Origin of the sequence: Pseudomonas sp. IPO3749 (assembly GCF_013386605.1) — a bacterium.
In the GTDB taxonomy this organism is placed as follows: Bacteria; Pseudomonadota; Gammaproteobacteria; order Pseudomonadales; family Pseudomonadaceae; genus Aquipseudomonas; species Aquipseudomonas azotoformans_A.
Map to the genome: position 1 here is coordinate 1 of NZ_JACARN010000062.1, position 45144 is coordinate 45144.

General features: G+C 60.8%; 38 protein-coding genes. 17 read left to right on the forward strand and 21 right to left on the reverse strand.

Features of this window, described 5'->3' with window-relative positions:
* Nucleotides 1-135 precede the first annotated feature (135 nt).
* Both HX812_RS23215 and HX812_RS23220 read right to left on the reverse strand, forming a co-directional pair.
* Nucleotides 136-1722 carry an ABC-F family ATPase gene (locus HX812_RS23215; RefSeq protein ID WP_026000030.1) on the reverse strand — a complete coding sequence of 529 codons (1587 nt, stop codon included), beginning with the start codon at nt 1720-1722 and terminating at the stop codon, nt 136-138.
* Nucleotides 1723-1864: 142 nt separating this feature from the next.
* On the reverse strand, nt 1865-3103 hold the full coding sequence (locus HX812_RS23220; protein WP_038850546.1) for an MFS transporter: 1239 nt from the start codon (nt 3101-3103) through the stop codon (nt 1865-1867).
* A 155-nt stretch (nt 3104-3258) separates the two neighbouring features.
* Here HX812_RS23220 and HX812_RS23225 point away from each other — a divergent pair, with 155 nt between their 5' ends.
* Complete coding sequence (locus tag HX812_RS23225; protein ID WP_038850434.1) at nt 3259-4071, forward strand: bifunctional 2-polyprenyl-6-hydroxyphenol methylase/3-demethylubiquinol 3-O-methyltransferase UbiG; 813 nt, start codon at nt 3259-3261, stop codon at nt 4069-4071.
* Between the two features lie 136 nt (nt 4072-4207).
* Here the strand turns inward: HX812_RS23225 and HX812_RS23230 are convergent, their stop codons facing one another.
* Nucleotides 4208-4594: a TIGR03067 domain-containing protein gene (locus HX812_RS23230; RefSeq protein WP_038850435.1), complete on the reverse strand. Its 387-nt coding sequence runs from the start codon at nt 4592-4594 to the stop codon at nt 4208-4210.
* A gap of 402 nt (nt 4595-4996) precedes the next feature.
* On the opposite strand from HX812_RS23230, the gene HX812_RS23235 reads away from it, so the two are divergent.
* Nucleotides 4997-6310: a Wzz/FepE/Etk N-terminal domain-containing protein gene (locus HX812_RS23235; RefSeq protein WP_038850436.1), complete on the forward strand. Its 1314-nt coding sequence runs from the start codon at nt 4997-4999 to the stop codon at nt 6308-6310.
* A 253-nt stretch (nt 6311-6563) separates the two neighbouring features.
* Nucleotides 6564-7463: a lipid A hydroxylase LpxO gene (lpxO, locus tag HX812_RS23240; RefSeq protein ID WP_010210619.1), complete on the forward strand. Its 900-nt coding sequence runs from the start codon at nt 6564-6566 to the stop codon at nt 7461-7463.
* A gap of 21 nt (nt 7464-7484) precedes the next feature.
* Here lpxO and ligD read toward each other — a convergent pair whose 3' ends face one another.
* Together ligD and HX812_RS23250 are read right to left on the reverse strand one after the other, a co-directional pair.
* On the reverse strand, nt 7485-9944 hold the full coding sequence (gene ligD / locus HX812_RS23245) for a DNA ligase D (protein WP_038850438.1): 2460 nt from the start codon (nt 9942-9944) through the stop codon (nt 7485-7487).
* A 3-nt stretch (nt 9945-9947) separates the two neighbouring features.
* Nucleotides 9948-10778 (reverse strand): Ku protein, encoded by an 831-nt coding sequence (locus HX812_RS23250; RefSeq protein WP_038850440.1) that lies wholly within the window; start codon nt 10776-10778, stop codon nt 9948-9950.
* A 184-nt stretch (nt 10779-10962) separates the two neighbouring features.
* Between HX812_RS23250 and HX812_RS23255 the strand changes: the two genes are divergently transcribed.
* Complete coding sequence (locus tag HX812_RS23255; protein ID WP_038850441.1) at nt 10963-11277, forward strand: hypothetical protein; 315 nt, start codon at nt 10963-10965, stop codon at nt 11275-11277.
* A gap of 12 nt (nt 11278-11289) precedes the next feature.
* Entirely contained in the window at nt 11290-12447 is a 1158-nt protein-coding gene (locus tag HX812_RS23260) for a PQQ-dependent sugar dehydrogenase (RefSeq protein ID WP_038850442.1), read from the forward strand.
* 32 nt (nt 12448-12479) lie between these two features.
* On the opposite strand, the gene HX812_RS23265 is transcribed toward HX812_RS23260, so the two are convergent.
* Complete coding sequence (locus tag HX812_RS23265; RefSeq protein WP_033901169.1) at nt 12480-12959, reverse strand: nuclear transport factor 2 family protein; 480 nt, start codon at nt 12957-12959, stop codon at nt 12480-12482.
* Between the two features lie 53 nt (nt 12960-13012).
* Nucleotides 13013-13576 (reverse strand): TetR/AcrR family transcriptional regulator, encoded by a 564-nt coding sequence (locus HX812_RS23270; RefSeq protein ID WP_038850444.1) that lies wholly within the window; start codon nt 13574-13576, stop codon nt 13013-13015.
* Nucleotides 13577-13701: 125 nt separating this feature from the next.
* Between HX812_RS23270 and pssA the strand changes: the two genes are divergently transcribed.
* Nucleotides 13702-15045 carry a CDP-diacylglycerol--serine O-phosphatidyltransferase gene (pssA, locus tag HX812_RS23275; RefSeq protein WP_038850445.1) on the forward strand — a complete coding sequence of 448 codons (1344 nt, stop codon included), beginning with the start codon at nt 13702-13704 and terminating at the stop codon, nt 15043-15045.
* A 63-nt stretch (nt 15046-15108) separates the two neighbouring features.
* Here the strand turns inward: pssA and efeO (HX812_RS23280) are convergent, their stop codons facing one another.
* The 4 genes from efeO (HX812_RS23280) to efeU are packed head-to-tail and all read right to left on the reverse strand — an operon-like array spanning nt 15109 to nt 19325.
* On the reverse strand, nt 15109-15927 hold the full coding sequence (gene efeO / locus HX812_RS23280) for an iron uptake system protein EfeO (protein ID WP_038850447.1): 819 nt from the start codon (nt 15925-15927) through the stop codon (nt 15109-15111).
* Nucleotides 15928-15953: 26 nt separating this feature from the next.
* Complete coding sequence (efeB, locus tag HX812_RS23285) at nt 15954-17252, reverse strand: iron uptake transporter deferrochelatase/peroxidase subunit (protein WP_038850548.1); 1299 nt, start codon at nt 17250-17252, stop codon at nt 15954-15956.
* Nucleotides 17253-17266: 14 nt separating this feature from the next.
* On the reverse strand, nt 17267-18469 hold the full coding sequence (gene efeO, locus HX812_RS23290) for an iron uptake system protein EfeO (RefSeq protein WP_038850448.1): 1203 nt from the start codon (nt 18467-18469) through the stop codon (nt 17267-17269).
* A 10-nt stretch (nt 18470-18479) separates the two neighbouring features.
* Nucleotides 18480-19325 carry an iron uptake transporter permease EfeU gene (gene efeU, locus HX812_RS23295; RefSeq protein WP_038850450.1) on the reverse strand — a complete coding sequence of 282 codons (846 nt, stop codon included), beginning with the start codon at nt 19323-19325 and terminating at the stop codon, nt 18480-18482.
* Nucleotides 19326-19494: 169 nt separating this feature from the next.
* Here efeU and HX812_RS23300 point away from each other — a divergent pair, with 169 nt between their 5' ends.
* Entirely contained in the window at nt 19495-20511 is a 1017-nt protein-coding gene (locus HX812_RS23300) for an AraC family transcriptional regulator (protein ID WP_038850452.1), read from the forward strand.
* A gap of 84 nt (nt 20512-20595) precedes the next feature.
* On the opposite strand, the gene HX812_RS23305 is transcribed toward HX812_RS23300, so the two are convergent.
* Genes HX812_RS23305 through mexE form a run of 3 tightly spaced genes read right to left on the reverse strand, consistent with a single transcriptional unit; the run spans nt 20596 to nt 26444 of the window.
* A complete protein-coding gene (locus HX812_RS23305; protein ID WP_038850453.1) occupies nt 20596-22011 on the reverse strand; it encodes an efflux transporter outer membrane subunit in 1416 nt (471 codons plus the stop codon).
* On the reverse strand, nt 22008-25187 hold the full coding sequence (locus HX812_RS23310) for an efflux RND transporter permease subunit (RefSeq protein WP_038850455.1): 3180 nt from the start codon (nt 25185-25187) through the stop codon (nt 22008-22010). The genes HX812_RS23305 and HX812_RS23310 overlap by 4 nt, the downstream gene beginning before the upstream one ends.
* Before the next feature lie 15 nt (nt 25188-25202).
* Nucleotides 25203-26444, reverse strand: coding sequence for a multidrug efflux RND transporter periplasmic adaptor subunit MexE (mexE, locus tag HX812_RS23315; RefSeq protein ID WP_033901191.1), 1242 nt, complete (start codon nt 26442-26444; stop codon nt 25203-25205).
* A gap of 409 nt (nt 26445-26853) precedes the next feature.
* Between mexE and HX812_RS23320 the strand changes: the two genes are divergently transcribed.
* The 7 genes from HX812_RS23320 to HX812_RS23350 all read left to right on the forward strand — a co-directional run bounded on the left by HX812_RS23320 (nt 26854) and on the right by HX812_RS23350 (nt 34259).
* Entirely contained in the window at nt 26854-27801 is a 948-nt protein-coding gene (locus HX812_RS23320) for an AraC family transcriptional regulator (RefSeq protein WP_038850457.1), read from the forward strand.
* Nucleotides 27802-27907: 106 nt separating this feature from the next.
* Nucleotides 27908-29284, forward strand: a complete 1377-nt coding sequence (locus HX812_RS23325) for a Rieske 2Fe-2S domain-containing protein (protein ID WP_038850458.1) — start codon at nt 27908-27910, stop codon at nt 29282-29284.
* On the forward strand, nt 29281-29769 hold the full coding sequence (gene benB / locus HX812_RS23330) for a benzoate 1,2-dioxygenase small subunit (RefSeq protein WP_038850460.1): 489 nt from the start codon (nt 29281-29283) through the stop codon (nt 29767-29769). Before HX812_RS23325 ends, benB begins: the two co-directional genes overlap by 4 nt.
* A gap of 10 nt (nt 29770-29779) precedes the next feature.
* Nucleotides 29780-30802 carry a benzoate 1,2-dioxygenase electron transfer component BenC gene (gene benC / locus HX812_RS23335; protein ID WP_038850461.1) on the forward strand — a complete coding sequence of 341 codons (1023 nt, stop codon included), beginning with the start codon at nt 29780-29782 and terminating at the stop codon, nt 30800-30802.
* A gap of 10 nt (nt 30803-30812) precedes the next feature.
* Nucleotides 30813-31574, forward strand: coding sequence for a 1,6-dihydroxycyclohexa-2,4-diene-1-carboxylate dehydrogenase (locus HX812_RS23340; protein ID WP_038850462.1), 762 nt, complete (start codon nt 30813-30815; stop codon nt 31572-31574).
* Between the two features lie 54 nt (nt 31575-31628).
* A complete protein-coding gene (locus HX812_RS23345; protein ID WP_038850463.1) occupies nt 31629-32963 on the forward strand; it encodes an MFS transporter in 1335 nt (444 codons plus the stop codon).
* Between the two features lie 39 nt (nt 32964-33002).
* Complete coding sequence (locus tag HX812_RS23350) at nt 33003-34259, forward strand: OprD family porin (RefSeq protein WP_038850464.1); 1257 nt, start codon at nt 33003-33005, stop codon at nt 34257-34259.
* Here the strand turns inward: HX812_RS23350 and HX812_RS23355 are convergent.
* Complete coding sequence (locus tag HX812_RS23355) at nt 34256-34480, reverse strand: DUF2790 domain-containing protein (RefSeq protein ID WP_038850465.1); 225 nt, start codon at nt 34478-34480, stop codon at nt 34256-34258. The genes HX812_RS23350 and HX812_RS23355 overlap by 4 nt on opposite strands.
* Nucleotides 34481-34589: 109 nt before the next feature.
* On the opposite strand from HX812_RS23355, the gene HX812_RS23360 reads away from it, so the two are divergent.
* On the forward strand, nt 34590-35555 hold the full coding sequence (locus HX812_RS23360; protein ID WP_038850466.1) for a LysR family transcriptional regulator: 966 nt from the start codon (nt 34590-34592) through the stop codon (nt 35553-35555).
* On the opposite strand, the gene HX812_RS23365 is transcribed toward HX812_RS23360, so the two are convergent.
* Genes HX812_RS23365 through HX812_RS23385 form a run of 5 tightly spaced genes read right to left on the reverse strand, consistent with a single transcriptional unit; the run spans nt 35536 to nt 43071 of the window.
* Nucleotides 35536-37149, reverse strand: coding sequence for an ABC transporter ATP-binding protein (locus HX812_RS23365; protein ID WP_038850468.1), 1614 nt, complete (start codon nt 37147-37149; stop codon nt 35536-35538). The genes HX812_RS23360 and HX812_RS23365 overlap by 20 nt on opposite strands.
* A complete protein-coding gene (locus tag HX812_RS23370) occupies nt 37146-38045 on the reverse strand; it encodes an ABC transporter permease (protein WP_038850469.1) in 900 nt (299 codons plus the stop codon). The genes HX812_RS23365 and HX812_RS23370 overlap by 4 nt, the downstream gene beginning before the upstream one ends.
* A 3-nt stretch (nt 38046-38048) precedes the next feature.
* A complete protein-coding gene (locus HX812_RS23375; RefSeq protein ID WP_038850471.1) occupies nt 38049-38999 on the reverse strand; it encodes an ABC transporter permease in 951 nt (316 codons plus the stop codon).
* Nucleotides 38996-40606 carry an ABC transporter substrate-binding protein gene (locus tag HX812_RS23380; RefSeq protein WP_038850473.1) on the reverse strand — a complete coding sequence of 537 codons (1611 nt, stop codon included), beginning with the start codon at nt 40604-40606 and terminating at the stop codon, nt 38996-38998. The genes HX812_RS23375 and HX812_RS23380 overlap by 4 nt, the downstream gene beginning before the upstream one ends.
* Before the next feature lie 44 nt (nt 40607-40650).
* Complete coding sequence (locus tag HX812_RS23385) at nt 40651-43071, reverse strand: TonB-dependent siderophore receptor (RefSeq protein ID WP_038850474.1); 2421 nt, start codon at nt 43069-43071, stop codon at nt 40651-40653.
* A 344-nt stretch (nt 43072-43415) separates the two neighbouring features.
* On the opposite strand from HX812_RS23385, the gene HX812_RS23390 reads away from it, so the two are divergent.
* The gene (locus tag HX812_RS23390) at nt 43416-43889 is read left to right on the forward strand and encodes a hypothetical protein (RefSeq protein WP_038850475.1); all 474 of its coding nucleotides are present in this window, start codon (nt 43416-43418) and stop codon (nt 43887-43889) included.
* A gap of 33 nt (nt 43890-43922) precedes the next feature.
* On the opposite strand, the gene HX812_RS23395 is transcribed toward HX812_RS23390, so the two are convergent.
* On the reverse strand, nt 43923-44918 hold the full coding sequence (locus HX812_RS23395) for a LacI family DNA-binding transcriptional regulator (RefSeq protein WP_038850476.1): 996 nt from the start codon (nt 44916-44918) through the stop codon (nt 43923-43925).
* On the opposite strand from HX812_RS23395, the gene HX812_RS32015 reads away from it, so the two are divergent.
* The coding region (locus HX812_RS32015) for a hypothetical protein (RefSeq protein WP_218643588.1) at nt 44911-45144 on the forward strand (234 nt) is incomplete at its 3' end. The genes HX812_RS23395 and HX812_RS32015 overlap by 8 nt on opposite strands.

Here is a 45144-nt window from a genome sequence, read left to right on the forward strand (position 1 = left end):
GCATCATGGCAAGGGCTTGGGGGAAAAGAAAGCAGGCTATCTATTAATTATGGCGCGCCATACACATGCAAAAAGCCCCGTCACACAGGACGGGGCTCAATCTTGCCGCTTGCAGCTAAAAACTAATGGCTGCTCTTAAAACACCACACCTTGGCTACGCAGGTAATCATCATAGGTGCCGCTGAAGTCGATCACGCCGGTGGCGCTCAACTCGATGATGCGGGTGGCCAGGGACGATACGAACTCACGGTCGTGGCTGACGAAGATCAGCGTGCCTGGGTAGTTCTCCAGCGCCAGGTTCAGCGCTTCGATGGATTCCATGTCCAAGTGGTTGGTGGGTTCGTCCATGAGCAGCACGTTCGGTTTTTGCAGGATCAGCTTGCCGAACAGCATGCGGCCTTGCTCACCACCGGAAATCACCTTCACCGACTTCTGGATCTCGTCGTTGGAGAACAGCATGCGACCCAGGGTGCCACGGATCATTTGCTCGCCTTGGGTCCACTGACCCATCCAGTCGAACAGGGTCACGTCGTCTTCGAAGTCGTGGGCGTGGTCCTGGGCGTAGTAGCCCAGTTCTGCAGCGTCGGTCCACTTGATGCTGCCGGCGTCCGGGGTCAGTTCGTTGACCAGGGTGCGCAGCAGGGTGGTCTTGCCGATACCGTTCGGGCCGATGATCGCTACGCGCTCGCCAGCTTCAACCTGGAAACTGAAGTCTTTGAACAGCGGCTTGCCGTCGAAGCCTTTGGCCATTTTTTCGACCATGACTGCCTGACGGTGCAGCTTTTTGTTCTGCTCGAAACGGATGAACGGGCTTACGCGGCTCGACGGCTTGACTTCGGCCAGTTGGATCTTGTCGATCGCCTTGGCACGGGAAGTGGCCTGCTTGGCTTTCGAGGCGTTGGCCGAGAAGCGGCTGACGAAGGATTGCAGTTCGGAGATCTGCGCCTTCTTCTTGGCGTTGTCCGACAGCAGTTGCTCGCGGGACTGGGTCGCCACGGTCATGTACTCGTCGTAGTTGCCCGGGAACAGGCGCAGCTCGCCGTAGTCCAGGTCAGCCATGTGGGTGCACACGCTGTTCAGGAAGTGACGGTCGTGAGAGATGATGATCATCAGGCTGGAGCGCTGGGTCAGGATGTTTTCCAGCCAGCGGATGGTGTTGATGTCCAAGTGGTTGGTCGGTTCGTCGAGCAACAGCACTTCAGGATCGGAGAACAACGCCTGGGCCAGCAATACGCGCAGTTTCCAGCCTGGGGACACTTCGCTCATCGGGCCAAAGTGTTGCTCCAACGGGATACCCAGGCCCAACAGCAGCTCACCGGCACGGGATTCGGCGGTGTAGCCGTCCATTTCGGCGAATTCGGTTTCCAGCTCGGCCACGGCCATGCCGTCTTCTTCGCTCATTTCCGGCAGCGAGTAGATGCGGTCGCGCTCGGCCTTGACCTTCCACAGCTCTTCGTGGCCCATGATCACGGTGTCGAGCACGGTGAATTCTTCGTAGGCGAACTGGTCCTGGCGCAGTTTACCCAGGCGTACGTTCGGCTCCAGCATGACCTGGCCGCCGGACGGGTCGAGGTCGCCGCCGAGGATTTTCATGAAGGTCGACTTGCCGCAACCGTTGGCACCGATCAAACCATAACGGTTGCCGGCGCCGAACTTGACCGAGACGTTCTCGAAGAGCGGCTTGGCGCCGAACTGCATGGTGATGTTAGCTGTGGAGATCAATTACTTTACCTATCAATGGGTTGCGAGCGTGGCGGCAGGAGCCTTCAGGCATGCGTCAACAGCGACATCAAGGCGCGAAACCCGGTCGCTGAGCAGAAGATTTTGGATGTGTGTTGGAATTTGGCGCGCATTGTCGCATATGTCAGGCGACAGTTGTATGTCCGGCGAAGGATGGTTTTGCCAAGGTCTCCGGCATCGCCAGCCACAGCAGCGCCAACGCCAGTGCCGCCACGCCGGCCAGGGACAGGAAGGCCGCGTTGTAGCCGGCCTGTTGCACGACGAAACCGGCCAGGCTGCTGCTCAATGCCGCGCCCAGGCCGAAGACGGTGGACAGGGCGCCCAGGCTGACGTTGAAGCGCCCGGTGCCTTGGGTCAGGTCCTTGACGATCACCGGGAACAGCGCGCCGAAGATCCCGGCGCCGATGCCGTCGAGCATCTGCACGGCCACCAGCCAGTACGGGTCGCTGGACAGCGTGTAAAGCACGCCGCGCAGCGGCAGGATCATGAAGCCGGCCATCAGCAGAGGCTTGCGTCCCCAGATGTCGGCTTTGAGTCCGACCAGCCAAGCCATCGGCACCATCACCAATTGCGCGGCGACGATACACGCCGACGTCAGCGGCGTGGCCATCTGCAGGTTGATCTGCGCGAGCTTCTGGCTGACCAGCGGCAGCATCGCGGCATTGGCCAGGTGGAACAGGGCGCAGCAGATCGCAAACAACAGCAATGGGCGGTTCGCCAGTAATACCCGCACGCCGGAGGGTTGTTCGTGGTCCGTGTGGTGCTCCGGGTCAAAACCACGGGCGACCTCGTGATCGATCGCCTCTGCGGACACGCAACTGATCGCGACGATACTCGCCACGGCCATGAAGGCCATCAGGTAAAACACCACCACTGGCCCAAACAGATAGGCCAAGCCACCGGCCAACAGCGCCGCGACGGCATTGCCGGCGTGGTTGAAGGTTTCGTTGCGCCCCGTACGGCGGGTGAACGCGCGAGGTCCGGTGATGCCCAGCGAGATTGCGCTGATGGCGGGCGCGAATACGGACGCGGCGACAGCACTGGCGGCCTGGGTTAACGCCACCAGGCTGAAGGAACTGACAAAGGGCAGCAGCAGGCAACTGCCGGTCACCACGATGGCGGCCAGCGCCACCACTGCGCGCTTGCTGCGGGTGCGGTCGATCAGTGCGCCTGCTGGGCCTTGGGTGAGTAGGGCGGCGATTCCTGCCAGGGTCATGACCACGCCGATGCTGGCCGGGTCCCATTTGTGCACGGCCAGCAAGTAAATCGCCAGGTAAGGGCCGAGGCCGTCGCGCACATCCGCCAGGAAGAAATTCAGGCTGTCCAGGGACAAGGCATTACGCAGGTCGGAGTGTTTGGCCACGGCGAGGTCTTCGGAGGCGGCGTTCAAGGGCTGAACACGCATTGCGTTAATGACCCGTGGGCCCTGCGTTAAGTTTCGCCCACTTCTCGGGGTTTTAATCCGAGGGCTCTTGGCTTATTTTCTGGGCCCCGCTGTTATGAATTTCTGGAGACGCAATGGACATGCCCTCAGCTCAACAGGCAATCGCCTGCAACAAGGACGCCTGGGACCAATCCGCCAGCCTGCACAAAACCACGGACACCTGGAACGCGCTGCTCAACAGTGTCGGCGCGGCTGGCTTTTCTTGCCTGGACCCGACGCTGACCGGCTTGCTGCAAGACGTGGGTGTGAACGGTAAGGATGTGGTGCAACTGTGCTGCAACAATGGCCGTGAAAGCCTTTCGCTGTATGGCCTGGGTGCGCGTTCGGTGGTGGGCGTGGATCAATCCCGGGCGTTTCTGCAACAGGCCCGTGAACTGGCCGACGTCTCACCGCACAGCCCCGAGTTCATAGAAAGTGATATCCACCAATTGCCGCAACGTTTGCAGGCGCGTTTCGATATCGCGCTGGTGACCATCGGCGTGCTGGGCTGGATGCCGGATGTGGCGCAGTTCATGCGTCATGTCGCCAGCACCTTGAAACCCGGCGGCACGTTGGTGATGTATGAAACCCATCCGTTCCTGGAGGTATTCGATCCGCGCGCGCCAGACCCTTTCCTGCCGGCCAGTTCCTACTTCCAGCGCGAGCCGTTTGTGCTGCAGGAGTCGATTGTCTATGAAGGCCAGGGCGAGGTGGCAGGACCCACATCCTATTGGTACGTGCATACCCTGGGCGATGTGGTCAATGCTGCTATCTGCGCACAGTTGCAGATCGGCCACCTGCAGGAATACGCGCACTCCAATCGCGAAGAGCTGTACGACCAGTACGAGCACCAGCCGGCGCAGCTGCCGATGTGCTTTACCTTGACCGCCACCAAACTTCCCGGATAACGCCAGGTACACCGGCAAAAAAAGCCCGCGAGGAGAGGCGGGCCAAGGGATTCACTGGAGTAGGTAGGCTTCACCTTATCGCCCCGAAAGTGAAGGCTTTGTGAAAATCCAGTCGCAGGTTCAGATGACGCGCTAATCAGGTCAGACGCACGAAAGTGCGCATGGTTTGACCGGGGCCAGTACTGAATTCGAGGGGGCGGGGCATATGTTCATCGGCTGCAATGAACACAAACTCATTGCCTTGCAGCCGATAACTGGCGGGCAACTGTTTGCCTGCGTCATCGCCTATGGAGTCGATCCAGGTAATGCGCTTGGGGACGGTGCTGCTGTCCAGGAAAAACCGGCCAGCCAGTAATACTTCGCCATCGACGGTCTTCACTTCGAAGTGGTCGCCGGTAATCGTGGTGATTGCCCCAGGCGCGCTGTGGGCGTCGATTGGATTGAGCACACCACTGTCTTCGAGTGAAGTTTGCTCCCAGGCGCCTTGCAGGGCTTGAAAGTCCGGGTCTGGAATGGATGACATACAAATTCCTTTTTGCTGAAGGTTATTTCGACTCTTGTTTCGGTAAAACACGCTGTTCTTTGTCATTAAACGTGCAATTACTCGTAGGAAAAGTCCTGTTTTTACGTTGGCATGCAATTTTTCGTTATTACGAAAAGCAATTGGCGCTAATTTGCCGGGCCGTGGGTAACGTCTTGACACGAACCGTCTATGCTCTGAGGGCTTGTCATAAAGTTATGACACCTGTGTCACTGAAATGAAACCGACTGCTGTTAGGTATAGGTTCAGGGAACTAGGTGGTGTCGTTGCTGGTAAAGGGCCGTGTGTGCCGCGTGCCTGGACGTTGCCCCCTGTTTAGTCAGAAGTTGATCAGGGCTTTTGTAGTAGGGCGCCTAATATCAACTCATCAGGGTGTAAAACAATTTGAACAACGCTCCTCAGCTTCAACATTTATCTTCGGATGAAATCGATCTCTTTGAACTGTTCGGCGCCATTTGGAAGCAGAAAACACTGGTCATCGGCTGTACGCTGGTGATGGGCCTCCTGGGCGTCAGCTACGCGTATCTAGCGCCCAAGGTGTATCAGGTCAGCAGCGTGTTGCGGCCCGCCGCCCTCAATGAACTGGATGCCCTCAACCGCTCTGAAGTCTACAAGCTACCGCCGGCGGATGCGTTGGCCAAAGTCGCCGAGCAACTGGACTCGTACGAAACCCGTTTGGGCTTTTTTCGCGCCAATCCCGTGTTGTTTGAAGCGTTCCAGCAGCCTGGGCGCAGTCTGGAACAGAGTTTCGAGACGTTCAACAATAACGCCATCAGTCTGGTGATGCCGGATCCCAAAACGGCCGACAGTCATTCAATTCGCCTTGAACTGCAGTACCCCAATTCAGTTGATGGGGTGGCGATTCTGAACGGATTCGTGGCTTATGCCCTTGCGCGGCAACAGGAGCAGGTAGGGGCGGACTTCAGGGGTATCGTCAATAATCGCCTCAGCGAAATCAAAGGCAAAATCGAGGCGGCGCGCGCCAGCTATGAAACCGATAAGGCGTCACAGATCGCCAGGTTGCTGGAGGCGGATAAAATCAAGCGCGCTCAATTACACGACGAACTCAGTGCCTTGCGCTTGCAGATGGAAACGCAGCGGACCAGCCGCCTGGCCGAGCTGGCCGAGGCCATCTCGATTGCCAAGGCAATGGGCATCAAGACTCCCACTACACCTTCTGCGATGGGCGCTGAAGCACTGCGCGGCTCCAGCCAAGTGATGCGCACTGAAGTGACCAATCAGAGAATCCCCATGTACTTCATGGGCACCGAGGCGCTGGAAGCCGAGCGAGCTGCCTTGGAGCGACGCACCAACAGTGACTTTACCAGCCCTCGCATTGCTGAAATCGGCAAGGAATTGCATATGCTTGAGGTCAACCGCAAGGTCGAAGTCCTCGGCAGCCGCGAGAATCAAGACATGTTCCTGTACCTGTATGACGTCGAGCGCCTCTGGGCCGAGGAAACTCGGCTGCGTAGCCTCAATACTGATATGAGCACGTTGAAACTGGTAACGGTCGACCGGCAGGCGCAGGAACCGCTGGGACCGATTAAACCCAAAAAGCTATTGATCATCGTCTTGAGCCTGCTGGTCGGGCTGATGCTGGGCGTAGTGGTGGCGCTGATCCGATACTTCGTCCGAGTCCGCCGCCAAAACGGGCCGTTTTCGGTGTACGGGGAGCGCCAGCTGACACCCCGCTAGTCGTCGCTGCACCCATCGCGGGCTTGCCATTCGACAAGCCCGCCCATCCCATTCAGAAGACAGCTTTTCACAATTCCTAGTTAACTTTTAGTTACAACCTGTGGCTAAATAACTGCAAAGGGCCACGAGCCGGGTTGTCACTCAGCCGGTCGTGCCGATTGTGTGAATTGTGATTTCAGGTGCTGCTATCGAACCTCGGCCGTTGTGGGCACGCAGGAGCAGCCTGTTCTCTTCTGACTTGTGACGAAATCTCTTGAAACTCATCATTGTTGTTCTCTACGTTGCCTCGATTGCGTATGTACACCTGCGTGGCCGGGTGCGGCACAAGCTGGGCCGCCAGCTCAGTGATCATTCGACCTTCCTGGCACCGATCAACTGCTTTCTTTATCTCTTCTCCAAACTACCCAGCCGACCGTACCTCTCGCCCAGCGATTTCCCTGACCTGAGCCCGCTCCAGGAACACTGGGAAGAGATCCGCCTGGAAGGGCAGAACCTGATGCGTGCCGGGGAAATCAAGCGTTCCGATCAATATAACGATGTGGGTTTCAATTCGTTCTTCAAATCGGGCTGGAAGCGCTTCTACCTGAAATGGTACGGCGACAGCCATCCTTCAGCGATGAAACTGTGCCCGCGCACCACTGAGCTGGTGCAAAGCATCGGTTCGATCAAGGCCGCGATGTTCGCCGAGCTGCCGCCAGGCTCCAAACTGGTGCGCCACCGTGACCCGTATGCCGGTTCGTACCGCTATCACCTGGGCCTGGATACCCCGAACGATCCCGGCTGCTACATCAATGTGGATGGCGAAAACTACTACTGGCGTGACGGCGAGCCGGTGATGTTTGACGAGACCTACATCCACTACGCCGAAAACACCACGCAGCAGAACCGCATCATCCTGTTCTGCGACATTGAGCGCCCGATGAAGTACCGTTGGGCCGCGGCTTTCAACCGCTGGTTCAGCCGCAACGTGATGGCGGCCGCAGGCTCGCCCAACGATGCCGGGGACAAGACCGGTGGGCTCAACCGCGCCTTTACGCGCCTGTACAAGATCCGCCTGCGCGGCAAGGAGCTGAAAAAACGCAATCGTACGCGCTACTACCTGGAAAAGTGGGCGATCTTTGCTGGGTTGGCGGCGATTTTCCTGCTGATCTAAGGCCCACCTCACGGGCGCTGTTCACTTCGGTGGATGGGCGCCCAGTTTGTCCCACATCTTCTTGCTGATCTTCTGTCGATTGGCATACCCGGCCCACGGATCCGCTTTCAACGCGTTCAAGCGCCTAAGCAAATTGGCAACTGTCCATTGTTGTGCACTGCGCAGGTCCTGCAACTCCTCACGACTGACCGGGACCGACACGGGTAGCCCCGGCCGCGCGCGCACAGAGTATGCCGCTACCGTACTGGCACCGCGTGCATTGCGCAGGTAATCGATAAAGATCTTGCCAACCCGATTCTTGGGCCCCGATGTCGCGCTAAAACGTTCGGGCAACTGCTCGGTCATGAATTGGGCGATGGCCTTGGCGAAGGCTTTGACGGTATCCCAATCGTCTCGGCGCGCAAGCGGCACGACCAGGTGCAGGCCCTTGCCACCGCTGGTCTTGACGAACGCTTGCAACCCCAGCTCATCCAGCACCGACAGGGTCAGTTGCGCGGCCTCCAGCATGGTTTTCCAGGGCAATGCCGGGTCCGGGTCGAGGTCGAGCACAAACAGGTCCGGGGTTTCGATCTTGTCCGAGGTGGCGCCCCAGGTGTGAAACTCTACGCTGCCCATTTGCACCGCGCCGATCAGCGCGCCGACGTTGTCGATTTCCATCAGGCGCGCGTGGCCCGGATCGAGTGCCTGATCCAGGTGCTTGATGTTGGGGATCGCCAGGCGCTCCGAGTGTTTCTGGAAGAACTGCTCGCCCTCGATACCCTCGGGCGCTCTCAGCAGGGACACTGGCCGATGGTGCAGAAAGGGCAGAATCCACTGGCTGATGCTGTCGTAGAACTGCGCCAGTTGCTCTTTTTGCGTACCGCTTTGTTTGTCGATCACGCGGGCTGGGTGAGTGATATTCACATCACTGCGGGTCTTCTTGGCAGGCTTCATGGATTTGGCCGTTCGCGGTTGTTCATGAACAATCTGCGCTGACGGCTTGTCGGTGCGCAGCCCGACGAACGCGGCTTGGCGGACCACGCCCTCGCGTGTCCACTCGGCAAATTGCACCTCACCGACCAACGTCGGCTGCACCCAATGCACGCCCCGCGCTTGGGCACTGGACAGTGGTTTCTCCAGGGGCGATGTCTTGCGCTCCAGCGGCACGAGTTGCGCGTAGATGGCTTTCAGTGACGCTTGATCGAAACCCGTGCCCACACGCCCGGCGTATACCAGGCCGGATTCGTCATTGACCGCCAGCAATAACGCGCCGAACCCCGTGCGTGAACCCTGTGGCCGGGTATAGCCGACGATCACAAATTCCTGGCGCAGTCGGCATTTGAGTTTGATCCAGTCGGCATTGCGGCTGGAGGCATACGGACTGCCCAGGCGCTTGCCGATCACGCCTTCGAGGGCCAAGTCGCAGGCGCTTTCAAAGATGTCACGGTGGTGCGCAGTGAATGCCTCGGAAAAACGTAGCAATTTGCTGCGGCTACCGGCCAGCGCGACCTTTAGAGCGGCACGGCGATCCTCGACCGGCGTCTGGCGTTGGTCTTGGCCGTTGAGAAAGGGGGCATCGAACACGTAGTAGACGATGTCGAGGCTACGGCCAATATCGAAGGCATTTTGCAGCGCCTGGAAGTCCGGCAGGCCATCGCCATTGAGGCTGACCACCTCGCCATCCAGCCAGCTGTCCTTGAGCTTCAGAGCCTGCAACGCCTTGACCTGGCGCGGCAGGCGGTCGGTCCAGTCGTGCCCGTTGCGGGTGAACAGGCGCACTTCGCCATCGCGTATGCGTGTGAGCATGCGGTAGCCGTCGAACTTGATTTCGTATTGCCAATTACCTTCCGGTGCGCGGTCCAGCAGGGTGGCCAACTGCGGGGTGAATTGCTCAGGGAGCTTGGTTTTCCTGGCTTTGGCTGGAGCCTTGGGTTGTCCCACTGAAGCATCGCTGAGCACGCTGTTCGGCTGGGCCTGGACGATATCGTAGTCGTCGGCCGCGCGCGCCTGCGGGTCCTTTTCCTTGATCAGCAGCCACTGTTCCTTGTCGCCGCTGCCCTTCAAACGGGTGCGCACCAGTGCCCAGTCGCCGGACAGTTTCTCGCCAATCAGGGTGAATTTGAGCTTGCCGGCCGCGTAGGCTTTGCGGGGCTCGTCATGGGGCTGCCAGATGCCACGGTCCCACACGATGACATCACCGGCGCCGTACTGACCGGCGGGAATGCTACCTTCAAAGCCGCCGTAGCTCAGCGGATGATCTTCTACATGCACGGCCAGGCGCTTCTGGCTGGGATCCAGGCTCGGGCCTTTGGGCACGGCCCAACTGAGCAGCACGCCGTCGAGCTCCAGACGAAAGTCATAGTGCAGGTTGCGTGCGTCGTGCTTCTGGATCACGAAGGACAGCGCCGACACTTTGCGTTTAGCGCCAGGCGCACTGCCTGCCGGTTCGGCGGTAATCCCGAAATCGCGTTTGCGGTTGTATTCGCTGAGGGGCTTGGACATGACTCAAGAGGCCTTGGTGGATTTTTTCGTGGCTGGCTTCTTCGCGGGTTTGCCGGCCAGGCTGCGTTTGAGCAGTTCCGTCAGGTCGATCACATCGGCGGACTTGCGCTCTTCGCTGTCCTTGGTCTCCACATCCTCGATCTTGCCGGCCTTGGCTTTTTTGGCCACCAGCGCCATGATTTTTTCCTGGAAACTGTCGCGGTAGTCATCGGGCTGCCAGTCGGCGCTCATGTCGTCGACCAGGCGCTTGGCCATGTCCAGTTCGCCCTTGGCCAGGCTCGGTTTGGTCACGTCACTGCCCAGCTCCAGTTCGTCCAGGCTGCGCACTTCGGCCGGCCAGCGCAGCATCACCAGCACCAGCGCCGAGTCCAGGGGCATCAACGCCGCCAGGTGCTGCTTGGTGTGCAGCACCACATTGGCCAAAGCGACCTTGCGGGTTTTCCTGAGGGTTTCCCTTAGCAAGGCATAGACCTTGCCGCCACGCTTGTCCGGCGCGAGGAAGTAGGGGGTGTCGATGTTCTGCAACGGGATCTGGTCGCTGGCGACAAAAGCGATGATCTCGATGGTCTGGGTCGACTTGGGGTGGGCCGAGCGGATTTCTTCTTCGCTGAGCACCACGTAGCGGCCTTTCTCGAACGCAACGCCTTTGACGATGTTGTCCTTGGTCACTTCTTTACCGGTGGTCTTGTTGATGCGCTTGTAACCGACCGGGTCCATGCTGCGCTTGTCCAGCCAGTCAAAGTCGACTCCTTGGGAGGAGGTGGCCGAGACCAGTGAGACCGGGATATGCACCAGGCCAAAGCTGATGGCGCCTTTCCAGATTGCCCGTGGCATAGGTGCGATTCCTTTTGAAGAGGCTGTGTTCTGGTGACTCGGAGGCGGTGGGAAAAGTTTCCCCGAGCAGATGCGCGGACAGATCGTGTTACACCTGATGAGAAACTATTTAGTGTCGAAAGCCGAACCCAAGGCGTAGCGTGTTATCGAAAGCACGTACTCCTCGCCCCAGAGAGGCTTTGTCATGAACAGTTGTATGCGTCACGTAGCAATGCTGGTGTTGGGCCTGGCCCTTATTCCCGCGGCCCAGGCCCAAAACTTGCCCGGCAGCAACAATGGCAACAACGGCCCGATCCACCGGGCCAATCCCAACAGCATGCAGGGCACCCAGCCGAATGCGCCGGCCGTTCGCGGTATCCAGACCGGGCCGACCACGCGCACGCCGACCCTGGAAAACGGCGGCATCGGCAACAGCTACCCCAAACGCAATGCCGCCCCCAGCCGCCCGGCCACCGAAACCAAAGCCCCCACTTATGATGCCAACGGCAATCGCCGGTAAGGATCCCGCCTTATGTTTCTACGCAAACGCCTGCTAGCCGCCCTGTGCGCCACCTCGTTGCTGCCGTTGACCGCCGCTTACGCCGCCGACGCCCAGCAGTTCCCCAGCGAACAGGGCAGCATCACCGCGACGCCGATCGCAAAAGGCCTGGACCACCCATGGGCGGTAGCCTTTTTGCCGGACAAGCAAGGCTTCCTGGTGACGGAGCGCCCTGGTCACCTGCGCTTTGTCAGCCCCGACGGCAAGCTGTCCGCGCCACTGAAGGGTGTGCCGCAAGTCTGGGCCAAAGGGCAGGGCGGTTTGCTGGATGTGGTGTTGTCGCCGGACTTCAAAGAGGACCGCACGGTCTACCTGTCCTATGCAGAAGGTGGCGGCGAGGGCGGTACCGCTGGCACAGCCGTGGGCCGTGGGCGGCTGGCGGCAGACCTCAGTGGCTTGACCGACTTCAAGGTGATCCTGCGCCAGGAGCCCAAGCTGTCGACCGGTAACCACTTCGGCTCGCGCCTGGCGTTCGACCGCGATGGCTACCTGTTCGTGACCCTGGGTGAAAACAACGATCGCCCGACGGCCCAAGACCTGGACAAGTTGCAGGGCAAGGTCGTGCGCATCTACCCGGACGGCCGTGTGCCGGATGACAACCCCTTTGTCGGCCAGCAAGGCGTGCGCCCGGAGATCTGGTCCTACGGCCAGCGCAACCCTCAAGGGCTGGCGCTCAACCCGTGGAGCGGCACGATCTGGGAAAACGAACACGGGCCGCGCGGAGGTGATGAGATCAACATCATCGAGCGCGGCAAGAATTACGGTTGGCCGTTGGCCACCCACGGCATCAACTACTCCCTGACACCGATTCCCGAAGCCAAGGGCAAAACGGTGGAAGGCACAGTGCCGCCCCATCATGTGTGGGAAAAGTCGCCGGGTATCAGTGGCATGGCGTTTTACGATGCGGATCGCTTCAAGCCCTGGCAGCACAACGTGTTTATCGGTGCGCTGGTCAGCCAGGAGTTGATCCGGTTGCAGTTTGATGGCGACAAGGTGATCCACGAGGAACGTTTGCTCGGCGGCCTGAAGGCGCGGATCCGCGATGTACGGCAGGGCCCGGACGGGTTCTTGTATGTGCTGACGGATGAAGATGATGGCGTGTTGTATCGGGTTGGGCTGAATCAGGATTAAGCAGTGGGGCCGGCAAACCGGCCCCACCTGTTTTACAGCCCCAAATCGGACAACCCCGGATGATCATCCGGGCGTCGGCCCAGCGGCCAGTGGAACTTGCGCTCGCTTTCCTTGATCGGTAGATCGTTGATGCAGGCAAAACGATTGGCCATCAGGCCGTTCTCGTCGAATTCCCAGTTTTCGTTGCCGTAGGAGCGGAACCAGTTGCCCGAATCGTCGTGCCACTCATAGGCATAACGCACCGCGATGCGGTTATCGGTGAATGCCCACAACTCCTTGATCAGGCGGTAGTCCAGTTCCTTGGCCCATTTGCGCGTGAGGAAACCTTTGGCTTCTTCGCGGTTATGCGCAAATTCGGCACGGTTACGCCACTGTGTGTCCAGCGTGTAGGCCAGGGACACCCGCTGCGGATCACGGGAGTTCCAGCCGTCTTCGGCCAGGCGGACTTTCTCGATGGCCGACGCGCGGGTGAACGGCGGCAGGGGCGGACGTGTTTCTACAGTCGATGACATTGGCAATTCCTCAATGAATAAGGATTGATCGGAAGTTGCGCCTACTGGCAGGTTCAAAGTCCCAATAACGTTCGCGCCATGCATTGCGCATTATCGGCAGCCGTTGAATCGCCCATCACCAGGGCAACGGTAATGGCGCCATCGATCAGGATCAGCAGTTGCGCGGCCTGCCGTTCGGGGTCGGGGGTGCCATGTGCTTGACACAGTTCAAGTGCGTACTCGAACAGTTTCTGTTTATGCGCCTTGGCCAACAGGCGCACCGGGTCTTGCGGGTCACCGGTTTCACCACTGGTGTTGATGAACGCGCAGCCCCGGAAGTCAGCCGTGCCGAACCAATCCTTCAGCGCGCTGAACAGCGCCAGCAGGCGTTCTCCCGTGCCATCGCGGCGTTCCACTTCAGTGCGCAGCCACTGCATCCAGCGCTCATCGCGACGCTGCAGGGCGGCCATCACCAACTCGTCTTTATTGGCAAAGTAGCGGTAGATACTTTTTCTCGAGACACCGGCGGTCTTCACCAGGAAGTCCATGCCGGTGGCGGCGATGCCATGGCGATAGATCAACTTTTCAGTGACGTCGAGGATAATGTCGCGGGTTTCATTACTGGTCATGTCGTTCATGTTGCGAACAGTAGAACGATCGTTCTTCTTGGTCAATTAAAATTTTTCCACGCGCCGCAGCGAGACCTGAGCACCCCCATGGTGTAAGCTCGGGGCCTCTTCGGATTCGACCCATTGCGAGCCTTATGCCGTCGTTCTTCAAACGCTCCCTGTTGCCCAAACTGCGCGGTTTCCCCCTCACTCCCGATGCCCTTGAGGTGCTGTCTGGCGCCGACGCCTATCGTCGCTGCCTGCTGGAGAAAATTGCCCAGGCCACCCGGCGCATCTATATCGTCGCGCTGTACTTGCAGCAGGACGAAGCGGGGCAGGAAATCTACGACGCCCTGCACGCCGCCAAGGCTGCACGCCCGGAGTTGGACATCGTGGTGGTGGTCGACTGGTTGCGCGCCCAGCGTGGTTTGATCGGCGCCGGCAAACAACCGGGCAACAGTGCCTGGTACCAGGCCATGACTCAAAGCCACAGCAGCGAAGTGCCGGTGTACGGCGTGCCGGTGCAAACCCGCGAGTTGTTCGGCGTGCTGCACCTCAAGGGCTTTGTGATCGACGACACGGTGCTGTACAGCGGCGCCAGCCTGAACAACGTGTACCTGCACAAGTTCGACAAGTACCGCTTCGACCGCTACCACTTGATCCACAATCCAGCGCTCGCCGATTCCATGCAGCACCTGGTGGAGCACGGCCTGGTGGCGTCCAAGGCGGTCAATCGCCTGGACCTGCCCAACCCGCCCACTACCCGCAGCCTGCGCAACGATATCGGCGATCTGCGCAGCCGCCTGAAGCACGCGGCTTACGACACCACGGCCGGGCAACTGCCCAATGGTCACCTGTCAGTCAGCCCTTTGCTCGGGGTCGGCAAGAACAACCCCCTGAACCGGGTGATTCTCGAACTGATCGCCAGCGCCCAGCATCAGCTCACCATCTGCACCCCGTACTTCAACCTGCCGCTGCCGGTGACCCGTGAAATCAACCGCGCCCTGGCGCGTGGGGTGAAGATCGATATCGTGGTCGGCGACAAGACTGCCAACGACTTCTACATCCCGCCCAGTGAGCCGTTCAAGGTCATTGCGGCGCTGCCTTACCTCTACGAAATCAGCCTGCGCCGCTTTGCCAAGCGCCATCAGCCGATGATCGACAGCGGCCAGTTGAACCTGCACCTGTGGCGTGACGGCGATAACACCTACCACCTCAAGGGCATGTGGGTAGACCAGCGCTACACCTTGCTCACCGGCAACAACCTCAACCCGCGCGCGTTCCGCCTTGACCTGGAAAACGCCTTGTTGATCGATGATCCCAAAAGTGAATGGCTGGCGCCGCGACGTACCGAGCTGGCGCAGATTTTCCAGCACACCACGCGGATCGAGCGTTATCAGGACCTGCAAACGCTGCCGGATTACCCGGAGGCAGTCGGCAAGTTCCTGCGCCGTGTCAGCCGTGTGCGGATCGAACGCTTGCTGTACCGCATCCTGTAAACCTGCGGGCAAAAAAAGACCCAGCGCCTTCAACAGGCGCTGGGTCTTTTTTTTGCGTGTCGCTTAGTTCAAGCCCAGCTTGCCGCGCAAGGTGGACAGGTCTTCCGCCAGGGTGTTGACCGGGCCCACCAGGGCCTTGCGATCGTTTTCCTTGACCTTGTCGTAGGTCTCGAAACCACCGTCCTTGGTCTTGTACTTGGCCAGGATCTTGTCCACGGTGGCGAAGTTCTTGTCGACCTTGGCCAGGAACGCTTTGTCTTGTTTCTCGATCTGGCCACGGAACAGGTCGACGATCTTCTTCGCACCGTCGATGTTGCCCTGGAAGTCATACAGGTCGGTGTGGCTGTAGCGGTCTTCTTCGCCGGAGATCTTGGTGGCGGCGACTTCTTCGAGCAGGGCTGCAGCGCCGCCCACGACTTTTTCCGGCGGGAAGGTCAGGCCGTCGACGCGGGTCTTGAGGTCGTTGACGTCGGTGTTGAGCTTGGCGGTCAGCGCTTCCAGGCCCTTGGTGGTGTTCTGCGAGAAAAGCGCGTATTCAATGCGGTGGAAGCCGGTGAAGTCTTCGGCGGTGACGCCTTTTTCGTGGTCGTCGACGCGCGAATCGATGGACGCATCGAGGTCGCTGAACAGCTCGGCGATCGGCTCGATGGACTCATAGTGCACACGGGTCGGCGCGTAGAGTTTCTTGGCGGTGGCCAGGTCGCCCTTATTGATGGCGTCGGTGAAGGCTTGGGTCTGAGTGACCAGCTCGCCGATTTCTTCGGTGACGTAGATCTTGTAGTCCGACACCGGCCCTACCAGGTCCAGCGGTGCGGTAGCGGCGAAGGCTGCCAGCGGCGAAATGGTCAGCAACAACGACAACGCGATAGACGACTTTTTCATGGGACGATTTCCGCTCTGGGTTTGTTTTAGGTATGGGCAGTGGTGTGAGGGTGCGTTGCAGCCAGCAGCGTGCGGCCGATGAAATCCTTGGGCCCGGTGACGCCCGGCAAGGTGAAGAAGTACCCGCCGCCGACTGGCTTGAGGTATTCCTCCAGGGGCTCGCCGTTGAGCCGGGTTTGCACGCTGATAAAGCCTTTCTCCAGGTCAGCCTGGTAGCAGATGAACAACAGCCCCATGTCCAGCTGACCGTTTTTGTTGACGCCGTTGGAGTAGTTGAACGGCCGGCGCAGGATCAGGTTGGCCTGAGTCTGCGGGGTGCGCGGGTTGGCCAGGCGGATGTGGGCATCGAGCTTGGTCACTTTGCCTTCCGGGTCCTTGCTGTAATCGGGCACCTGGGTTTCTTTGTCGCCGTCCATGGGCGCACCGGTCGGCTTGACGCGGCCGATGATGCTTTCTTGTTCTTGCAGTGGGGTACGGTCCCAACGCTCGACGAAGTTGCGGATGATGCGCACCGCCTGATAACTGCCGTTGGCCGCCCAGGCCGGTTCGTCGCTGCCCGGTTGCACCCACACAATCTGGTCCATGGCCTTGGCGTCGTTGGAGTTCGGGTTGGCCGAACCGTCACGGAACCCCAGGAAATTGCGCGCGCTCTGCGCAGGCTCGCCGGGTTTGCTCGGCGCCTGAGGCGGCACGCTGCCTTCCTGCTTCCAGCGCACCAGCAACAAGTCGGGCAGGTTCTTCACGATGTCGCGCAGGGCGTGGATATTGGTGTCCGGGGTGTTGGAGCTGAATTGCAGACTCAGGTCGCCGTGGCACTGCGCCGGTTCCAGCGCATCGTTGGGAAACCCGATCATGCGACTCAAGCGTTTGGGCTTGACGGCGCTGAGGCCGAAGCGCTCATCGAACAGGGATTCGCCGACCGATACGGTGATGGTCAGGTTGTCCGGCGTGACCACCGGGCCGAGGATGCCGGAGTCGGTCGGCGGCAGTTTCGGGTCGACTTGCGGCACGGTGCCGCCGGTCATCAGGAAAGCGATGCGTTCGTTCAGGGTGCGGAACAGGCGCTCCAGGTCTTCGCGGTCGCTCGCCAGCACATCGAACGCCACGAGCATGCCGCAGGCTGGGCGCGGCGTGACGATGCCGCTCTGGTGCTTGCCGAAGAAATCGTGGTGATCCTGGGTCTTTTCGCTGCGCGGTGCGGTGGTGACTTGCTCGGCGGCCATGGCCGGGCAGGTCAGGGTGCTGCCGGCGATGGCGGCGCCGGTGGCAGCCATGCCCAGCAGGACACGGCGGCGAGTAAGGTCAAATTGTTCTGAATCACTCATGTGTGCGGTCGTCTTCACTGCAGGCCGGAGAGGCCAAGGGCGGGGTCGATTCCATCGAGTGCAGCGGCCAGAGCCTTGGCCTTGTCGGCGATCTGCTTGCGCTGATCGGCGGTTACGCTGTCGTAGGTGGCGTAACCCTTGTCGACCTTGAAGACCTGGAGTTCGGCATCAAAGGCGGCGAGGGCGCTGTCGACCTTGGGCAGCAGGTCGGCGGCAGACTTGGTCAGCAGTGGGCGCATCAGGTCGACAACCTTGTGGGCAGCTTGCAGGTTGGCGGCGAAACCATTCAGGTCGACGTGGCTGTAGCGCTCCTCTTCACCGCTGATGGCACGTACATCGGCCAAGCTGTTGAGGTTGCGCACCACAATGCTCACCAGTTGCTCCGGCGGCAGCGACTGGGCGAGCAGTTGTTGCTTGAGCGTGGTGACGTCAGTCAGCAGGCGCTGGGCAACCGGCGCCAAGCCATCGAGACTGCGTTGTTGGAACAGGCTGTATTCCAGGCGGTGGAAGCCGCTGAAGGCTGGGTCCTGCTCGCGTTTTTCAAAGTAGTCGGCGCGGGCGTTGATCGCGTTGTCCAACTCGGCCAGGCGTTGCGACGCGGGGGCCAGGCGCTGGTAAGCCTCGCGTGCCGGAACGTAGAGCGCTTGAGCCTGGGCCAGGTCGCCGGCGTCGACGGCCTGTTGCAAGGCGGTGACGGCCTTGACCAAGGCGCTGCCTTGGCTGCTCAGGTACACGCGGAATTCCGACAACGGCCCGATAAACGCCACCATCGATGGCTTGGCCTTGGCTTGTGCGTCGGATTCGGCGGTCGGCGTTACGTGCAAGGTGCCGCGCGGGTTGCTCAGCAGGCCGCAGGTGATCGCGTAGTCGCCGGGCAGCAGGTTGGCGTTGATCACCTGGCTCAGGCCGGGGGCGATGTTTTCACGTTCTTCAACCACCAGCACGCCGTCGAGGATTTCCCATTCCACCGCGCGGTCGGAGCGGTTGATGATTCGAAAGCTGGCGCGGCCGGCGGGCACCGTCAGTTCATTCGGTTCGCAGGCGTGGCCATGGATGGTCACGGCGATTTCATTGTGGTTGGTCTGGCGCTTGCTGGCCGCCAGTTGCGAGGCGTAATAGAACAGGCCTCCGGCGGCGATCATCACGACCACCGAACCCGCCACTGCCCAGCGCAGGGCGCGGGGTGGCGAGGAGGGTTGAGGAGTAGGCTTGGACAAGAGGCGGTCCTTACTGGCTGGAAACGGAAGAGGGCGAGGCGGCAGGCTTGGACGGTGCGGCGGGCAGGAAGAACATCACCAGCGCCACCACCAGGTAAATCACGTAGGCGCCGAGGGTGCTGATGGTCGGCGCTTCCTGATAGCCGAACATGCCGGCCAGTACCGAGCCCAACGGGCTGTCCATGGGCAGTGCGGCGCTGAAGTCGAAGAGCACGGTTTGCAGGTGATTCCATACCCCCGCTTCGTGCAGGGCTTGCACTGAATTGGCGAGGATGCCGGCGGCCACCACGAGGATAAACAGGCCGGTCCAGCGGAAAAACGCGCCCAGGTTCAGGCGCATGCTGCCGGTATAGATCAGGAAACCGACGATGATCGCCAGGATCAGGCCGAGCAGGGCGCCAATCGGCGCGCCTGGGCCTTCGCTTTGTTGGAACACGGCCAGCAGGAAGAACACGGTTTCCAGGCCCTCACGGGCCACGGCGAAAAACACCATGAGAATCAGCGCGGTGACCTGATGCTTGGAACCAGCCAACGCGTGATCGAGGGATTCGTGCAGGGAATGCTTGATGGAGCGCGCCACCTTGCGCATCCAGAACACCATGGAACTGAGGATACCCACGGCGACCAGGCCGACGATGCCTTCGAACAGTTCCTGCTGCTTTTGCGGGAATTCGGCGCTGACCAGTTCCAGGCCACCGCCGACCAGCAGGGCCAGTGCGGCGGCGAGAAATACACCGATCCACACGGCGGGCATCCACTGGCCACGGCCGGTCTGTTGCAGGTAGCTGGCGATGATGCCAACGATCAATGCGGCTTCAATGCCTTCGCGCAGCATGATGAGGAAAGGAACGAGCATTTGGCACCGCGTCACAACTAGATAGGGTGCTAAGTTGTAACATAATGATACTCATTGCTAAACAACAATTCTTGACGTTTGCTGAACATGGGCTGAACGGTGGTGGCAATGCGCGTCCGCCCTTATGATGCGTGCCATTCTTTGCGCAGCTCTGGATACGCGGTCCACCATGTCGGAAAAAGACACCATCTCCATTCATCTTGTGCGTGAAGCCTTGTTGCAAAGTTGCGACGGGGATGTGGCCCGTGCCGACGTGCTGCATAAAGCCGGCATTGACCCGCAGTGGCTGGCCGAGCCTGCCGCACGGGTTTCGGCCACCACCTACGCACGACTGTGGCGCCTGCTGGCACGGCGCACCGACGATGAGTTCTTCGGGATGGACCCGCGCAAGCTCAGGTCCGGCAGCCTGGCGTTTCTCTGCCGTGCTGCAATGGCGCAGCCGACCCTCGTCACCGCCCTGGAAACTGGGCTCGGGTTCCTGTCACTGATGCTGGAGCGATTGCCCGCTGAGTTGGTGCGTCAGCAAAGCCTGGCGGAGATCGTGCTGGTTGAGCCCGAGGCGGAACCCAAACGAGCCTTCACCTACTTCACTTACTGGATGATCGTCCACGGTGTTGCGTGCTGGCTGGCAGGACGCCGTATTCCAATCCTGGCGATTGAACTGCGCTGCGCAAAGCCGCACTTCTGCGACGACTATCAGGTGATGTTCTCCGACAACCTGCGTTTCGACCGACCCCGCACACGCATGATCTTCTCCGCCGACTGCCTGGACCTGCCGATCAAGCGTACCCCGGAAGAACTCAAGCGTTTCCTGGCCCACGCACCGGCCAATATCCTGGTCAAGTACCGCGACCCCGACAGCCTCGCCACCCGCATCAAGCACGACCTGCGCCAATTGCCCCCCGATACCTGGCCGGAAACCGAAGGGCTCGCTGTCAGCTTGTGCATTTCGGCGTCAACCTTGCGCCGTCGTCTGGCTGAGGAAGGGCAGACCTATCAGGGGCTCAAGGACAGTGTGCGTAAGGAATTGGCGATTGTGTGGTTGGCGGAGCCACAGATCAGCTTTGCCGAGATTGCAGGGCGTTTGGGGTTTGCTGATACGAGTTCGTTTTATAAGGCGTTTCGTAAGTGGGCGGGGTCGAATCCGGGGCATTATCGGAGTTTGATTCTGGGTGAAGCGGGTTAATCAGGACCAAAAAAAACCCCGTGACCGAATGGACCACGGGGCAAAAAATTGGCTGGATGCGACCAACCAAAGGAGCTCTTTACATCACTTGGCGCTGGCGACCACCGTATCCGGCTTCCAACCACCACCCAGGGCCTTGTAGATCGCAACAATGCCGCGATACAGGTCCACTTCGGCCTGGGCCTGGGAGTCTTCGGCGGCCAAGCGCTCACGTTGCGCGTCGAGCAATACCAGGAAGTCCACGGTGCCTTCGCGGTAGCGGATCGCTGCCAGGTCGGCGGCGGCGCGGCTGGATTCGCTTTGGCGGATCAGCGAAACCAAACGTTGCTGACGCTTGCCGTAGTCGCTGAAGGCGTTCTCGGACTCTTCCAGGGCTAACAATACTTGTTGCTCGTAGGTCGCCAGGGCGCCATCTGCCTCGGCATCGGCGCCGCGCAAACGGGCGCGCACGCTGCCCAGGTCGAAGGCTGCCCAGGTGATGCTTGGGCCCAGGGCCCAGGCATTCGCGGCGGACGAGCCGATCTGCGAGCCACGCCCGGCGGTAAAGCCAAGGAAGCCGCTTAGGCTGACCCGTGGGAACAGGTCGGCCTTGGCCACGCCGATACGCGCGGTGGCGGCAGCCAGTTTGCGTTCGGCGCTGAGGATGTCCGGGCGACGTTGCAGCAGTTGCCCTGGATCGCCAATTGGCAACGCCTTGGCAATCGCCGGCAGGTCTTTCGGGCCCAGGTCGACGGTCAGCTTGTCTGGACGCTGGCCGAGGAGGGTGGCGATGCGGTTACGCTCGCGCACTTGCTCGGCCTGCAGTTGCGGCACGCTGGCTTCGACGGCCGCGAGGCGTGCGTCAGCACGCTCCACGTCAAGTTGGTCGCCGACACCGGCATCCCGCAGGCTGACGGTGATGGTGCGCGATTCCTGCTGGTTCTTCAGGTTGTCCAGGGCAATGCGTTCACGCAGTTGCGCACCCCGCAGTTGACCGTAGGCATCCACCAATTCGGCAATCATGGTGACTTGCAGTTGGTACAAGTCAGCCTCGGCAGCCTGCTGGTCGGCGTCGGTGGCTTCCAGGTTGCGCTGGATGCGACCAAACAGGTCCAGTTCCCAAGCCATGTCCAGACCGAGGTCGTAACGCTCGGTCTTGACGCGACTGGTGGTCTGGCCTGGAATCTGGCCTTTGCCCTGGTCGCTGCTGACCCGGCTGGTGATGGTCGGCATGGCGTCGTTGCTGGCGTCATCGCGAATCGCGCGGGCCGCCCGCAGACGGGCAAAAGCGACGCGCAAATCACGGTTGCCTTGCAGCGATTGGGTCACCAACTGGTTGAGGGTCGGGTCTTCGAACTGCTGCCACCAGATGCCTTCGAACTTGGCGTGGTCATACGTTTTGGCATCGGCAGCGGCCGTGATATTGGCCGCCTCCGGTGTCTGGGCTTTGTAGTCCGGGCCCACGGCACAGGCGCTCAGCGCCAGTACCAGCAAGCTCGGCAAAAATACTTTCACACTCATTGCTGTGTCTCCAGCTTCAAGGCCTTGGCCGCTTTGCGTGCCTCTTGGCGCTCCACATAGCGACGGATCAGTACGTAGAACACTGGCGTCAGCAACAGACCGAAGAAGGTCACACCGATCATCCCGGAGAACACCGCCACACCCATGGCATGACGCATCTCGGCACCGGCACCGCTAGACAGCACCAGTGGCACCACACCCATGATGAAGGCGAAGGAGGTCATCAGGATCGGCCGCAGACGCAGGCGGCAGGCTTCCAGTACCGCAGCGAGCGGGTCGAGGCCTTCTGCCTGTTTGTCCTTGGCGAACTCGACGATCAGAATCGCGTTCTTACACGCCAGGCCCACCAGTACGATCAAGCCGATCTGGGTGAAGATGTTGTTGTCGCCGCCCGAGATGATCACCCCGGTAATTGCCGACAGCAGGGTCATCGGTACGATCAGGATCACCGCCAATGGCAGGCTCCAGCTTTCGTATTGGGCGGCCAGTACCAGGAACGCCAGCAGTACGCAGAGCGGGAACACGAACAGGGCGGTGTTGCCCGAGAGGATTTGCTGATAGGTCAGGTCAGTCCACTCGTAGGTCATGCCGTTGGGCAGTTCTTCTTTCAGCAGTTTCTCGATCGCCGCTTCTGCCTGGCCCGAGCTGTAGCCCGGTGCAGCGTTGCCGTTGATTTCAGCGGTGATGAAGCCGTTGTAGTGCATCACGCGGTCCGGCCCCGAGGTATCGCTGACCTTGATGAAGGTCGCCAGCGGGATCATCTCGCCTTTGTTGTTGCGCACTTTCAGCTGGCCGATCTGGTCTTCATCCAGGCGGAACTGTTGCTCAGCCTGTACGTTGACCTGGTAAGTCCGGCCGAAGCGGTTGAAGTCGTTGGCATACAGCGAGCCAAGGTAGATCTGCAGGGTGTCGAAGATGTCGCTGATCGCCACGCCGTGGGTCTTGGCCTTTTCACGGTCGATGGCGGCATCGACCTGTGGCACGTTGACCGTGTAGCTGGTGAACAGGCCGAACAGCTCCGGCGTGGTGCGGCTCTTGGTGATGATGTTCTGCACTTCTTTGTACAGCTCGTCGTAACCCAGGTTGCCACGGTCTTCGATCTGCAGGCGGAAACCACCAATCGTACCCAGGCCCTGTACCGGCGGCGGTGGGAAGATCGCCATGTAGGCTTCCTGGATCTCGCTGTATTTACCATTCAACGCGCCGGCAATCGCACCGGCCGACATGCTCGAGTCTTTACGCTCGTCGAACGGTTTCAAGGTCACGAACACAATGCCGCTGTTCGGGCTGTTGGTGAAACCGTTGATCGACAGGCCAGGGAAGGCTACGGCGCTTTCTACGCCCGGTTGTTTCAGCGCGATGTCGGACATGCGCTTGATCACGTCTTCGGTGCGGTCCAGGCTTGCGGCGTCCGGCAATTGGGCGAAGGCCACCAGGTATTGCTTGTCCTGGGCCGGTACGAAACCGGTCGGCGTGTGGGCAAAACCGAACCAGGTCAGCACCATCAAGCCGGCATACAGGAACAACGCGATACCACTGCCGCGAATGACCCGACGCACGGTGCCGACGTAGCCGTGGCTGGCTTTGTCAAAGAAACGGTTGAACGGTTTGAACAACCAGCCACCGAAGAGCTTGTCGAGAACCTTGGAGAAACGATCCTTCGGCGCGTCATGGCTGCGCAGCAACACAGCGGCCAGGGCAGGGGACAAGGTCAGTGAGTTGAACGCCGAGATCACCGTCGAGATCGCAATAGTCAGAGCGAACTGTTTATAGAACTGTCCGGTCAAGCCGCTGATGAATGCAGCCGGGATGAACACCGCACACAGCACCAACGCGGTCGCGATGATCGGGCCGGTCACTTCGCTCATGGCTTTTTCAGTGGCCGGGAACGGTTCCAGGCCCAGCTCGATGTTCCGCTCGACGTTCTCCACCACCACGATGGCGTCGTCCACCACGATACCGATGGCCAGTACCAGGCCGAACAGCGATAGCGCGTTGAGCGAGAAGCCGAACAGGTGCATCACCGCAAACGTACCGATCAACGATACCGGCACCGCCACCAACGGAATGATCGAGGCGCGCCAGGTCTGCAGGAACAGGATCACCACCAACACCACCAGGATCAGCGCTTCGAAAAGGGTATGCACCACTGCCTCGATGGAGCCGCGCACGAAGATGGTCGGGTCATAGACGATGCTGTAGTCCATGCCTTGCGGGAAGCTCTTTTTCAGCTCTTCCATCTTGCCGCGCACTTCGTTGGAGATCTCGATCGCGTTGGAGCCTGGGCGCTGGAAGATCGGGATCGCCACGGCCGGCTGATTGTTCAGCAACGAACGCAGGGCGTATTGGCTGGAGCCCAGCTCCACCCGTGCGATGTCTTTGAGGCGGGTGATTTCACCGTTATCGCCGGAGCGAATAATGATGTTCTCGAACTCTTCCTCGGTCACCAGGCGACCTTGGGTGTTCACCGACAACTGGAATGCGGTGGCGGTCGGTGCAGGTTGCGCACCCAGGGCACCGGCGGCCACTTGACGGTTTTGCTCACGGATCGCGGTCACCACATCGGTGGCCGTCAGGTTGCGCGAAGCGGTCTTGTTCGGGTCCAGCCACACCCGCAGGGAGTAGTCGCCCATACCGAACAGTTGCACGTCGCCTACACCGCCCAGCCGTGCCAGCTCATCCTTCACGTTAAGCAAGGCGTAGTTGGACAGGTAAAGCATGTCGTAGCGCTGATCCGGGGAGGTCAAGTGCACCACCATGGTCAGGTCGGGGGAGGCCTTGTCCACGGTGATACCGATGCGCGTCACTTCTTCAGGCAGTTTCGGCTGAGTCCGGGTCACGCGGTTTTGCACTTGCACCTGCGCGTTGTCCAGGTCGGTACCCAGGGCGAAGGTGATGGTCAGGGTCAGCTTGCCGTCGGCGGTCGACTGCGAGGACATGTACAGCATGTTCTCGACGCCGGTGATCGCCTGCTCCAGCGGAGCGGCCACGGTTTCACCGATGACTTTGGGGTTGGCGCCCGGGAAGTTGGCACGGACCACGACGGTCGGCGGCACCACTTCCGGGTATTCGCTGATCGGCAGTTGGAACAGCGAGATTGCGCCGGCGATCAGGATCAGCAGCGAAAGCACTGCTGCGAAGATCGGCCGCGAAATGAAGAACTTGGAAAAATTCATCTTGAGTCGTATCCCTTAACCGCGTGGAGTCGCAGCGCTGGCAAGTTTGGGCGCGGCTTTATCCGGCGCCACTTGTTCCAGGTTGCTGGCTTCAAGCGCTTGTCGTTGTTGGGCCAAGGCGGCGAGGGTTTCCTTGCTGGCCATCGGAATGGTTTCCGGAGCGACCGGCGATCCTGGGCGCACGCGTTGCAGGCCCTTGACGATGATGGTGTCTTCTTTATTGAGGCCGCTGCGCACGATGCGCAAACCTTCGATTTTCGGCCCCAGTTCTACCGAGCGATACGCGGGCTTGTCGCCTTCCATCACCAGCACGAACTTCTTGCCGAGGTCGGTGCCGACGGCTTCGTCGTTGATCAGCACGGCGGAGTAGGTGCCGCTGCCGACCAGCTTCAGGCGGGCGTACAGGCCAGGGGTGTATTCGCCCTTGCTGTTATCGAACACGGCGCGACCCCGGATGGTGCCGGTGGCCGGGTTGACCTGGTTGTCGACGAAGTTCATCTGGCCCAGGTGCGGGTTACCGGTTTCGTTGGACAGGCCCAGGTAAACCGGGGTGGTCGCACCGCGACGGCCTTGGCGAGCCAGTTCGGTGTACTTGAGGAACACGCGCTCATCGGCATCGAAGTAGGCGTAGACCTTGTCGGTGGAGACCACGCTGGTCAGCGCGGTGACATCGGCGGTCACCAGGTTGCCGGCAGTGATTTCGGCACGGCTGACACGGCCGCTGATCGGCGACGTGACGCGGGTGAAGCTCAGGTTCAGCTTGGCCAGGTCCAACTGCGCCTGGATCCCGGCGACAGCGGCGCGGGCTTCCTGGGCGGCGGTGGTACGCGAGTCGGCCAGTTCGGCGGAAATCGCATTGCTCTGGCGCAGGCGCTCGCCGCGTTGAGCTTCGTTATCGCTGCGGGTGGCCGCGGCGCGGGTTTGTTGCAACTGGGCTTCAAGGCGACGCACTTCAGCCTGGAACGGACGTGGGTCGATCTGGAACAGCAGGTCGCCTTTCTTGACCAAAGCGCCTTCGGTGAAAGCGACTTGGTCAATCTGGCCAGACACGCGCGGACGAATCTGCACGGTTTCCGGGGCTTCAAGGCGACCAGTGAACTCATCCCACTCGTTGACCGGTTGTTCCAGCACCTTGGCCACACTGACTTTGGCAGCTGGCATGGCGGCCGCTTGGTCCGGGGTCTTGCCGCACGCGCTCATCACCACCACGGCCAGGATCGCCAGGGGGAAGCGCAAATGTTTGAGTGACTGTTCCATGAGGTGCATCCGCCAATGTATTTGAGATGGGCGGATCATGCGCGGCGATGTGCTATGTCACGAATCGAATGAAGCAAAGGTAACTATCATTCGGAATGATATAAGCGCGGGATTAGCCCTCTAGCATGGGGGTTTCGTTAGCAGGCTATCAATGAGATTAATGGCAAAAGTCTTTTGCCGTACCGGTAAGGAACCTGATTGCGCCGCTCAGGGTCTGGCCGGTGCAGGACACCTCAAGATTGTTTCGGAATAAATCAAACTGAAGATCCAGCGCCCGCCAATAGCGCGGTAGAAGGCGGTTCGCGTGGGTTCCATACCCGCTGAGTATTCCTTGAGACCTTATCCATATTGGACGCCTTGCACCGCCAAGCGTCAGCTTGAACCCTATAACTATAAAAGAGGCGCAACCATGACCGTGCTATTGAGTGAGCGCAGCCAGATTTTCCAACGTGCCGATGCCTATGCGGTCTCCGACTACGTCAACCAGCATGTCGGCAGCCACTGTATTCGCCTGCCACCTCGTGGGCGGCCACAGGCGAGCATCAGCCACCGCACCTTTTCCAGCCTGGACCTGTGCCGGATCAGCTACGGTGCGCCGGTGCGAGTGACGTCGGATGCGCTGCAAACCATCTATCACCTGCAAATCCTGCTGAGCGGTCACTGCCGCTCCAATGCCCGTGGGGTAGAGCAGGTCTTCCAACCCGGTGAGATCCTGCTGATCAACCCGGATGACCCGGTGGACCTGACCTATTCCGCCGACTGCGAGAAATTCATCATCAAGTTGCCGGTGCGCCTACTGGAGAACGCCTGCCTGGAACAGCGTTGGACGCTTCCGCAACAGGGCATCCGTTTCGCCACGGCGCGGCATGCGCTGAGTGAGATGAGTGGGTTCCTGCAACTATTGGGGCTGATCTGCCATGAGGCTGAAAACGCCGCCGAGTGCGAAGTACAAGGCCTGTATGAACGCATCGTGGCGAATAAACTCTTGGCGCTGTTGGCCAGCAACGTGTTGCGCGTTGCCCCGCAAGCGGCTCAAGGCGGTGGTTTCGAAGCGGTGCGCCAGTTCATCGAGGAACACCTGACCGAAGACATCAGCGTCGAACAACTGATGGCCACCGCCAAGGTCAGCGAGCGTTCGCTCTATACCCTGTTTGAACGTCAGGTCGGCCTGTCTCCGCGCGACTACGTGCGTCAACGCAAGTTGGAGCGCGTGCACGCGCGCTTGCAATTGCCCTCGGCTCGTAGCGTGACCGAAGTTGCGCTGGATCATGGCTTCGTGCATTTGGGGCGCTTTTCCGAGGCCTACCGCAAACGCTTCGGCGAATTGCCGTCGCAGACCTGGAAACGCCAGCGCTGACAGCCTGCGCCCGGCGGATAACGTTTTGCAGCCAACGGATATTGAGGAGTGGAGCGTGCCCCTACAGTGAAGGCGCCTGATACAAGAACAACCGAGGGCCTACCCCATGATCAGCACGCTCGACCGCCTCGCCCGGCAACTCGGCGAATCCGTCCAGGAAGATCCCGCCACCGGGGTGTTCCGCTGCCGCCGCGACATCTTTACCGACCCTGACCTGTTCGCACTGGAGATCAAACACATCTTCGAAGGCGGTTGGATCTACCTGGCGCACGAAAGCCAGGTGCCCGAGATCAACGACTACTTCACCACCTGGATCGGCCGCCAACCGGTGGTCATCACTCGCGATAAACACGGCACCCTGCATGGCCTGGTCAACGCCTGCGCGCACCGTGGCGCCATGCTCTGCCGGCGCAAGCAAGGCAACAAAGGCTCGTTTACCTGTCCGTTCCACGGCTGGACCTTCAGCAACACCGGCAAGTTGCTCAAAGTGAAGGACCCCAAGACCGGCGCTTACCCGGACAGCTTCGACTGCGACGGCTCCCACGACTTGACGCGCCTGGGTCGTTTCGAAAACTACCGTGGCTTCCTGTTTGGCAGCCTCAGCGAATCCGTACCGGAACTCAGCGATTACCTGGGTGAAACCCGTGTGATCATCGACCAGATGGTCGACCAGGCGCCCTTGGGCCTGGAAGTGCTGCGCGGCAGCTCCTCCTATGTGTACGACGGCAACTGGAAGCTGCAGATCGAGAACGGCGCCGACGGTTATCACGTCAGCTCGGTGCACTGGAATTACTCGGCGACCATGGGCCGCCGCAATTATGAAAGCGAAGGCACCCGCACCGTGGACGCCAATGGCTGGTCGAAAAGCCTGGGCGGCGTCTACGCCTTCGAGCACGGGCATATCCTGCTGTGGACGCGCCTGCTCAACCCCGAAGTACGCCCGGTGCATGCTCACCGCGAGGCCCTCGCCGAGCGCCTGGGCCAGGAGCGCGCCGACTTTATCGTCGACCAGACGCGCAACCTGTGCCTCTATCCCAACGTGTACCTGATGGACCAGTTTTCCACCCAGATCCGCGTGGTGCGGCCGATTGCCGTCGACAAGACCGAAGTCACCATCTATTGCATGGCGCCCATCGGCGAAAGCGCCGAGGAGCGCGCCACCCGTATCCGCCAGTACGAAGACTTCTTCAACGTCAGCGGCATGGGTACGCCGGATGACCTGGAAGAATTTCGCGCCTGTCAGACCGGCTACCAAGGCGCGACCACCCTGTGGAACGACCTCAGCCGTGGCGCCAAACAGTGGGTCGAAGGCGCCGATGAAAACGCCCGCGCCATGGGCATGCAGCCGCAGCTCAGCGGGATCAAGACCGAAGACGAAGGCCTGTTCGTACGCCAGCACGCCCATTGGGCACAGAGTCTGCAACGCGCCATCCAGCACGAGCAGCAGGGCCTGATTGCCAGCGACAAGGCGGTGCTGTCATGAGTACCTCCCGCGACCGCCTGCTCGACTTTCTCTACCGCGAAGCGCGCCTGCTGGATGATCGCCATTGGGACGCGTGGCTGGAGTGCTACTCGCCCAAGGTCGAATTCTGGATGCCGGCGTGGGACGATCACGACACCCTCACCGAAGACCCGCAAAGCGAAATCTCGCTGATCTACTACCCCAGCCGCGATGGCCTGGAAGACCGCGTGTTCCGCATCAAGACCGAGCGCTCCAGCGCCAGTACGCCGGAGCCGCGAACCGCGCACCTGATCACCAACCTCGAAGTGCTGGCCGACGACGGCGAGCACGTGATGTTGCGCTTCAACTGGCAAACCCTCAGCCACCGCTACAAGACCACGGACACGTACTTCGGCACCTCGTTCTACAACCTCGATATGCGCGGCGAACAGCCGCTGATCACGCGCAAGAAGGTGGTGCTGAAAAACGACTACATCCATCAGGTCATCGACATCTACCACATCTGAGGACGCCCCAATGACGTACGCCATTGCCCTGAACTTCGAGGATGGGGTCACCCGTTTCATCGACTGCAAGGTAGGTGAAAAGGTCCTGGATGCGGCCTTTCGCCAACGTATCAACCTGCCCATGGATTGCTCGGACGGTGTCTGCGGCACCTGCAAATGCCGCTGTGAAACCGGCGCCTACGACTTGGGTGACGACTACATCGACGACGCCCTCAGCGAGGACGAAGCCCAGCAACGGCAGGTGCTGACCTGCCAGATGGTGCCGCAGTCCAATTGCGTGATAGCGGTGCCGGTGCCCTCCAGTACCTGCAAGACTGGCACTGCGCAGTTCGCCGCAACGCTCTCGCGTATTACCCCGCACGCCGATGCGGCGCTGGAGGTGTGTTTCGAGCTGGACCAGGCACCGGCTTTCCTGCCGGGCCAATACGTGAATATCGGTGTGCCGGGCAGCGGGCAGACTCGTTCCTATTCGTTCAGCAACCGCCCCGGCGACACGTGCGCTTCGTTCTTGATCAAGCATGTGCCCGGCGGGTTGATGAGCGGCTGGCTTGCACAGGCAGAGGTGGGTGACGCCGTGCCGATGACCGGCCCCCTGGGCAGCTTTTATCTGCGCGAAGTGACACGGCCTTTGGTGCTGTTGGCCGGTGGCACCGGGCTGGCGCCGTTTTTGTCGATGCTCGAAGTGCTGGCGGAGCGTCAAGAGACGCGCACGATCACGCTGATCTACGGCGTGACCCGTGACGCGGACCTGGTGATGGTCGAGGCGCTGCAAGCGTTTGCCCAGCGCCTGCCGAACTTGAGCGTCGTCACCTGTGTGGCCGACCCACAGACCGCCCATCCGCGCCAGGGCTATGTCACCCAGCACATGGCGAACGACCTGCTTAACCACGGTGACGTCGATGTGTACCTGTGCGGCCCGCCGCCGATGGTGGATGCCGTGCGCCAGCACTTCAAGCAACAGGGCGTCAGCCCGGCCGGCTTCTACTACGAGAAGTTCACGCCCAACGCCATCGTCACCGGCGACGCCGCCTGAGGAAACCCACATGACACTACGTTTCAACAACCAGGTCGCGCTGGTCACAGGCGCAGCACAGGGCATTGGCCGGCGCGTTGCCGAGCGCTTGCTGGAGGAGGGCGCCTGGCTGGTGGCGGTCGATCGTTCGGAGCTTGTGCATGAATTGCAGCACGCGCGGGCGCTGACCCTTACCGCCGACCTGGAGCAGCACGCCGAATGCGCACGGGTGATGGCGCAGGCCAAGGCGCGTTTCAAGCGCATCGACATCCTGATCAACAACGTCGGCGGCACCATCTGGGCCAAACCCTTCGAGCACTACGCCGAGCCGGAAATCGAAGCGGAGGTGCGCCGCTCATTGTTCCCCACGCTGTGGTGCTGCCACTGCGTGTTGCCTTACATGCTGGAACAGGGCAGCGGCGCCATCGTCAACGTGTCGTCGATTGCCACGCGCGGCATCAATCGGGTGCCCTATGGGGCGGCCAAGGGCGGGGTGAATGCGCTGACCGCCTGCCTGGCCCTGGAAACCGCCGGCCGTGGCATTCGCATCAACGCCACGGCACCCGGCGGCACCGAAGCTCCGCCACGGCGCATTCCGCGCAACAACCAGCCGCAAACCGAACAGGAACGCGTCTGGTATCAACAGATCGTCGATCAGACTCTCGACAGTAGCCCGATGAAACGCTACGGCAGCATTGACGAGCAAGTCGGCGCGATCCTGTTCCTGGCCTCTGACGAAGCCTCCTACATCACCGGCGTGACCTTGCCCGTAGGAGGCGGCGACCTGGGCTGAGCGCCATTACCCCTGCAGACACTGACTCACAACAACAATAAAGAGAGCACTGCCATGCGTACCCATGACGTTCATTCGATTATCGATAATGCCCGCTTCAGCCGTTTTCACTGGAGGGTGGTGGGCCTGTGTGCCTTGCTGTTGATCTTTGACGGCTATGACTTGTTTATCTACGGCGTGGTGCTGCCGTCCATCATGAAAGAATGGAGTCTGTCGCCGCTGCAGGCCGGTGCGCTGGGCAGTTATGCGCTGTTCGGCATGATGTTCGGCGCGCTGGTGTTTGGCAGCCTGGCGGACCGGTTCGGGCGCAAAAAAGGCATCGCCGTGTGCTTCGCGCTGTTCAGCGTTGCCACGGTGATCAACGGGTTTGCCAGCAGTCCCACCGAATTCGGTATCTGCCGTTTTATCGCGGGCCTGGGCTGCGGCGGCCTGATGCCCAACGCGGCGGCGCTGATGAACGAATATGCGCCGAAGAAACTGCGCAGCACCCTGATGGCGGTGATGTTCAGCGGCTATTCCCTGGGTGGTATGTTGGCGGCCAGTGTCGGGATTTTCATGCTGCCCAACTATGGCTGGTCGTCGATGTTTTTCGCGGCGGCTATTCCTCTGTTGCTGCTGCCTTTGATCGTGTATTGGCTGCCCGAATCCATCGGTTTTCTGGTGCGTCAGGGTCGCCAGGAGCAGGCGCGGGCGTTGCTGATGCGACTGTCGCCGGGTACGCAGATCGAGGCAGGTGATGAACTGCTGCTTAACGAAGTGAAAGCCAAGGGCGCTTCGGTGGTGGAGCTGTTTCGCCATGGGCTGGGCGTGCGCACGGCGATGGTCTGGACCGCGTTTTTCTGCTGTCTGTTGATGGTATACGCACTGAGTTCATGGCTGCCCAAACTGATGGCGGGCGCCGGTTACAGCCTGGGGTCCAGTCTGTCGTTCCTGGTGGCATTGAACCTGGGCGGTATGGCCGGGGCGCTTGTCGGAGGCTGGCTGGGTGACCGGTTGAACCTGATCAAGGTGATGATCGGCTTCTTCGTCACTGGTGTGGTTTCCATCAGCTTGCTGGGGATCAACAGCCCGATGCCGGTCCTGTACCTGCTGATCTTCCTCGCAGGCGCCACCACCATCGGCACGCAAATCCTGCTGTATGCCGCTGCGGCGCAGCTCTACGGTTTGTCCATGCGTGCCACCGGCCTGGGTTGGGCGTCCGGGATCGGTCGCAACGGCGCAATCGTCGGCCCATTGCTGGGCGGCGCCTTGATGTCTGCGGAGCTGCCGTTGCAGCTCAACTTCCTGGTCTTTGCCATTCCGGGTGCGATTGCTGCGCTGGCGATGATGACCTACGCCCTGAGTCAGCGTCGGCCGCGCAGCCATCTGGAGGCTGCTGGCGTGCGTTGATCTGCCACCGTCGATAACAACAATTAAAAGAGCACCGACATGAATCAACAGACCCTACAGCGTATCTGGCTGCCCCTACTCGGCATGCCTTTGGCGGCGACCGCGTCCGAAGGCGGCTTTTTCGAAGGCTCGAGTGCCACCTTGCAAGCCCGCAACTATTACTTCAGCCGTGACTTCTCCGACATTGTCGGGGCCAACAAACAATCCAGGGCCGAAGAGTGGGGGCAGGGTTTTATCCTCACCTATAAATCCGGTTACACACCAGGGCCTGTCAGCTTCGGCCTGGATGCGCTCGGCACCCTGGGCCTCAAGCTCGACAGCAGCCCGGACCGGGTCAACAGCGGCTTGTTGCCGGTCAAGGACGATGGCCGTGCGGCAGATGACTACAGCCGCCTCGGCCTGACCTTCAAGGCGCGGGTTTCCAAGACTGAGCTGAAAGTGGGTGAATTACAGCCCAACCTGCCGGTGCTCGCCTTCAGCGATATCCGCCTGCTGCCGCCGAGTTATCAAGGGGTGAGCATCAGCTCCAATGACGTCGCTGGCCTCACGCTACAGGCCGGGCACCTGAGCACCACTAGCCTGCGTAATGAGGCCGGCGACGAAAAGATGATCGCCATGCTCGGCCACGTGCCGCAGCGCAGTGCCGACAGCGACGCCTTCAACTACGTCGGCGGCGACTACGCCTTCAATGGCAACCGCACCAGCGTCAGCCTCTGGCGCGGCCAGTTGCAAGACATCTATGCGCAGAACTTTCTTGGCTTCAAGCACAGCCAGCCGATGGGTGATTGGGTGCTGGGGGCTAACCTGGGTTACTACGCAGCGCGAGAGGACGGCGATAAATTGCTCGGCAAGATCGACAACCAGGCGTTTTTCTCGCTGCTGTCGGTCAGGCGGGGCGGTCATACCGTCTATGTCGGCTACCAGGCGATGTACGGTGACAGCGCGTTCCCACGGGTGTTTGCCAACGTCACGCCGCTGGGCAACGAGGTGCCCACCTATGAGTTTGCCTACACCGACGAGCGCTCCTGGCAAGTGCGCTACGACTACGACTTCGGGGTACTCGGGCTTCCAGGGTTGATCACGACGGTGCGTTACATCACCGGCGACAACGTGAACACCGGGGCCGGTTACGAGGGCAAGGACCGCGAGCGTGACCTGGATATCGGCTACGCCGTGCAGAACGGTGCTCTGCGCGGCCTGGGTATACGGTTGCGCAACGTCATGGCGCGCTCCAACTACCGCAGCGATATCGACGAGAACCGGCTGATCCTCAGTTACACCTGGACGCTGCTTTAAACGCCACCCTGGCACGTGCCCATCACCAGGTAGTTCACGCTATGGCTGACGCCCTGGCTGTCGACGTACACCAGGGTCGCGGGCTCGACCTGGCAACTGCCTGGCACGGGCGTCACGGAAACGATGCGCTGGATATCCGGCGCAGCGTTCTCGGGATTGCCTTGGGCAAAGGCACCGCTGGCGGTAAAAAGCAGGATAAGGCTGAAAAATTTGATCTTCATGCGATGGCCCTCGGTCAGTGGTTTCAGTTTAGTCAGAACCGCGCAGGGTTAAAGACAGGGGCAGGTAAATGACTCATACGGATTACGTAGCAATCGCGGGGTAACGCTGATGGACATGCTCAACGGCATGCAGGTATTCGCCCGTGTGGTGGACAGCGGCAGCTTCGCAGCGGCCGCCGAAACCCTGGAATTGTCGGGGGCACAGGTGTCCCGGTTGGTTTCCGAGCTTGAGAAACGCCTCCAGACGCGCCTGCTGCAACGCACGACTCGACGTCTTTGCCTGACGGAGTCGGGCGAGCGTTTTCTGCTGCGCTGTCGTGACATTCTGGAAGACGTCAGGGAGGCGACGGCAGAAGCCAGTGGCGCTCACCTCAACCCCCGTGGGCGTCTGCGTGTGCATTGCATGAGCGGCCTGGGCGTGCTGATCACCCCGCTGGTCGCCCGATACAGCGAGCGATATCCGCACGTCGGCGTGGAGCTGACACTTTCCCAGCACACCCCGGACCCGCTGGAAGAAGGCCACGATGTGGTGATTTCGATTGCCCGCTCGCTACCGGACTCCGCGCTGGTCAGCCAGACCATCGGCCAGTTGTTCAGCGTGCCCTGCGCTGCGCCCCGGTACCTGCAACGGCACGGCGTCCCCGAACAGCCGGAGCACCTGAGGCAGCATCAGCGCCTGCATCTGCAAGACTTCCAGGAAGATGCCTGGTTGTTCACTGGTGAATCAGGTGAGATCGCGATTGCACCCGGTGACAGCTTCAGGACCAACGTGGCCGACGCCATGGTCAAGGCGACACAGGAGGGCATGGGCATCAGCCTTTTGCCGTTTTTCAGTGTCTCCCAGGCGTTGCAGGACGGCTCGCTGGTGCGTTTGCTGCCGGATTACCGGCTGCGCGAACGCAGTATTTTCGCGGTGTACCCGTCGCGGCGCTTTCTGGATGCCAAGGTGCGTACGTGGGTGGAGTTTTTGCAGGCGCAGTTGCCATTGCTACTGTCGCAACATGTCCGAGTGATTGATGCCCCGGCGTATGCCGCCCAATCCGCTGTAGCCCTGGTCAGGCGGCGGTTGCCGTGAGGTGCCGACCCGGGATCGCAGCAATCAGCTCCCGTGTGTAATCACTCGTCGGCCGATTGAATATCCGCTCCACCGAACCCTGCTCAACTACCCGGCCATTGCGCAACACCAGCACCTCATGCGCGAAGTTGGCCACCACCGACAGGTCATGGGACACCAGCACATAGGCAATGCCCATCTCCCGTTGCAGCTCTTCCAACAAATCCAGAATGTGCGCCTGCACCGACACGTCGAGCGCGCTGACCGGCTCATCCAGCAGCAACAGGTCCGGCTTCAACGCCAGCGCCCTAGCAATGGCGACGCGTTGGCATTGGCCGCCGGACAGTTCGCGTGGCAGGCGGTCCAGGTAGCTGACTGGCAGGTGTACGCGACTGATCAATTCCCGCGCGGCCTGTTCCAACGCCGGCCCCTTGAGCAAGCCGAACGAGACCAGTGGTTCGACGATGCTGTCGAACACGGTGAAGCGAGGGTCCAGCGCGGCGAACGGGTTTTGCTGCACCAGTTGCAGGCGCTGGCGCAGCGGGCGGAAGTCGCGCCAGCTCAGGTGCGTGACGTCCTGCTGTTCGAACCAGACCTGGCCATGGCTCGGCTTTTCCAAGCCCAGGGCGATGCGCAATGCAGTGCTTTTGCCCGAACCCGATTCGCCGACAATGGCCAGGGTCTGGCCGGGATACACCTGCAGGTTGAGATCTTCAAGCGCCACAAAAGTCGACTGCTCACCTTTTACCTTGGGCAGCCCAAACGTCTTGCCCACGTTTTGCAGGCGCAATATCGGCTGTTGTGCCGGATCAACCCGCACCAACGGTTCACGACGTTTGGCAAACGCGGGCGCGGCGGCAATCAGCGCGCGAGTGTAGTCATGTTGTGGCGCATCGAGAATCTGCCGTGGCGGCCCCTGTTCGACTAGTTCGCCTTGTTGCATCACCAGGATCCGGTCGGCGCGGTCGGTGGCCACGCCCAGGTCGTGAGTGATGATCAACAGCGAAATTCCACGCTCGCTGACCAGGCGTTGCAGGTGGTCGAGGATCTTGCGCTGCACGGTGACGTCGAGGGCGCTGGTGGGCTCGTCGGCGATGATCAGGCGTGGGTTGCCGGCCAGGGCAATGGCGATCAGCACGCGCTGGCGCATGCCGCCGGACAGTTCATGGGGATACTGACGGGCGCGCAGCACGGGTTTGTCGATGCCCACCTGTTGCAGCAGCTCGACAATGTCTGCATCGACAGCGGGGTAGCGTTTGCCCTTGGCCAGGATCAGCGCCTCGGCGATCTGCTGGCCGACACGCAACGTGGGGTTGAGGCTGACCATCGGGTCCTGGGGCACCAGGCCGATAGTGCGGCCGCGCAAGGCACGTTTTTGGCGTTCATTGGCGTGGGTCAGGTCCTGGCCGTCTACCCACAGTTGGCCGGCGCTGATCTGCGCACTCTCCGGCAATAGACCCAGGATCGCGTTGGCCAGGGTCGATTTGCCCGAGCCGGACTCGCCCACAATCGCCACGGTCTCGCCCTGGGCAATGCTCAGGGATAGGCGATTGACCGCCGTGTTGCCGTGCCGATAACTGACACTGAGTTGGCGAACATCCACTAAAGCATTCATCGCGGGGTTTCCTCGAAGGTGCGGGCGATATGGTTGAGGCTGAACACCACGGCCACCAGGAACAGGCCCGGCAGCAGCGACACCCACGGGGCGGTGATCAGGAAGTGACGGCCATTGGCAATCAGCGTGCCCCACTCGGCGGCGGGGGGCACCGCGCCGAAACCGAGGAAGCTCAGCCCCGCCGTGGCCAGGATCGCAGCGCCAAAATCGAGCGTCGCCAACACCGCCACCGGGCCCCAGGCATTCGGCAGGATGTGGCGCAGCAGCGTACGGCCCCAACTTGCACCGCCCAGGCGCGCGGCCTCCACATAGGGCAACGTCTTGACCCGCAGCACCTCGGCGCGGGTGGTGCGGGCGAACCCCGGAATGATGCCGACGCCCACCGCGATGGCCACCGGTACGGTGCCGAAGCCGATCGCGGTGACAATCGCCAGGGCCAACAGCACGCCGGGCAAGGCCAGCAGCACATCGACGAAGCGCATGATCACCGAGTCGATACGCCCGCCGGCAAAGCCCGACAGAATGCCCAGCCCCAAGCCGCCGAGCAGGGCGATGCCGACGGCCAGCGAGGCGGCCAGCATCGACAGGCTCGAACCGTAGACCACCCGGGTAAACAGGTCGCGGCCCAGTTCATCAGTGCCAAACCAGTGGGTGAGGTTTGGCGCGCGTAGCTTGTCGACAGGCGAGGTGGCGTAGGGGTCAAAGCTTGTCAGTACGTGAGGCGCCACGGCTGAAATCAGTGCGAAGAGCACCAGCAACAGCGCCAGGCTGAAACCGGGTCGTCGCAACAAGGGCAACAATACCTTCGTCGCGCGCTGCAATCGGCTGCGGCGACGCCATAGCGGTTGGCTGACCGGGATGGCTGTGCCGCACAGGTTCTGCTCAAGGATGGTCATGATCTAAGACACCTTTGGCGTGTGGGAGATGCGCGGGTCGAACCAGGGGTAAAGCAGATCGACTAGCAGGTTCACCAGTACAAAGGCCGCAGCCGACACCGCGACGATGGCCAGTACCACCGGGATGTCCTGGCGCAGCACCGCCTCCTGGGCCAGTCGGCCAATGCCGGACCGCGCAAAAATGGTCTCCACCAGCACCGCGCCGGACACCGTATTGCCGACCTGCAAGCCGATCAGGGTCAGGATCGGCAGCGCGGCGTTCTTGAACCCATGCCGCGCCTGCACCTGACCCCGGCTGAGGCCCTTGGCGTAGGCGGTGGTGATGTAGGACTCTTTCCAGACACCCTGGAAGCTCCGTTGCAGTACCTGGGCGTACACCGCTGCACTGGGAATGGCCAGGGTGACGGCCGGCAGCACCAGGCTTTCGAAACCCCGGCTGCCGGTGGCGGGAAACCAACCCAGGCCAAAGGCAAACACCTGGATCAGCAACAGCCCCATCCAGAACACCGGCACCGAAAAGCCCAGGGACGGCAAGCGCGTCAACGCTTTCTTCAACGGTTGCCAGCGGATATAGGCGGTCAGGTAAGCCAGGCCAATACCGCCCAGCAACGACAGGACGATGGCCAGCCCCGCCAACGACAAGGTTTGCGGCAGGCGTTCAACCAGCAGATCGGCCACTGGACGGTTAAGGGAAAGTGACTGGCCGAAGTCACCTCGAACGGCTCCCCACAGCAGGTCGAAATACTGTTCGAATACGCCCTTGTCCAAACCGTAATAGGCCCGCGCCTTTGCCAGGTCTTCCACCGACAGCGCGTCGGCTTCCATGCCCGAGGCGCTGAGCATCAATGACAGCGTGTCGCCCGGCAGCAGATAGAGAATGAAGTACGTGATGCTATAGGCCCCCCACAACACCAGCAGCGCCTGGCCGACCCGACCGATCAGGTAGCGGCTCATGGCGTGCCGATCTCGATATCACCCAACAGCGCAAAACCCTCGGCGGTCCAGCGGAAGTTTTTCACCTTGGGCGAGGTTGCCGCCTGCCACACGCGCTCGTAGATCGGGAATGCCGAACTCTCATCAATCAACAGGTCTTGCAGGTCGCCATAGGCGGCTGCGCGCTGCGGGCTCTGGGTGGCGGTGATGCCTGCATCAAACAACGCCTTGGCTTTGTCCAGTACCGCAGGTTCGTAGGTGTTGGTGGCCACGGTTGAGCTGTTGGCGCTGCGCGGATCGAGGATGGTTTGCAGGATGATCGGGTCGGCGCGGGTCATGTAATTAATGGTCAGGTCGTAGTTGCCGGCGGAGTTGTTGGCGACCCATTCGGCCCGGGTGACTACGCTGAGTTTCAACTCGATACCGACCTTGCGCAGTTGGTCCTGGATCAGCACATCGCCAGCAGTCTCGGCCGGGCTGATGTTATAGCTCAGGCTCAGGCGCTTGCCGTTTTTCTGCCGGTAGCCATCCGCGCCCTTGGCCCAGCCGGCTTCGTCCAGCAAGCGCTCTGCACCGTCCGGGTCATAACCGAGCTTGGCCGCCTGGCTTTTGACATACGGCGTGGTCACATCAAACACGCCGTCGACCACCGGGAATTCGGCGTTGTACACCGTGCTGGCGTAACTCTTGCGATCAATCGACTTTTGCACGGCCAGGCGCACTTGTTTGTCAGCCAGCAGGCGCTCGCCATGGGTGTTGGGGAAGAGGTTGAGTGCGGGGCCCGGCAACGAACGGCTCTGGATCGTCGCGCCCTTGGACTGAAACAACTTCAGGTCAACTTCCGAGAACGGGTTGCGTGGCCACAGGATGTCGGTCTTGCCTTGCAGGAACAGGCCGTTGCGCACGCTTTCTTCGGGGATGTAGCTGATGTCTACCGCGTCCAGATGCGCTTCGCCCTGGTTTTTCATATTGGCCGAGGCCCAGGCGTAGCCCTTGCGTTTGGTCAGGTGTGCGCCGACTTCCGGCGTGTAGCTGGCCAATACGAACGGCCCGGTGCCGATGATCTTGCCCAAGGAACGCTCTTTGACCGTCAGTGCGTAGGAGGCGGGCGCGAGGATCGCCAGGTTGGTGGTGGAAGTCGCCTGCAGGAAGCCCGCATTGGGCTTGGACAGCACCAGCTTGACGGTGAAGTCATCGACCACTTCGGCATGGTCGTAACCTGCCAGGTAGGTGGCGCCGAAGGTGGCGGGCAGCTCGGTCGCCAGGGCCTTGTCGCTGTCAAACGCAGTTTTCACCGCCTTGGCATCGAAGCGTTCGCCGTTGCTGAAGGTGACGTCCTCACGCAGGTGAAAGGTATAGGTCAGCGCGTCGTCACTGACTTCCCAGCGTTTGGCCAGCCAGGGGATGATCTTGCCGGTCTGCGGGTCCTGGTCGGTGAGGGACTCGGCAACGTTGCGCAGCAGCACGCGGTGTTCCAGCCAATACACTTGGAACGGGTCGACGCTGACCAGGGTGGTGTTGTCGCCAAAAAACGCAATGTTCAGGGTTTTGCCCGCCTGGGTGTCAGTCCCGGGCGAGCAGGCGGCGAGGCTCAGCGCCAAGGCGCAGGGGGCCAGCAGACGGCTCATCAAGTTGGAGGTATTCAATGGAGTGCCCTCAGGTGGCGTTTGGATCAGAAGTCATAGGCGAGCTTGGTGTACCAGTAGCCGCCGCCGGGGTAGAACGGCGGGTTGCCGTAGGCGGCCAGGCCGAGGTTGCTGTACACCGCGTGTTTGTCGGGGCGCACGTCGAAGATGTTGGTACCTCCGATGCTGACGGTGAGGCTGTCGACGAAGGTGTAGCTGATGTCCAGGTCGGTGATCCATTTGGCGCCGAAGCTGCGGTCGCCGCTTGGGTTGACCGCCAGTGTCTTGACCGCGCCATAGCGGGCGGTTTGCAGGTTGACCGCCAGGTCCTCGACCTTCCAGTTGGCGCCCAGGATCCACTTGGTCTTGGGTGACGCATCGGTCAGGTCGCCTTCACGGTCACGGCCCACCAGGGTCACGCCTGAACCGGCCAGCGCACTGGGCGTGTCGCGGGTGCCTTCGATGGTGGTCTTGTTCCAGTTGAACCCCAGGCTCCAGCGCACACTGCCCCAGGCGTCCAGTGGCGTGGTGTGGTCGGCGACCACGTCCAGGCCCTTGGTGCGGGTGTCGAACGCATTGGTGTAGTAGTTGACCCAGGTGCCGGTGGGCACGCCCTGGGCGGCGAGGATGGCGTTGATCGCGCCGTTGCCACGGTCATAAATGTTGCTGGTCAGGGCGATGCGGTCGTCGATGTCGATCAGGTAGGCATCGGCGGTGATGCTGGTGCGTGGCGCCGGTTGCCAGGTCAGGCCCAGCCCCAGGTTGCGCGATTTCTCCGGCTTGAGGTCATCGCCACCGAGTGCCTTGGCCAGGTTGCTGCCGGATGGCGTCAGGCGGGTCACCGCCGGCACCACGTTACCGTTCACGTCGGTCGCCACCCGGTTGTCGGCCACGGTGTAGCCGATCTGGGTCAGGGACGGTGCACGAAAGCCGGTGCCGACGGTGCCGCGCACCGCCACGGTGTCGGTCAATTCGTAGCGCGAATTCAGCTTCAGGCCGAACGTGTTGCCCGAGTCATCGTCGTAATGTTCAACGCGGCCGGCGACGTCGAGAAACCAACGCTCGGTCAGGTCGAAACCCAGGTCCAGGTAGCCCGCGTAGTTATTGCGGATCAGGCTCACTTCGTCTTCAGGGCGAATCGTTACTGCGGCCTGCGCGCCGGAAGCGGCGGGGTAGGTGCCGGTGATATAGGCCTCGCGGTCGCCGGCGAAGGTACTGAAATGCTCCCAACGATGCTCCAGGCCCGCCGACACCTGCACCGGTGGCGTCAGGTTGAACAGGCTGTCGTAGCGGCGGGTGAAGTCCAGGTTGTTGACCCATTGCTCAAAGCGGAAAGTCGCCAGGTTGTCGAACTTGGTGGGGGACGCCGTGCCCAGCGACGGGTTGATATTGAGGTCGCTGGAGTGGTGCACGTTATTGCGCCCGTAAGTGGTGCTCAGGTCCCAGTTCCAGTCGGCCACCAGGCCCTTGCCGCCGAACAGCAGCTGGTAGTCGCGATCCTTGATGTTGTTGAGCGGGAAGTAGCCATCCGGAAAGACTTCAGGCACTGCGGCCGTACCGGTCGGCAGGCGGAAATAGTTGGCGGCCTCGGCATCGCGTTCGCCGTAGGTGGAGAACGAATACAGCGTCAGGTCTTCCAGCGGCAGTTCGGCGTTGTAGGCCAGGTTGAAGGCCTTGAGGTCCGGGTCGCCGTTCTTGATCGCGACACGGTCCCAGGCCGCTTCCTTGGCGGGGTCACTGAATGCCCGCACGCTGCGGTCGGCTTTGTCGTTCCAGGAAGCGCTGCCGCGTTTGCGCGCATCGGCCGAGAAGTGGAAGAAGCCGCCCTGGCCCAGTTCAAAACCCTGGTCGCCCGCCACCTTGATGGTCTCGCCCTGGCCGGAATACAACTGGCCGTAACTGGTTTCCAGGTGGCCGCCACTCTTGGTGTTCTTGAGAATGATGTTGATCACACCCGCCACCGCGTCAGAGCCGTACTGCGCGGCAGCGCTGTCTTTGAGCACTTCGATATGGTCCACCGCGCTGACCGGGATCAGGTCGATGTCCACCGCATTCGCACCGCTGTTATCGATCGAGCCGCGCTGTCCCGTCGCGCCGTTGTGGCGGCGCTTGCCGTTGACCAGCACCAACGTGTACGCCGGGCCCAGGCTGCGGTTGCTCAACGGTCGGGTCACCGAGTTGTAGCCGGCGATGTTGGTGCCGAAGTTGAACGACGGCAGCAGCTTGGCGATTGCTTCGGACAGCTCGGCGCGACCGGTCTTGAGCAACTGGTCGCTGTTGATCACATCGATGGGCGCCGGGCTGTCGGCCACCGTGCGCTCCTGGCCACGCAGGCCGGTGGAGATCACGGTCACGGTGTCGAGCTTGGCGTCTTCGGCGAAGGCGGGCGCGGCGGCCATCAGCATGGAGCTTGCCAAGAGTGACAGGTGAAATTTGTTAAGAGCGGTGGGGAGTGCGATGTCTGGCATGTAGGCAACCTGGGGGGGCTAGGGAATACGTCCTCCGCCAGGTATGGGGTCGGTCTGTGAAGCGAAGATATCTCTATAAAAAACCGTGGGGAAAGTCTTTTTTGGAATAAGCTAATTATTAATTAATGTTATTTTGAGAGATAATAAGATCATATATTTTTATTTAGTGCTTGAGGCGACTCCGTATGGTTGTGTGTGGGACTGAGTCAGGCTCGCTCGCAAGCTGTTCAAGGTCATGGACGGCTATTTGCGCGGCGACACGGATAATCTTTTAATGTGTCGTTACGATCGACTCCCGCCCGAACAACAAGATTTTGATGCGGCATCAGAGCAGAAGAAAAGCCATGGAAGTGATTAGAGCGACAGATCCTGTCAGATCTGCGAAATACGAGCGCTGGAAGACCCAATGGAAGGATCAGTCCGAGTTGGATGAGTTCTTTTTTATCAGTGATGTTGTACATCCTGAAGATGTCTTGATGTTTTCCAAGGTTTTATTCCCCGATCTGGTTGTTCATGAGTCGGGGGTGTTTCTGGCAAGCCAATTCACTGTCGAGGCTTTCACCAACTGGATGGAGACTTGTAATAAGGATGTGGTGGCGGTTGAAAAGCTTCTGAATCATATGCATCTGTATGATGTTTTTGGAGGCTGCAACGATAGGGTGGAAGAGGCTGTGTACGAACAGCTCTGCAGGATTGTTGCTCAGTCATGGAGGATGGTGTTGCTGAGTCAATTTCCAGAAAGGACATTTTGTGTCCAAGCGATAGTGTCCGATCAGGAATATGGCCCAGTGGTTACGTTCTCCCAAGTCAGCGTATAACCTTTCCGTTGCGGGAGGCCGCCGCACCGTCTGTTATCCCGTCGGGGGCGCAGCGCTTTTACGGACAGTCAGTTCAAAAGGCAGGGTCACATGCTGCTCAGGATTGGCTTTTTTCTCGATCAAGTTGATCAGCATTTCCACGGCCCTGCGCCCAAAGCCTTCGGCGGGCTGGGCAATGGTGGTCAGCGGCGGATCGCAGTAGTGCGCCAGCGGAATATCATCAAATCCCACCAGGGAGATATCTTCAGGCACGCGCAGGCCCGCTTCCTTGATGCGCTTGAGCGCGCCAATGGCCATTTCGTCGTTCTCGCAAAACAGCGCAGTAGGGCGCTCCGGTAGTGTCAACAGACTGGCAGCACCCTCATAGCCGGCGCGCAGGCTGAAGTCGCCTTGGCAAATAATCGCCGGGTCACTGGGGATGCCTGCCTGCGCCAATGCCGCCTGATAGCCCGCCACTCGGTCCTGGGTCAGTGGGCTGCTTTGAGGGCCCTTGATCAAGCCAATCCGACGATGCCCCAGGCCGATCAGGTGCTCGGTCATCGCTTGGGCAGCCGCCTGGTTGTCGAGGCTGATGGTGGGATGGCGTCCGCCCTTGATCACCTCGCAGGCGTTGATCATCGGCGGCGTGTCTGTGCGGTCGGCCGGGAAAGGATCGTAGGCGCGCAACTGAATCACGCCATCGGCCTGATGGGCGTCAACCAGCCCGGCATATTCGCGCTCGACGTCTTCGCGGCCCTGGGTATCGCAGAGCAACAGTCGATAGCCGGCAGTCTGAGCCGCCTGTTGCGCGCCGCTGATCACGCGCGCGAAAAACGTGTTGGCAATCTTGGGAACCAGGATGACCAGGTTGGCGGTGCGCCGCGAGCGAAATTGGACCGCCATCAAGTTAGGGCGATAACCCACCTGTTCGACGGCAGCGTTGACCTTGTCGCGCGTGGCCTGACGCACGCGTTCGGGTGATGCCAGGGTGCGCGATACGGTCGCCACTGAAACCCCGGCGAGCCGGGCGACTTCACGAATATTGGACAAAATCACCTCTTGTTTGAACGCTAAGGCGGTCGAGCTTACCGCAGGTCTGCCTGCGCTTGAATCCTTGCGACTGTGGATTATCGATTTGACAGCCTTGCTTGCAGCGCATAAATTCCAGTTCAAATGTAACCGGTTACATTCTAATGGAAACAGCTTTCAGCCGAGCCGCGCAGAGAAGGTCAGCGATGAACACAGTGATACCCAAAATAAGAATGGGCTTTGTGGG

Excerpts from the sequence above, each read along its gene's own strand:
- HX812_RS23355 (WP_038850465.1), bottom strand. The coding sequence starts at position 34,480 with ATGAAGATCAAATTTTTCAGCCTTATCCTGCTTTTTACCGCCAGCGGT.
- HX812_RS23270 (WP_038850444.1), bottom strand. The coding sequence starts at position 13,576 with ATGAACGACATGACCAGTAATGAAACCCGCGACATTATCCTCGACGTC.
- HX812_RS23350 (WP_038850464.1), top strand. The coding sequence starts at position 33,003 with ATGAATCAACAGACCCTACAGCGTATCTGGCTGCCCCTACTCGGCATG.
- HX812_RS23265 (WP_033901169.1), bottom strand. The coding sequence starts at position 12,959 with ATGTCATCGACTGTAGAAACACGTCCGCCCCTGCCGCCGTTCACCCGC.
- HX812_RS23340 (WP_038850462.1), top strand. The coding sequence starts at position 30,813 with ATGACACTACGTTTCAACAACCAGGTCGCGCTGGTCACAGGCGCAGCA.
- HX812_RS23360 (WP_038850466.1), top strand. The coding sequence starts at position 34,590 with ATGGACATGCTCAACGGCATGCAGGTATTCGCCCGTGTGGTGGACAGC.
- HX812_RS23375 (WP_038850471.1), bottom strand. The coding sequence starts at position 38,999 with ATGAGCCGCTACCTGATCGGTCGGGTCGGCCAGGCGCTGCTGGTGTTG.
- HX812_RS23260 (WP_038850442.1), top strand. The coding sequence starts at position 11,290 with ATGTTTCTACGCAAACGCCTGCTAGCCGCCCTGTGCGCCACCTCGTTG.
- efeU (WP_038850450.1), bottom strand. The coding sequence starts at position 19,325 with ATGCTCGTTCCTTTCCTCATCATGCTGCGCGAAGGCATTGAAGCCGCA.
- mexE (WP_033901191.1), bottom strand. The coding sequence starts at position 26,444 with ATGGAACAGTCACTCAAACATTTGCGCTTCCCCCTGGCGATCCTGGCC.
- HX812_RS23390 (WP_038850475.1), top strand. The coding sequence starts at position 43,416 with ATGGAAGTGATTAGAGCGACAGATCCTGTCAGATCTGCGAAATACGAG.
- HX812_RS23300 (WP_038850452.1), top strand. The coding sequence starts at position 19,495 with ATGTCGGAAAAAGACACCATCTCCATTCATCTTGTGCGTGAAGCCTTG.
- efeO (WP_038850447.1), bottom strand. The coding sequence starts at position 15,927 with ATGAAAAAGTCGTCTATCGCGTTGTCGTTGTTGCTGACCATTTCGCCG.
- HX812_RS23225 (WP_038850434.1), top strand. The coding sequence starts at position 3,259 with ATGGACATGCCCTCAGCTCAACAGGCAATCGCCTGCAACAAGGACGCC.
- HX812_RS23230 (WP_038850435.1), bottom strand. The coding sequence starts at position 4,594 with ATGTCATCCATTCCAGACCCGGACTTTCAAGCCCTGCAAGGCGCCTGG.
- HX812_RS23310 (WP_038850455.1), bottom strand. The coding sequence starts at position 25,187 with ATGAATTTTTCCAAGTTCTTCATTTCGCGGCCGATCTTCGCAGCAGTG.
- HX812_RS23325 (WP_038850458.1), top strand. The coding sequence starts at position 27,908 with ATGATCAGCACGCTCGACCGCCTCGCCCGGCAACTCGGCGAATCCGTC.
- HX812_RS23380 (WP_038850473.1), bottom strand. The coding sequence starts at position 40,606 with ATGAGCCGTCTGCTGGCCCCCTGCGCCTTGGCGCTGAGCCTCGCCGCC.
- benB (WP_038850460.1), top strand. The coding sequence starts at position 29,281 with ATGAGTACCTCCCGCGACCGCCTGCTCGACTTTCTCTACCGCGAAGCG.
- HX812_RS23370 (WP_038850469.1), bottom strand. The coding sequence starts at position 38,045 with ATGACCATCCTTGAGCAGAACCTGTGCGGCACAGCCATCCCGGTCAGC.
- HX812_RS23250 (WP_038850440.1), bottom strand. The coding sequence starts at position 10,778 with ATGCCACGGGCAATCTGGAAAGGCGCCATCAGCTTTGGCCTGGTGCAT.
- efeB (WP_038850548.1), bottom strand. The coding sequence starts at position 17,252 with ATGAGTGATTCAGAACAATTTGACCTTACTCGCCGCCGTGTCCTGCTG.
- HX812_RS23305 (WP_038850453.1), bottom strand. The coding sequence starts at position 22,011 with ATGAGTGTGAAAGTATTTTTGCCGAGCTTGCTGGTACTGGCGCTGAGC.
- HX812_RS23385 (WP_038850474.1), bottom strand. The coding sequence starts at position 43,071 with ATGCCAGACATCGCACTCCCCACCGCTCTTAACAAATTTCACCTGTCA.
- HX812_RS23255 (WP_038850441.1), top strand. The coding sequence starts at position 10,963 with ATGAACAGTTGTATGCGTCACGTAGCAATGCTGGTGTTGGGCCTGGCC.
- benC (WP_038850461.1), top strand. The coding sequence starts at position 29,780 with ATGACGTACGCCATTGCCCTGAACTTCGAGGATGGGGTCACCCGTTTC.
- ligD (WP_038850438.1), bottom strand. The coding sequence starts at position 9,944 with ATGTCCAAGCCCCTCAGCGAATACAACCGCAAACGCGATTTCGGGATT.
- HX812_RS23365 (WP_038850468.1), bottom strand. The coding sequence starts at position 37,149 with ATGAATGCTTTAGTGGATGTTCGCCAACTCAGTGTCAGTTATCGGCAC.
- HX812_RS23320 (WP_038850457.1), top strand. The coding sequence starts at position 26,854 with ATGACCGTGCTATTGAGTGAGCGCAGCCAGATTTTCCAACGTGCCGAT.
- HX812_RS23345 (WP_038850463.1), top strand. The coding sequence starts at position 31,629 with ATGCGTACCCATGACGTTCATTCGATTATCGATAATGCCCGCTTCAGC.
- pssA (WP_038850445.1), top strand. The coding sequence starts at position 13,702 with ATGCCGTCGTTCTTCAAACGCTCCCTGTTGCCCAAACTGCGCGGTTTC.